General features: G+C 63.6%; 55 protein-coding genes (2 of these 55 running past the window's edge). 44 read left to right on the forward strand and 11 right to left on the reverse strand.

The genetic code is table 11. The features are described from left to right. The 5 genes in view from CIT25_RS25965 to CIT25_RS25985 are tightly spaced (at most 18 nt apart) and all read left to right on the forward strand, a layout consistent with a single transcriptional unit that may run on beyond the window. Window positions 1-694 carry the 3' portion of an ABC transporter substrate-binding protein gene (locus CIT25_RS25965; RefSeq protein ID WP_095487819.1) on the forward strand. Its footprint begins 950 nt before the window's first position, so 694 of the gene's 1,644 nt are visible here — the last part of the coding sequence; its start codon lies off the left edge, out of view; it ends in the stop codon at window positions 692-694. An 18-nt stretch (window positions 695-712) separates the two neighbouring features. Next, the gene (locus tag CIT25_RS25970; protein ID WP_095487821.1) at window positions 713-1,780 is read left to right on the forward strand and encodes an ABC transporter permease; all 1,068 of its coding nucleotides are present in this window, start codon (window positions 713-715) and stop codon (window positions 1,778-1,780) included. Continuing rightward, the gene (gene nikC / locus CIT25_RS25975) at window positions 1,777-2,697 is read left to right on the forward strand and encodes a nickel transporter permease (protein ID WP_095487823.1); all 921 of its coding nucleotides are present in this window, start codon (window positions 1,777-1,779) and stop codon (window positions 2,695-2,697) included. The genes CIT25_RS25970 and nikC overlap by 4 nt, the downstream gene beginning before the upstream one ends. Before the next feature lie 10 nt (window positions 2,698-2,707). Next, window positions 2,708-3,541, forward strand: a complete 834-nt coding sequence (locus tag CIT25_RS25980; protein ID WP_095487825.1) for an ABC transporter ATP-binding protein — start codon at window positions 2,708-2,710, stop codon at window positions 3,539-3,541. After that, window positions 3,538-4,284 carry an ABC transporter ATP-binding protein gene (locus tag CIT25_RS25985; protein ID WP_095488064.1) on the forward strand — a complete coding sequence of 249 codons (747 nt, stop codon included), beginning with the start codon at window positions 3,538-3,540 and terminating at the stop codon, window positions 4,282-4,284. Before CIT25_RS25980 ends, CIT25_RS25985 begins: the two co-directional genes overlap by 4 nt. A 207-nt stretch (window positions 4,285-4,491) precedes the next feature. Here CIT25_RS25985 and CIT25_RS25990 read toward each other — a convergent pair whose 3' ends face one another. Genes CIT25_RS25990 through CIT25_RS26000 form a run of 3 tightly spaced genes read right to left on the reverse strand, consistent with a single transcriptional unit; the run spans window position 4,492 to window position 9,661 of the window. Next, window positions 4,492-7,596: an efflux RND transporter permease subunit gene (locus CIT25_RS25990; protein WP_095487826.1), complete on the reverse strand. Its 3,105-nt coding sequence runs from the start codon at window positions 7,594-7,596 to the stop codon at window positions 4,492-4,494. Beyond that, window positions 7,593-8,681: an efflux RND transporter periplasmic adaptor subunit gene (locus CIT25_RS25995; protein WP_164897646.1), complete on the reverse strand. Its 1,089-nt coding sequence runs from the start codon at window positions 8,679-8,681 to the stop codon at window positions 7,593-7,595. Before CIT25_RS25995 ends, CIT25_RS25990 begins: the two co-directional genes overlap by 4 nt. Beyond that, window positions 8,678-9,661: an efflux RND transporter periplasmic adaptor subunit gene (locus tag CIT25_RS26000; protein ID WP_245329988.1), complete on the reverse strand. Its 984-nt coding sequence runs from the start codon at window positions 9,659-9,661 to the stop codon at window positions 8,678-8,680. The genes CIT25_RS25995 and CIT25_RS26000 overlap by 4 nt, the downstream gene beginning before the upstream one ends. Between CIT25_RS26000 and CIT25_RS37670 the strand changes: the two genes are divergently transcribed. Together CIT25_RS37670 and CIT25_RS26005 are read left to right on the forward strand one after the other, a co-directional pair. After that, on the forward strand, window positions 9,630-9,887 hold the full coding sequence (locus CIT25_RS37670; RefSeq protein ID WP_245329989.1) for a hypothetical protein: 258 nt from the start codon (window positions 9,630-9,632) through the stop codon (window positions 9,885-9,887). The genes CIT25_RS26000 and CIT25_RS37670 overlap by 32 nt on opposite strands. 186 nt (window positions 9,888-10,073) lie before the next feature. After that, window positions 10,074-11,351 (forward strand): 4-aminobutyrate--2-oxoglutarate transaminase, encoded by a 1,278-nt coding sequence (locus CIT25_RS26005; RefSeq protein ID WP_095487830.1) that lies wholly within the window; start codon window positions 10,074-10,076, stop codon window positions 11,349-11,351. Between the two features lie 9 nt (window positions 11,352-11,360). On the opposite strand, the gene CIT25_RS26010 is transcribed toward CIT25_RS26005, so the two are convergent. Further along, complete coding sequence (locus tag CIT25_RS26010) at window positions 11,361-12,614, reverse strand: NAD(P)/FAD-dependent oxidoreductase (RefSeq protein WP_095487832.1); 1,254 nt, start codon at window positions 12,612-12,614, stop codon at window positions 11,361-11,363. Window positions 12,615-13,070: 456 nt separating this feature from the next. Between CIT25_RS26010 and CIT25_RS26015 the strand changes: the two genes are divergently transcribed. From CIT25_RS26015 to trmB, 18 genes are all read left to right on the forward strand, one after another. Next, window positions 13,071-14,363, forward strand: coding sequence for an imelysin family protein (locus tag CIT25_RS26015; protein ID WP_206072996.1), 1,293 nt, complete (start codon window positions 13,071-13,073; stop codon window positions 14,361-14,363). A 128-nt stretch (window positions 14,364-14,491) separates the two neighbouring features. Then, window positions 14,492-14,803, forward strand: a complete 312-nt coding sequence (locus tag CIT25_RS26020) for a (2Fe-2S)-binding protein (RefSeq protein ID WP_095487834.1) — start codon at window positions 14,492-14,494, stop codon at window positions 14,801-14,803. Then, complete coding sequence (gene bfr, locus CIT25_RS26025; RefSeq protein WP_077377191.1) at window positions 14,769-15,254, forward strand: bacterioferritin; 486 nt, start codon at window positions 14,769-14,771, stop codon at window positions 15,252-15,254. The genes CIT25_RS26020 and bfr overlap by 35 nt, the downstream gene beginning before the upstream one ends. Window positions 15,255-15,266: 12 nt before the next feature. Next, window positions 15,267-16,874 (forward strand): di-heme oxidoreductase family protein, encoded by a 1,608-nt coding sequence (locus tag CIT25_RS26030; protein ID WP_095487836.1) that lies wholly within the window; start codon window positions 15,267-15,269, stop codon window positions 16,872-16,874. A 125-nt stretch (window positions 16,875-16,999) separates the two neighbouring features. Further along, window positions 17,000-18,055, forward strand: a complete 1,056-nt coding sequence (locus CIT25_RS26035; protein WP_245329990.1) for an imelysin family protein — start codon at window positions 17,000-17,002, stop codon at window positions 18,053-18,055. 2 nt (window positions 18,056-18,057) lie between these two features. After that, window positions 18,058-19,164, forward strand: a complete 1,107-nt coding sequence (locus tag CIT25_RS26040; RefSeq protein WP_095487840.1) for a DUF1513 domain-containing protein — start codon at window positions 18,058-18,060, stop codon at window positions 19,162-19,164. A 181-nt stretch (window positions 19,165-19,345) separates the two neighbouring features. Further along, the gene (gene tsaB / locus CIT25_RS26045) at window positions 19,346-20,023 is read left to right on the forward strand and encodes a tRNA (adenosine(37)-N6)-threonylcarbamoyltransferase complex dimerization subunit type 1 TsaB (protein ID WP_095487842.1); all 678 of its coding nucleotides are present in this window, start codon (window positions 19,346-19,348) and stop codon (window positions 20,021-20,023) included. Further along, a complete protein-coding gene (rimI, locus tag CIT25_RS26050) occupies window positions 20,023-20,517 on the forward strand; it encodes a ribosomal protein S18-alanine N-acetyltransferase (RefSeq protein ID WP_095487844.1) in 495 nt (164 codons plus the stop codon). The genes tsaB and rimI overlap by 1 nt, the downstream gene beginning before the upstream one ends. A 68-nt stretch (window positions 20,518-20,585) precedes the next feature. Next, entirely contained in the window at window positions 20,586-21,386 is an 801-nt protein-coding gene (olsA, locus tag CIT25_RS26055; RefSeq protein WP_095487846.1) for a lyso-ornithine lipid O-acyltransferase, read from the forward strand. 213 nt (window positions 21,387-21,599) lie between these two features. After that, window positions 21,600-23,009: a tRNA (N6-isopentenyl adenosine(37)-C2)-methylthiotransferase MiaB gene (gene miaB / locus CIT25_RS26060; protein ID WP_095487848.1), complete on the forward strand. Its 1,410-nt coding sequence runs from the start codon at window positions 21,600-21,602 to the stop codon at window positions 23,007-23,009. 83 nt (window positions 23,010-23,092) lie between these two features. Then, a complete protein-coding gene (locus tag CIT25_RS26065) occupies window positions 23,093-24,085 on the forward strand; it encodes a PhoH family protein (protein WP_366664388.1) in 993 nt (330 codons plus the stop codon). 17 nt (window positions 24,086-24,102) lie between these two features. Beyond that, window positions 24,103-24,609, forward strand: coding sequence for an rRNA maturation RNase YbeY (gene ybeY / locus CIT25_RS26070; RefSeq protein WP_095487852.1), 507 nt, complete (start codon window positions 24,103-24,105; stop codon window positions 24,607-24,609). A gap of 27 nt (window positions 24,610-24,636) precedes the next feature. After that, the gene (locus CIT25_RS26075; protein ID WP_095487854.1) at window positions 24,637-25,710 is read left to right on the forward strand and encodes a hemolysin family protein; all 1,074 of its coding nucleotides are present in this window, start codon (window positions 24,637-24,639) and stop codon (window positions 25,708-25,710) included. Window positions 25,711-25,966: 256 nt separating this feature from the next. Then, entirely contained in the window at window positions 25,967-26,404 is a 438-nt protein-coding gene (locus CIT25_RS26080; protein ID WP_095488069.1) for a YybH family protein, read from the forward strand. A gap of 239 nt (window positions 26,405-26,643) precedes the next feature. After that, entirely contained in the window at window positions 26,644-28,236 is a 1,593-nt protein-coding gene (gene lnt, locus CIT25_RS26085; protein WP_095487856.1) for an apolipoprotein N-acyltransferase, read from the forward strand. Between the two features lie 137 nt (window positions 28,237-28,373). Further along, window positions 28,374-28,793: a helix-turn-helix domain-containing protein gene (locus tag CIT25_RS26090; protein WP_095487857.1), complete on the forward strand. Its 420-nt coding sequence runs from the start codon at window positions 28,374-28,376 to the stop codon at window positions 28,791-28,793. A gap of 308 nt (window positions 28,794-29,101) precedes the next feature. Next, a complete protein-coding gene (gene metK, locus CIT25_RS26095) occupies window positions 29,102-30,391 on the forward strand; it encodes a methionine adenosyltransferase (RefSeq protein WP_095488070.1) in 1,290 nt (429 codons plus the stop codon). A gap of 26 nt (window positions 30,392-30,417) precedes the next feature. Further along, on the forward strand, window positions 30,418-31,119 hold the full coding sequence (trmB, locus tag CIT25_RS26100) for a tRNA (guanosine(46)-N7)-methyltransferase TrmB (protein WP_095487859.1): 702 nt from the start codon (window positions 30,418-30,420) through the stop codon (window positions 31,117-31,119). An 80-nt stretch (window positions 31,120-31,199) separates the two neighbouring features. Here trmB and CIT25_RS26105 read toward each other — a convergent pair whose 3' ends face one another. Then, window positions 31,200-31,364, reverse strand: a complete 165-nt coding sequence (locus CIT25_RS26105) for a hypothetical protein (protein WP_095487861.1) — start codon at window positions 31,362-31,364, stop codon at window positions 31,200-31,202. Between the two features lie 337 nt (window positions 31,365-31,701). Between CIT25_RS26105 and rimP the strand changes: the two genes are divergently transcribed. From rimP to CIT25_RS26155, 10 genes are all read left to right on the forward strand, one after another. Further along, entirely contained in the window at window positions 31,702-32,346 is a 645-nt protein-coding gene (rimP, locus tag CIT25_RS26110) for a ribosome maturation factor RimP (protein WP_095487863.1), read from the forward strand. A 48-nt stretch (window positions 32,347-32,394) separates the two neighbouring features. Continuing rightward, window positions 32,395-33,990: a transcription termination factor NusA gene (nusA, locus tag CIT25_RS26115; RefSeq protein ID WP_095488072.1), complete on the forward strand. Its 1,596-nt coding sequence runs from the start codon at window positions 32,395-32,397 to the stop codon at window positions 33,988-33,990. Window positions 33,991-34,028: 38 nt separating this feature from the next. Beyond that, a complete protein-coding gene (locus tag CIT25_RS26120; RefSeq protein ID WP_095487865.1) occupies window positions 34,029-34,679 on the forward strand; it encodes an RNA-binding protein in 651 nt (216 codons plus the stop codon). Next, complete coding sequence (gene infB / locus CIT25_RS26125; RefSeq protein ID WP_095487867.1) at window positions 34,676-37,243, forward strand: translation initiation factor IF-2; 2,568 nt, start codon at window positions 34,676-34,678, stop codon at window positions 37,241-37,243. The genes CIT25_RS26120 and infB overlap by 4 nt, the downstream gene beginning before the upstream one ends. A 124-nt stretch (window positions 37,244-37,367) precedes the next feature. Then, window positions 37,368-37,805, forward strand: coding sequence for a 30S ribosome-binding factor RbfA (gene rbfA / locus CIT25_RS26130; protein ID WP_095487869.1), 438 nt, complete (start codon window positions 37,368-37,370; stop codon window positions 37,803-37,805). Then, window positions 37,805-38,764 (forward strand): tRNA pseudouridine(55) synthase TruB, encoded by a 960-nt coding sequence (gene truB / locus CIT25_RS26135; RefSeq protein WP_095487871.1) that lies wholly within the window; start codon window positions 37,805-37,807, stop codon window positions 38,762-38,764. The genes rbfA and truB overlap by 1 nt, the downstream gene beginning before the upstream one ends. A gap of 45 nt (window positions 38,765-38,809) precedes the next feature. Then, window positions 38,810-39,904: a magnesium/cobalt transporter CorA gene (gene corA / locus CIT25_RS26140; protein WP_095487873.1), complete on the forward strand. Its 1,095-nt coding sequence runs from the start codon at window positions 38,810-38,812 to the stop codon at window positions 39,902-39,904. A gap of 182 nt (window positions 39,905-40,086) precedes the next feature. Next, on the forward strand, window positions 40,087-40,356 hold the full coding sequence (gene rpsO, locus CIT25_RS26145) for a 30S ribosomal protein S15 (RefSeq protein WP_006337962.1): 270 nt from the start codon (window positions 40,087-40,089) through the stop codon (window positions 40,354-40,356). Between the two features lie 414 nt (window positions 40,357-40,770). Then, on the forward strand, window positions 40,771-42,918 hold the full coding sequence (pnp, locus tag CIT25_RS26150) for a polyribonucleotide nucleotidyltransferase (RefSeq protein WP_095487875.1): 2,148 nt from the start codon (window positions 40,771-40,773) through the stop codon (window positions 42,916-42,918). A 72-nt stretch (window positions 42,919-42,990) separates the two neighbouring features. Continuing rightward, window positions 42,991-44,004 (forward strand): class I SAM-dependent methyltransferase, encoded by a 1,014-nt coding sequence (locus CIT25_RS26155; protein ID WP_095487877.1) that lies wholly within the window; start codon window positions 42,991-42,993, stop codon window positions 44,002-44,004. Between the two features lie 39 nt (window positions 44,005-44,043). On the opposite strand, the gene fabI is transcribed toward CIT25_RS26155, so the two are convergent. The 3 genes from fabI to fabA all read right to left on the reverse strand — a co-directional run bounded on the left by fabI (window position 44,044) and on the right by fabA (window position 46,726). Then, window positions 44,044-44,856, reverse strand: coding sequence for an enoyl-ACP reductase FabI (gene fabI, locus CIT25_RS26160; RefSeq protein WP_095487879.1), 813 nt, complete (start codon window positions 44,854-44,856; stop codon window positions 44,044-44,046). 13 nt (window positions 44,857-44,869) lie between these two features. Continuing rightward, window positions 44,870-46,090, reverse strand: a complete 1,221-nt coding sequence (gene fabB / locus CIT25_RS26165; RefSeq protein WP_095487881.1) for a beta-ketoacyl-ACP synthase I — start codon at window positions 46,088-46,090, stop codon at window positions 44,870-44,872. A gap of 117 nt (window positions 46,091-46,207) precedes the next feature. Further along, window positions 46,208-46,726, reverse strand: coding sequence for a 3-hydroxyacyl-[acyl-carrier-protein] dehydratase FabA (fabA, locus tag CIT25_RS26170; RefSeq protein WP_023802127.1), 519 nt, complete (start codon window positions 46,724-46,726; stop codon window positions 46,208-46,210). 243 nt (window positions 46,727-46,969) lie between these two features. Here fabA and irrA point away from each other — a divergent pair, with 243 nt between their 5' ends. Beyond that, window positions 46,970-47,401, forward strand: coding sequence for an iron response transcriptional regulator IrrA (gene irrA / locus CIT25_RS26175; protein WP_006337949.1), 432 nt, complete (start codon window positions 46,970-46,972; stop codon window positions 47,399-47,401). Between the two features lie 70 nt (window positions 47,402-47,471). Here irrA and CIT25_RS26180 read toward each other — a convergent pair whose 3' ends face one another. After that, window positions 47,472-48,029, reverse strand: coding sequence for an SH3 domain-containing protein (locus CIT25_RS26180; protein ID WP_095487883.1), 558 nt, complete (start codon window positions 48,027-48,029; stop codon window positions 47,472-47,474). A gap of 158 nt (window positions 48,030-48,187) precedes the next feature. Here CIT25_RS26180 and CIT25_RS26185 point away from each other — a divergent pair, with 158 nt between their 5' ends. The 8 genes from CIT25_RS26185 to CIT25_RS26220 all read left to right on the forward strand — a co-directional run bounded on the left by CIT25_RS26185 (window position 48,188) and on the right by CIT25_RS26220 (window position 55,362). Further along, window positions 48,188-49,189 (forward strand): 2-hydroxyacid dehydrogenase, encoded by a 1,002-nt coding sequence (locus CIT25_RS26185; RefSeq protein ID WP_095487885.1) that lies wholly within the window; start codon window positions 48,188-48,190, stop codon window positions 49,187-49,189. Window positions 49,190-49,492: 303 nt separating this feature from the next. After that, a complete protein-coding gene (locus CIT25_RS26190; RefSeq protein WP_095487886.1) occupies window positions 49,493-50,683 on the forward strand; it encodes a M20 metallopeptidase family protein in 1,191 nt (396 codons plus the stop codon). Window positions 50,684-50,716: 33 nt separating this feature from the next. Next, the gene (locus CIT25_RS26195; protein WP_095487888.1) at window positions 50,717-51,574 is read left to right on the forward strand and encodes a transporter substrate-binding domain-containing protein; all 858 of its coding nucleotides are present in this window, start codon (window positions 50,717-50,719) and stop codon (window positions 51,572-51,574) included. Window positions 51,575-51,581: 7 nt separating this feature from the next. Continuing rightward, the gene (locus CIT25_RS26200; protein ID WP_245329991.1) at window positions 51,582-52,301 is read left to right on the forward strand and encodes an ABC transporter permease; all 720 of its coding nucleotides are present in this window, start codon (window positions 51,582-51,584) and stop codon (window positions 52,299-52,301) included. A 1-nt stretch (window position 52,302) separates the two neighbouring features. Further along, a complete protein-coding gene (locus CIT25_RS26205; protein ID WP_095487890.1) occupies window positions 52,303-52,989 on the forward strand; it encodes an ABC transporter permease in 687 nt (228 codons plus the stop codon). Beyond that, window positions 52,986-53,762 carry an ABC transporter ATP-binding protein gene (locus tag CIT25_RS26210; RefSeq protein WP_095487891.1) on the forward strand — a complete coding sequence of 259 codons (777 nt, stop codon included), beginning with the start codon at window positions 52,986-52,988 and terminating at the stop codon, window positions 53,760-53,762. Before CIT25_RS26205 ends, CIT25_RS26210 begins: the two co-directional genes overlap by 4 nt. An 11-nt stretch (window positions 53,763-53,773) precedes the next feature. Then, a complete protein-coding gene (locus CIT25_RS26215; protein ID WP_095487892.1) occupies window positions 53,774-54,466 on the forward strand; it encodes a GntR family transcriptional regulator in 693 nt (230 codons plus the stop codon). Next, complete coding sequence (locus CIT25_RS26220) at window positions 54,463-55,362, forward strand: homocysteine S-methyltransferase family protein (protein ID WP_095487894.1); 900 nt, start codon at window positions 54,463-54,465, stop codon at window positions 55,360-55,362. Before CIT25_RS26215 ends, CIT25_RS26220 begins: the two co-directional genes overlap by 4 nt. A gap of 130 nt (window positions 55,363-55,492) precedes the next feature. Here the strand turns inward: CIT25_RS26220 and CIT25_RS26225 are convergent, their stop codons facing one another. Together CIT25_RS26225 and CIT25_RS26230 are read right to left on the reverse strand one after the other, a co-directional pair. Then, window positions 55,493-55,975: a GNAT family N-acetyltransferase gene (locus tag CIT25_RS26225; protein WP_095487896.1), complete on the reverse strand. Its 483-nt coding sequence runs from the start codon at window positions 55,973-55,975 to the stop codon at window positions 55,493-55,495. Window positions 55,976-55,978: 3 nt separating this feature from the next. After that, on the reverse strand, window positions 55,979-56,669 hold the 3' portion of the coding sequence (locus tag CIT25_RS26230; RefSeq protein ID WP_095487898.1) for a molybdopterin-synthase adenylyltransferase MoeB. 65 nt of this gene lie beyond the right edge of the window; the window shows 691 of its 756 coding nt (coding positions 66-756); the start codon falls outside the window, past its right edge; the stop codon is at window positions 55,979-55,981.

Below are 56,669 nucleotides of genomic sequence, written 5' to 3' on the forward strand. Positions count from 1 at the left end.
GCCCGAGGTTCGCCAGGCCTTCAAATATCTCGTCGACTATGATGCCTTGAGCTCGACCATCCTCAAGGGCATCGGTGAGATCCACCAGACCTTCCTGCCCAAAGGCGTGCTCGGCGAACTGGACGAGAACCCGTTCAAATTCGATCTCGCCAAGGCCAAGGAACTGCTCGCCAAGGCCGGTCTCGCCGACGGTTTCAGCGTCACCATGGACGTGCGCAACACCCAGCCGGTGACCGGCATGGCGGAATCGTTCCAGCAGACGCTGGGACAGGCCGGCGTCAAGCTGGAGATCATTCCCGGCGACGGCAAGCAGACGCTGACCAAATACCGCGCCCGCAACCATGACATCTATATCGGCCAGTGGGGCCAGGATTATTTCGATCCAAACTCCAACGCCCAGACTTTCGCCAGCAACCCCGACAATTCGGATGAAGGCAAGACCAAGACGCTGGCCTGGCGCAACGCCTGGGACATTCCGGACTTGAGCAAGGAAACCGAAGCAGCCTTGCTCGAGAAGGATCCGGCCAAGCGCGCCGCAATGTACCAGGATCTGCAGAAGAAGATCCTCGAAACCAGTCCTTTCATCATCGTTCACCAGCAGCTGGAAGTGGCCGGCCTGCGCAAGAACCTCAAGGGCTTCGCGCTCGGCCCGAGCTTCGACACCAACTTCGTCGGCCAGATCTCCAAGGATTGATGCCGGCGGACGCGCCGCATGAGCACTGTTGAAAGCGAAGCGACGGCAGGGCGCGGCAGCGCCCGTGCTGTCGCTGTCGCGTCGTCGATCGCCCGCTTCCTGGTCATCGCGGTAACCACCTATCTCGGTCTTCTCGCGGTGACCTTCTTCATCGGCCGGGTGATCCCGATCGACCCGGTGCTGGCGGTGCTCGGCGACCGGGCGCCGGCCAATGTCGTCGAGCGCACACGCCGCGAGATGGGGCTCGACCTGCCGCTGATCGAGCAGTTCTACATCTATGTGAAGAATGCCCTGAACGGCAATTTCGGCACATCGGTGCTGACCACCAATCCGGTGATGACCGACATCCGCCGCGCCTTTCCGGCGACGATCGAGCTGGCGACGCTGGGGACGCTGATCGGTTCGGTGATCGGCGTGCCGCTCGGCGTGCTGGCCGCCGTCAAGCGCGGCAGCATCATCGACCAGATCGTGCGCATCATCGGCCTGGTCGGCTACTCCGTGCCGATCTTCTGGCTGGGATTGCTGGCGCTTGTGCTGTTCTATGCCAAGCTGCAATGGGTGGCTTTTCCCGGCCGCCTCGACATCGTCTACGAATACACCTTCACGCCGATCACCGGCTTCTATCTTCTGGATGCTCTGTGGCAGCGGCAGTGGGATGTGTTTTTCGATGCCTTTCGCCACATCATCCTGCCGGCCTCGTTGCTCGGCTATTTCTCGCTTGCCTATGTCAGCCGGATGACTCGCTCGTTCATGCTGAACGAGCTTGCCCAGGAATACATCGTCGCAGCGCGCGCCAAAGGCCTGTCGGAGACACGCATCATCTGGGGGCACGCGCTGCGCAACGCGGCGGTGCCGATGGTCACCGTGATTGCGCTTTCCTATGCCGGCCTGCTCGAAGGCTCGGTGCTGACCGAGACCGTGTTTTCATGGCCGGGTATCGGCCTCTACATCACCAATTCCCTGCAGAACGCCGACATGAACGCGGTGCTCGGCGGCACCATCGTCATCGGCTCGGTCTTCATCGGCATCAATCTCCTGTCCGACCTGCTCTACCGAGTGCTCGATCCGAGGACCAAAGTGAGATGAGCGCAGAGGCGATACAAAGCCGTCGCGACTGGCTGCTCAGCGAGCGGCCGGCATCGCGCATGCAGGCAAGGCTCGGCCGCGCCTATGTGGCGTGGCGGCGCTTTTCCGCCAACCGGCTGGCGTTTCTCGGCCTGCTCATCATCATCGCTTTGCTGGTGGTCGCGGCCTTTGCCGATGTGCTGGCGCCCTATTCGCCGACAATCGGCGACCTCAAGGGCTCGCGCCTCCTGGCGCCGAGTGCCGAGCATTGGTTCGGCACCGACGACCTCGGCCGAGACATCCTTTCGCGCGTCATCTTCGGCTCGCGATGGACGCTCTACGTCGTCATTCTCGTCGCCGTCATTGCCGCCCCTATCGGCCTGCTGGTCGGCACGGTCGCCGGCTATGCCGGCGGCTGGATCGATGCGATCCTGATGCGCATCACCGACATCTTTCTGGCCTTTCCGAAGCTGATCCTGGCGCTGGCCTTTGTCGCCGCACTTGGCCCCGGCATCGAGAACGCAGTGCTCGCCATCGCCATCACCTCGTGGCCGCCTTACGCGCGCATTGCCCGCGCCGAAACGCTCACCGTGCGCAATTCGGATTACATCAAGGCGGTGCAATTGATGGGTGCCTCGCCGTTCCGCATCGTGCTTCGCCACATCATGCCGCTCTGCATCTCGTCGCTGATCATCAGGGTGACGCTCGACATGGCCGGCATCATCCTGACCGCCGCCGGTCTCGGCTTCCTCGGCCTCGGCGCGCAACCGCCGCTGCCGGAATGGGGCGCGATGATCGCGTCGGGCCGCCGCTTCGTGCTCGACCAGTGGTGGGTGGCCGGTGCGCCGGGCTTTGCCATCCTCATCGTCAGCCTCGGCTTCAACCTGCTCGGCGACGGCCTGCGCGATGCGCTCGACCCCCGGAGTGGTGATCAATGAGTAGCGACCAATGAGCACGCTGCTGGAGGTCGACGATCTGCGCGTCACCTTTCCGACGCGCACCGGCCTGATCGAGGCAGTGCGCGGCGTCTCCTTCTCGCTTGGTCGCGAGCGGCTCGGCATCGTCGGCGAGAGCGGTTCCGGCAAGTCGCAGACCGGCCGCGCCATCATGGGCCTGACCCCGACGCAGGCCGAGGTCACTGCCAACAAACTTGCCTTCGACGGCATCGACCTGCTTGCAGCGCCGCCCCGCGACCGCCGGGCGCTGCGCGGAAAACGCATCGCCATGATCCTGCAGGATCCGAAATACTCGCTCGACCCGGTGATGAGCATCGGCCGCCAGATCGTCGAGACGCTGCGCACGCATGAGAAGGCCGGCAAGGCCGAAGCCCGCGACCGCGCGCTCGCCATGCTGGAGGCCGTGCAGATCCGTGATCCGGCCCGTGTCTTCGACCTGCATCCGCACGAGGTCTCGGGCGGCATGGGCCAGCGCGCCATGATCGCCATGATGCTGATTGCCGGGCCGGAAATGATGATCGCCGACGAGCCGACCTCGGCGCTGGACGTCACCGTGCAGCTCGACGTGCTCGGCATCCTCGACAAGCTGGTCAGCGAGCGCGGCATGGGGCTGATCTTCATCTCGCACGATCTGCGCCTGGTCTCGTCCTTCTGCGACCGGGTGATCGTCATGTATGCCGGCAAGGTGGTCGAGCAGCTGGCGGCGTCGGAGCTCGGCCGCGCCCAGCATCCCTATACGCGCGGGCTGCTCAACTGCATGCCCAAGATCGGTGCCGACCGCCACCCGCTGCCCGTGCTCGACCGCAAGCCGGAGTGGGCGGCATGACTTCGGCCCTTTCCGTCGACAGGCTGGAGGTGATCTTCGACCGTTTTCGCGCGCTGAAGGGCGTCAGCCTCGACGTGCTGTCAGGCGAATCCTTCGGCCTGGTCGGCGAATCCGGCTCCGGCAAATCGACGCTTCTCAGGGCAATCGCCGGCCTCGCACCGGCCGCTTCGGGCAGCATCACCGTCAACGGAAAAAGACTCGGCGCGCGCCGTGACAAGGCTTTCTATCGTGAGGTGCAGATGGTCTTCCAGGACCCTTACGGCTCGTTGCATCCGCGCCAGACCGTCGACCGCCTGCTGCAGGAGCCGCTCGCCATCCACGGCTTTGCGGATGGTGAGAAACGCATCCAGCGGGCGCTGGACGAAGTCGGCCTAGGGACCGGCTTCCGCTTCCGCTATTCGCATCAATTGTCGGGTGGCCAGCGCCAGCGCGTCGCCATCGCGCGGGCGCTGATCCTCGAGCCGTCGATCCTGCTGCTCGACGAGCCGACCTCTGCACTCGACGCTTCGGTGCAGGCCGAAGTGCTCAACCTGCTGGAAGAGATCCGGCGTCGGCGCAACCTGACCTTCCTGATGGTCAGCCACGACCTCGCCATCATCACCCATATGTGCGAGCGGCTGATGGTGATGCAGAATGGCGAGGCGGTCGAACACCTCACCGCGGACGATCTCGTCCGGCGTCACGTGACGAAGGACTACACGCGCAACCTGCTCAGGGCGAGCGAAGGGTTTGTGAGGGTGTAGTTTTCTGCGTCGAGCTCCGTCGCGCCCCCCTCTGTCCTGCCGGACATCTCCCCCACAGGTGGGGAGATTGGCCGTCATCGATGGCTTCGCCTATCGTCACAGGAGTGAGCGCGGCGCCGAAACCGCAGATCTCCCTCCTTGTGGGGGAGATGTCCGGCAGGACAGAGGGGGGCGCGAAGGAACGCGACGCAATTCGCAAGCGCCCTGTCAGGCCACGCTGCCTGTAGGAACCTCGTCGCCACCGTTTGCGCTCGTGTCGTCTTCCGGCGTCGTCTTAGGCTCCTTGATCCTGAACCACGTCACATAAAGCGCCGGCAAGAACAGCAGCGTGATCGCCGTGCCGGCGATGATGCCGCCCATCATGGCATAGGCCATCGGCCCCCAGAACACTTCGCGCGCGATCGGGATCAGCGCCAGGCTGGCGGCCGCCGCCGTTAGCGCGATCGGCCGCATGCGATGCTCGGTCGCCTCGATGACGGCTGCCCAGCGGTCCTTGCCCTCGGCGACAAGTTGCTCGATCTGCACGATCAGGATGACCGAGTTGCGGATCAGGATGCCGATCAGCGCCAGCACGCCAAGGATGGCGACGAAGCCGAGCGGCGCCCCGCTCGGTACCAGTGCCGCCACCACGCCGATCAGGCCGAGCGGCGCCACCGCCACGACTAGGAACAGACGCTGGAAGCTCTGCAACTGCACCATCAGGATGGTCGCCATGACAAACAGCATCAGCGGCACCACGGCAGCGATCGGCCCCTGGCTGTTGGCGCTTTCTTCGACCGAGCCGGCGGTGGCGATCGAATAGCCCGGCGGCAATTTGGTGATGAAGGCGTCGACAGACGGCTTCAACTCGTTGACCACGGTGGCGGGCAGCACGTCGCCGACCAGACCGGCGCGCACGGTGATGGTCGGGATCCGGTCGCGGCGCCACACCGTCGGCTGTTCGAGCTCGTAGCGGAAGTTCGCCACCGCAGCGAGCGGGATCGCCTCGCCTGTCCCGGTCGGCAACTGCATGTTCTGCAGCGTGCCGATCGAACCCCGTTCGGCCTCGCGCGAGCGGGCCACCACGTTGATCAGATAGGTCGCGTCGCGCACCTGGGTGATGGTGGAGCCACCCACCGTGCTGTTCAGCGCGCTGGCAATGTCCGAAGAGGTGATGCCGAGTTGCCGTGCCTTATCCTGCAGCACGTCGACCCTCAGCACGCGCTCGGGCTCGTTCCAGTCGAAAGTGGGTGCGGCCAGCTTCGGATTGGCGGAAATGATGCCGGCGAATTCCTGCGCCAGCGTCCGTACCGTCTGGACGTCAGGACCGCCGACGCGGTACTGCACCGGCCGCCCGACCGGCGGCCCGAGCTCGAGCGGCTTGACGAAGGCGTCGGTGCCGACGAACTCGTCGCGCAGCAGCTTTTCCAGGGCCGGCTTGACCCGGTTGCGCGCCTCGATGCTCTTGGTGACGATGACGGTCTGGCCGAAATAGGGATTGCCCGGCTGCACATCATAGGTCAGCACGAAGCGAACCGCGCCCTGGCCGATATAGGAGCTGAAGCGGTCGACATCGGAATTGCCGACCAGAGCCCGCTGCTCGAAGCGCTCCATCTGGTCCCGGGTCTCGGCGATCGAGGAGTTCTGCGGCAGGTTCCAGTCGACGATCAGTTCCGGCCGGTCGGATGGTGGAAAGAACTGCTGCTGGACGAGGCCGAAGCCGGCCAGCGAAGCCCCGAACAACAGCACGGTTGCGATGATGGTCAGCCAGTGATGACGCACCGAGCCGACGAGGATGCGTCGGAACAGCGCGGTGAAGCGGCCGGGCTTTTCATGATGCTGCTTCATCGTCGCCGGCAGGATGGTGACGCCGAGCAGCGGTGCAAACAGCACCGCGACGATCCATGACACCAGCAGCGACACGGCGATGACGACGAACAGCGTGAATGTGTATTCGCCGGCGGCGCTGTTGTTGAGGCCGATCGGGATGAAGCCGGCGACCGTCACCAGCGTGCCGGTCAGCATCGGGAAAGCGGTCGAGGTGTAGACATAGGTCGCCGCCTTGCGCAGATTGTCGCCGACTTCCAGCCGCGCCACCATCATCTCCACCGCGATCATGGCGTCGTCGACCAGCAGGCCGAGCGAGATAATCAGCGCGCCGAGCGAAATGCGCTGCAGCGATATGCCGAGATAGGCCATGACCGTGAAGGTGATGGCCAGCACCAGCGGGATCGACAGCGCCACCACAAATCCGGCGCGCATGCCGAGGCTGATGAAGGACACGGCAAGCACGATGGCGACCGCCTCGAACAGGGCGCGGGTGAAGCCTGAAACCGCCTCCTCGACGATGACAGGCTGGTCGGCGACCAGATGCACGCCGACGCCGATTGGCAGGTCGGCCAGCACCTTATTCATCTCCTCGTGCAGGGCCTCGCCGAACTCCAGCAGATTGGCGTTGGGCTTCATGCCGATGGCGAGGCCGATCGCGTCCTGCCCGTTGAAGCGGAACAAGGCCGTCGGCGGGTCGACATAGCCGCGCGAAATCGTCGCCACGTCGCTCAGCCGGAAGAAGCGATCGTTGACGCGCAAATTGATGGCGCGAAGGCTCTCTTCCGAGGTGAACTGGCCGCTCACACGCACGCTGATGCGCTCCGGCCCGGACTGGATGACGCCGGACGGCGTGATCGCGTTCTGCGCCTGCAGGCTGGCCACGATCGCCTGCTGGTTGAGGCCGAGAGCCGCGATCTGGCGGGTCGAGAATTCGAGGTAGATCGCTTCGTCCCGGGCACCGACCAGATCGACCTTGCCGGCATTCGGCACGGCCAGGATCTTTGTCCTGACATCCTCGACATAGTCGCGCAACTGGCGCGGCGTCAGCCCGTCGGCGGTGAAGGCATAGATGTTGCCGTAGACGTCGCCGAAGCGGTCGTTGAAGAACGGTCCCTGCACGCCTTGCGGAAACTGCGCCCAGATGTCGTTGACCATGTTGCGCACCTGCAGCCAGGTCGGCACGACATCGCGCGCCCTGGTCGTCGGCTTCAAGTTGACGAAGATGACGGTCTTGCCGGCGGAGGTGACGGATTTGGTATAGTCGAGGCTGTCGAGCTCTTCGAGCTTCTTCTCGATGCGGTCGGTGACCTGCCGCACCGTCTCGTTGACCGATGCGCCGGGCCAGTTGGCCTGGATGACCATAGTCTTGATGGTGAAGGCGGGGTCTTCCTCTCGGCCGAGATTGAGATAGGCAAAGACGCCGGCCACGACGAAGACCAGCATGAAATACCACACCAGCGAACGATGGCTCAGCGCCCAATCGGAGAGGTTGAAGCCCTTCATGTAGCCCCTCCCTCAGGGATCTTGACCTTCTGTCCCTCGGTCAGGCTGTGGACGCCGGCGGTGACGACGCGCATGCCGGCATCGAGGCCCTCGGCGACGGTGAAGTTGGCGGCACCCTTGGCGGCAATTTTGATGTCGCGGGCACTCACGCTCGACGTCTGCTGGTCGACGATCCAGACTTTTTGTCTGCCGTTCTTCTCCAGCAGCGCCGAAAGCGGCAACTCGATCGTCGGCGCGATCTTGGCCATGCGGGTCGCCGTCACCGTCGAGCCAAGCCTGAATGCCGGCGGCGGATCGATGAGCGTCAGCCGGATGCGGCGCGTTCGGGTCGAACCTTCGGCTTGCGGGGCGATCTCGCGCAGCCTGGCTTCGCTGCGTATCGTCGGCAGCGATTGCAGGATGATCTGGAAGGGCGTGCCGACGGCGAGATCGCCGGTCAACTGGTCGGGAATGTCGACGACTGCTTCACGCGGGTCGGAGCGCGCCACCGTGACGACGGTCTGGCCGGGCGAGACCGTCTGGCCGACCTCGGCGCCGACGGCGGTGACCACGCCATCGAAGTCCGAGAACAACCTGGTATAGCCAAGCTGCTCCTGCGATTTGGCAAGGGCCGCATTGGCCCGCTCGATGCCGGCCGCGGCGGCCTGCCTGGCTTGCTGCGCGGCGTCGAAGACGGCTTGCGAGGTGTTGGCGGCGGCAAGCAACTGGCGCTGGCGCTCCTCGCTGGCGGCGGCGTTGGCAAATTGCGCCTGCGCGTTGGAGAGTTCCGCCTTCGCCGCCTGCTCGGCAAGCTCCAGCGCCGTCGGATCGAGCGCCGCGATCGTCGTGCCCTTGGTGACGATATCGCCGACCTTGACATCGCGGGCGACGACCCGGCCAAGCAGGCGGAAGGCAAGATCGGCGCTGAATTGCGGTTCGACGGATCCGGCGAAGCCGAAGGTCTCTATGGTGCGTGGCTCGACCACCACCGACAGCACCGGTCGGATGATCTCGGGCGGCTTCTCTTCCGATTGCGAGCAGGCGCCGAGCACCAGCCCAAACAGGGCAGGGACAAGCGCGGTAGCGCTGCGCAGGGACCGGTTCATTGCCCCGCTCCCGCTATCTCGACGGTCTGGCCGGGGCTGAGCAACTGGCCGCCGGCGGTGACGACGGTTTGGCCTGCCTCCAGTCCCTTGTCGATGACGACCGAGCCGGATCCAAAGGCAAGCACCTCCACCTGTGCCGTTGTCACTGCCTTGGTCGATTGATCTACGACCCAGACGGCCGGCTTGCCGTCGCTCAAGGTCAATGCCTGCCACGGCAGGATCACTGCTTTCAACGGCTGGGCGCTGACCGAGCCGATGACGGCCGCGCCCAGCGGCATGCCTGCGGGCGTGTCGGGAATGGCGACCTTGACCCGGATCGAGCCTGAAGCCGGATCGACCGCTGGCGAGATTTCGCGCACCTTGCCCATCGCCTTGATCTGCGGATCCGACAACAGTGTGATTGTCACCGCCGGTGCTGCCGGCGTCTTGGCGACCAGCGTTTCCTCTACGTTGAAGACCGCATCGCGGTCGCCGTCCTCGGCAAGGGTGAAGACGGTCTGCGCCGCCTGCACCACCTGCCCTGCTTCGACCTGGCGCACTGTGATCACGCCTGCCGCACCCGCCTTGAGTTCGGTGAAGGAAAGGTTCTCTTTTGCATTGGCGAGCGCGCTTTGAGCGGCATCGACGCTGCCTCGCGCCACCTTCGACGCCTGCTCGGCCGCATCATAGTCGCGCCTGGTGGTGTAGCCCCGGGCAAGCAGTGTCTTTTGCCGTTCGAAGGCAGCGGCGGCCTGGGTCAATTGCGCCTGCGCGGCGTCGAGATCGGCTTGCGCCGAGCGCAGGTCAAATTCCTGTTCCTGTGGATCGATGCGGGCAAGCACGGCGCCTTGATCGACATGCTGGCCGACATCGACAAGCCGTTCGGCGACGCGGCCGCCGACTCGGAACGACAGATTGTTCAGCGTGCGCGCCGCGATCGCGCCGGTGAGCGAAGTCCTTGGCGCATAGTTGGCGATCGCCACCGTCTCGGTGCGCACCATGACCGGCAATTTATTCGCCGCCGCCTCCTGCTTCTGGCAGCCGGCCAGAAGCAAAGGCAGCGTTGCCATCGCGCAGGCAAGAATTGTGGATGCAGGAAAAGACAAATGGCTGGGGGTTTTGACCGATGGCGGCGAGGCGGACGATGTCGCGTTCCTGCTCATGGCTCCCTCAACCGCGCGGGCCGCTCTACGGCAAGACGGCGCGGACAATGGCGAGGATAATTGATCCCCGCGAAAAGGAAACCTCTTCTCGTACGCGTATAGGCGGTTTGTTTAAGCCGCCAGTGAACGCAACGGCAGCAGGCCCAATGGCCCGCCGCCAGTGCCAACTTGAGGAAAACGTGAAATAAGGCCAGAACAATTCCCGGCAGTCATCCAAACAAGAACGGGCGCCGGCCCGGCGAGGGACATCATGAAGAATTCAGCCATCTCCGAACGTAAGAACCAGTCCATCTCTCGCGGCGTCGGCATGACCACGCAGATCTATGCCGACCGCGCCGAAAACTCGGAAATCTGGGATGTCGAGGGCCGTCGCTATATCGACTTCTCGTCCGGTATCGCCGTCGTCAACACCGGCCATCGTCACCCAAAGGTGATCGAGGCGGTCAAGGCGCAGCTCGACCGTTTCACCCATACCTGCCACCAGGTGGTGCCCTATGAGAGCTATGTCAGACTGGCCGAACGGCTGAACGGAATGCTGCCGGGCAAGTTCGACAAGAAGACGATCTTCGTCACCACCGGCGCCGAGGCGGTGGAGAACGCCATCAAGATCGCCCGCAACGCCACCGGCCGCCCGGCGGTCATCGCCTTTGCCGGCGGCTTCCATGGCCGCACCTTCATGGGCATGGCGCTGACCGGCAAGGTCGTGCCCTACAAGGTCGGCTTCGGCGCCATGCCGGCCGATGTCTTCCACGCGCCGTTCCCGGTGGCGCTGCACGGGGTCTCGGTCGCCGATTCGCTGGCCGCGCTCGACCGGCTGTTCAAGGCCGATATCGATCCGGCCCGTGTCGCCGCCATCATCGTCGAGCCGGTGCAGGGCGAGGGCGGCTTCTACGAGGCACCGCGCGACTTCATGACGGCACTGCGCAAGATCTGCGACCAGCACGGCATGCTGTTGATCGCCGACGAGGTGCAGACCGGCTTCGCCCGCACCGGAAAAATGTTCGCCATGGATCACCACGAAGTGGCGCCCGACATCACCACAATGGCCAAGAGCCTGGCCGGAGGCTTCCCGCTGTCGGCGGTCACCGGCCGCGCCGAGATCATGGATGCGCCGAACCCCGGCGGGCTCGGCGGCACCTATGGCGGCAGCCCGATCGGCGTCGCCGCGGCGCATGCCGTGCTCGACGTGATCGAAGAGGAAAAGCTCTGCGACCGCGCCAACACGCTGGGCAACCGGCTGAAGCAGCGGCTGCAATCGATCCGCGACGATGCGCCGGAGATCGTCGATATCAGAGGCCCCGGCTTCATGAACGCCGTCGAGTTCAACGATGTGAAGAAGGGCTTGCCGTCGGCCGAGATCGCCAATGCGGTCAGGCTCAAGGCGCTCGACAAGGGCCTGATCCTGCTCACCTGCGGCGTCTACGGCAATGTCATCCGCTTCCTGGCGCCGATCACCATCCAGGACGGCGTCATGAACGAAGCGCTCGATATCCTGGAAAGCTCGATCCGCGAGGTCCGCGCCGCCTGAGCGGTAATCCTATTCAGCGGCGCGGACAGGCTCTTCCTGCTGGAAGGCGGCGAGCGCCGCCTTCAGTCCGTCGGGCCCGGTCGCGACCATCTGCGGCGTTGGCGAGAAGCCGGCGCCGAGCATCTTGCGGCCAAGCATATGGTCGCCCGGCCGGTTGACCGATTCGATGCCGAGCAGACGATTTCCAGCATAGTGATAGATCGAGAACCTGTTCTCGTTGACCTCGCCCAGCACGACATGGCTGTCGCCGCCCGAAATCAGGCCGACCATCTGCAGCTTCATGTCGCCGATGTCGGACCAGAACCACGGCACCGCCGCGAAGCCGTCCGCATGGCCGAGGATGGTGCGGGCGGCAAGACGCGCCTGGTCGGTCGCATTCTGCACCGATTCCAGCCGCACGTCGCCGCCGGTCAGCCAGTGCCGGTAGGAGGCGGCATCGCCGATGGCGAGGATTTCGGGCATCGAGGTGCGCATTTGCTGGTCGACGCGGATGCCGTTGGCGATGGTGATGCCTGCAGCTTGCGCCAGCTCGACATTGGGCACGACGCCGATGCCGATGATGACCATCTGCGCCGGCAGGCGCTCGCCGTTCGAGCTGACAGCGACCGAGACATGGCCGCTCTCACCTTCGAGCCGCGCAATGGTGGTTCCGGTGAGGATGCGCACACCAGTCGCTTCCAGCCGCTGCCGCACATGGCTCGCGATGATCGGCGCCACCGCCCGGCCAAGCAGCCGGTCGATCGCCTCGACCACGGTGACCTTGCGGCCGGCCGCTTTGAGCGTCGCGGCGATCTCCAGCCCGATGAAGCCGCCGCCTAAGATGACGACATCCTCGCTCTGCGCGCTCAATTCACGGATCAGGCGCGCGTCGGCGAGCGAGCGCAGCGACACAACGCCTGAAAAATCCGAACCCGGCAGCGGCAGGATACGCGGTCGCGAACCGGTCGCCAGGATGAGCCGGTCGAAAGGCAGCACGCCACCACCTGATATTTCCAGCCTGCGTCCGCCGGCATCGATGCGATCGATGCGGACACCCGGCCGGTAGTCGATCGCGCTGCCGGTATAAAAGGCCTCGCCGCGCAGCGGCTGCGGTTTGGCCTCTTGATCCTTGATGAAGGTCTTCGACAGCGGCGGCTTGTGGTAGGGCAGTTCGTTCTCGTCGCTGACGAGGATCACGGGCCCCTCGTAACCGTCCTCGCGCAGGCTGGCGGCCGCTTGCACGCCCGCATGACCCGCACCGACAATGACCACACCGTTTTTCATCGCAGCCCCAATTCCTTGATCCAAGTCTAGGACGTCTCGCCAAGTGGCAATTGTCTGACGCCGCCGCAAGACCGCCTTTGCGGGTCGCACCCGGAATGGCGGTCCGCCAAGAGTGCTGTTCAATGACGGCACAATATATGCGGCTAAAGTTGACACTCGCAGTTTAGAATAATTCTAAACTATTGTTTCGATTGGCTTTTCTTTCTGAAATTGATTGACTTCCGGCGCCTTCATCGCTTTATGGAAGCTTGCGTGTCAAGCGCATCCCTTTGATGTCTGGGCCTTGAACCCTTTCGATTGGAGGCATTTCGATGTCTTTCTTCCGCGAACCGCGCTATGTCGCGGCCTGTTTTTCGCCCAATGGCATGGGCTTGCCATGGCGCCGATTGCCTGCCGACGCGCCTTTGGCGCCGGCATTTCACTGAATTCCCGAGGGAGATGACAATCATGAGAGCGATGATCACGGCGCGATATGGCAGCAGGCTTGCAGCGATCGGCGCCACGGCGGCATTGACGGCGGCGATATTCGTGTTGCCGGCCAAGGCGGAAACCGATGCCAAGGCGGTCATCAAGACCTATTCCGATATTGCGCTCGCCAAATATGAAGATTCGCTGACCACGGCACAGGCGCTCGACAAGGCCGTCGACGCGCTGATCGCCAAGCCTTCGGCGGAAACGCTGACTGCCGCCCGAGAGGCCTGGAAGGCGTCGCGCGTTCCTTATCAGCAGACCGAAGTCTACCGCTTCGGCAACGCCATCGTCGACGACTGGGAAGGCAAGGTGAATGCCTGGCCGCTGGACGAAGGCCTGATCGACTATGTCGCCGCCGGCTACGGCACCGAGTCGGACGCCAATGCGCTCTACACCGCCAATGTGATCGCCAACAAGTCGATCGAGATCGACGGCAAGAAGATCGACGCCACCAATCTTACTCCGGAATTCCTCTCCTCAACGCTGCAGGAGGCCGGCGGCATCGAGGCCAATGTGGCGACCGGCTATCACGCCATCGAATTCCTGCTGTGGGGCCAGGACCTGCACGGCACCGGCCCGGGCGCCGGCGAACGGCCCTACACGGACTATGATCTCACCAACTGCACCGGCGGCAATTGCGATCGTCGCGCGCAGTACCTGAAGTCGGCCAGCGACCTTCTGGTTACCGATCTGCAGGACATGGTCAACGACTGGAAGGAAGGCGGCGCCGCCCGCAAGAATCTTGCCGACGGCGAGCCGAAAGCCGGCATCTCGACCATCCTCACCGGCATGGGCTCGCTGTCCTATGGCGAACTCGCCGGCGAGCGCATGAAGCTCGGCCTGCTGCTGCACGATCCGGAAGAGGAGCATGACTGCTTCTCCGACAACACCTATGATTCTCATCTCTACGATGCCGTCGGCATTCGCGCCGCCTATCGTGGCAGCTACACGCGTCTCGACGGCACCGTCGTCGAAGGCCCCTCGGTATCCGACATGGTCAAGGAGGCCGATCCGGCGATCGACAAGGAGCTGTCGGACAAGCTGGATGTCACCGTCGCCAAGATGGAAGCCATCAAGGCGCGGGCGCTTGGCGGCGAGGCCTATGACCAGCAGATCGGCGAAGGCAACACCGAAGGCAACGCCACCGTGCAGGCGGCGATCGACGCGCTGGTCGACCAGACCAAGTCGATCGAACGCGCCGTCGGCACCCTGAAACTCAATGCCATTGCCTTCGAGGGGTCGGACAGCCTCGATGCGCCAGACAAGGTGTTCCAGTAGTCATCGATGCCCCGAGCCCGAACCGAGGGTCCGCACAGCACATGAAAAACGGTTTTTGGAATCAGGCTCGACCAAGAAAATAAGCCACACGGCGCTGAGCAAGCGCCGTCAGCCATACAGAGCAAATAATGCTGATCTGCCATTGCAACATCATCACCGAGAAGGAGATTGAGCAGACGATCGTCGGGCTGCTGGATCAGGATCCCTGGCAGCTTCTCGTGCCGGCGAAGATCTATCATGCCATGCAGAAGCGTGGTCGCTGTTGCGGCTGCTTCCCAAATGTGGTCGAAACGATCATTCGGGTAACCGAAAATTACCACACCCGCTCGGAGGCGAGCGGCGTGGACATCGTTTCACACCTGGATCGCGTCAGAGGCCTGCGCGTCCAATACGGGAGCAGAACCCATGAAAGGCGAACAGCAGATCATAGAGCGGCTTAACGAGGCTCTATTTCTGGAACTTGGAGCAGTGAATCAGTACTGGGTGCATTTCCGGCTGCTGGAAGACTGGGGCTACGCCAAGCTGGCGAAGAAGGAACGCGCGGAATCGATCGAGGAGATGCACCATGCCGACCGGCTCGTGGCCCGCATCATCTTCCTTGAAGGTCATCCGAACCTGCAGTCGGTAGCGCCGCTGCGCATCGGACAGAATGTCAAGGAAGTGCTCGAATCCGATCTTGCCGGCGAGTACGACGCGCGCACCGCCTACAAGCGTTCGCGCGAGATTTGCGAAGAAGCAGGCGACTACGTGACGATGAAGCTGTTCGAAGATCTGCTGTCCGACGAGGAAGGTCACATCGACTTCCTCGAGACGCAACTCGACCTGCTCGCCTCGATCGGCGAGGAAAAATATGGCCAGCTCAACGCCGCATCGGCCGACGAGGCGGATTAGGGACATGCGGGAATGCGGCGCCGCTTAGATTTCTTGCGCCGCTTGCGGCGGGCCGAGGATTACGGCCTGCCTTCCCAGCAAAATCCGCGATACGGATGGCTTCGCGGGCTTTCGCTTGCCGTAGTGGTCGCGCTGACGGACTCGGCGCTGGCCGGCGCGCCGGAACCGGCGGGCCTTGCCACCAGCCGTACCGATCTGACGCCGAAGGATCTGGCGCGCGTCATCGCCATCACCAAGCCGACATCAGATTTTTCCAAGCCTGAGCAGTTCGAGCCGATGCAGGGCGGCGCCGGCACATCGCGGAAGGATGCCAACAAGGACGCCTTCTCGCAATCCTCCGCCAACATCACCTTCGAGGAAGAGGGCACCTTCAAGCTCGGCAATGCCCTTTTCCGCAAGAACTGGGTGTCGTCGCCCTCGTCGACGCAGGCATCGGACGGGCTTGGGCCGCTGTTCAACGAGCGGGCGTGCCAGAATTGCCATCTGAAGGACGGCCGCGGTCATCCGCCGGAAGGCGACACCGGCACCACCTCCATGTTCCTGCGGCTGGCGCAGCAGGCCAGCACCGAGGAGGAGAAAGCAGCGCTGGCCGCCCGCAAGGTGCTCAACTTTCCCGATCCGGTCTACGGCTCGCAATTGCAGGACCTGGCCGTTCCGGGGCTACGGGGCGAAGGCAAGATGCGTGTCGATTATCAGGAGCAGAAAGTCACGCTGCCGGACGGCACCGCGGTTTCGCTGCGTAAGCCGAGCTATTCGGTCGATGATCTCGCCAACGGGCCGCTCGATCCGCACACCACGCTTTCGCCGCGCTTGACGCCGCCGATGATCGGCCTTGGCCTGGTCGAGCAGATCGCCCCGGCGGACATTCTCGCCCATGCCGATCCGGACGATCGGAACAGTGATGGCATTTCCGGCAAGCCCAACATCGTGCGCGACGGCCAGAGCGGCGAGCCGACGCTCGGCCGCTTCGGCTGGAAGGGGCAGACCCCATCGATCCGCCAGCAAGCAGCGGACGCATTCGCCGGCGACATCGGCATTTCGACCCCGGAAGTGCCCAACCACTGGGGCGATTGCAGCGCGGCCGAAAAGGCATGTCTTGCCATGCCAAACGGTGTGCAGGAGCGCCTCGGCCCGGTTGAGGCGCCGCCGCCGGTCATGGACCTGGTCACCTTCTATTCGCAAAACCTCGCCGTGCCGGCGCGGCGCGATCTCGACAAGCCCGAAGTGCTGGCCGGCAAGAAGCTGTTCTACGACATGGGCTGCATTCCCTGCCATACGCCGAAATTCGTCACCCGTCGCGGCACCCCCAATAAGGCGCAGGCCTTCCAGTTGATCTGGCCCTATTCCGACTTTCTGCTGCATGACATGGGGCCGGGGCTCGCCGACGGGCAGGCGGTGGGCGAGGCTACCGGCAGCGAATGGCGCACGCCGCCGCTGTGGGGCATCGGTCTTACCGAGACCGTCAACGGCAACAGCTTCTTCCTGCATGACGGGCGCGCGCGCACGTTGGCCGAGGCGATCCTGTGGCATGGCGGCGAGGGGCAGAAGGCGCGCGACCGCTTTGCCGCCGCCGATGCGGCCGATCGCGACGCACTGGTCAAATTCCTGGAGTCGTTGTGATGTCGAAGCGTCTAAGCAGGTTCCGCAAAAGTGTCCCACGGTGTTGCGGCAAGAACCTGCGACAAACAAAAGAATCTAAGCAGGCATTCTTGGGCCAGCCCACGAATGCCTGCTTAGCGCTTGCTGTGATTCTCCCGCTAGTCCTCGCCGGCGCATTGCCGGCGTCCGCCGCGGTCAAGGCCTCCGACGTGATCCAGCGGGCGATCGATGGCTTTGTCCGCCCGGCCTATGCACGCCTGCATGACCATGCGGACAGCCTGACAAAGGCAATGCGCGCGCTTTGCGACGCGCCCTCGCAGGACCATCTCGATGCGGTGCGCACGGAATTCTCCGGCACCGTGGATGCCTGGTCGGTCGTGGAGATCATTCGCATCGGACCGATAACCGAGAACAACCGGCTGGAGCGCATGCTGTTCTGGCCGGACCGCAAGAGCATCGGCCTGAGACAGGTGCAGGCGGCGCTGGCTGGTAAAGATAAGACCGCCGCCGATCCGGCCCAGCTGGCGACAAAGAGTGTCGCCATGCAAGGGCTCGGCGCGTTGGAATTCGTGCTTTACGGCGATGGCGCCGAGCGGCTCGCCGACAAGGACGATCCCTATCGCTGCGCTTACGGCGCCGCCGTTGCCGGCAACATCGAAACGATTGCCGCCGACGTCAGCGACGCCTGGAACAAGTCCGACGGTTTTGCAGCGCTTTGGGCCAATCCGGGCCCGCAAAACGCGCTCTACCGCGACGGCACCGAAGCGGTGACCGAACTGGTCGGCGTCTTCATCAACGAGCTGGAAATGGTCCGCGACGTGCGCCTGAAAGGCTTTCTGGGCAGCAATCCGCAAGCCGACAAGCCGAAACAGGCGATCTACTGGCGGTCGCAAAACACGGCGCGTTCGCTGACCGGCAATCTTTCGGGCATGGACGCGCTGTTCCAGGCCTCGCAGCTTGGCGATGCGCTGTCGCCTGACGCGCGCTGGATGGCGGAATCGATCCACATCCAGCTCGTCAACGGGGCCGCCGACGCCACGGCCATCAGAGGTCCAATCGACAAGGCGCTCACCGACCCGGCGCTGCGCCAGAAGCTCGATCATTTCTCGCTGGTGACATCCAGCCTGACGACCCTGATCGGCACCAGGCTGACCGCCGAATTCGGCCTGACCGCCGGCTTCTCGTCGCTCGACGGCGACTGAGCATGCGCACGCCGCTGATCGATCGCCGTGATTTCATCAGGGCCGCAGGCATTGGCTTCGTCGCCACGATGGCGCCGTCCGCATGGGCGAAGACGCTTAGCACGGACGCCGTCTTCGCCACGGCTTTCGTCAAGCGCGACGGCAGCTATGGCGCGGCCATCCTGTCCGAGGCCGGCAAGGTCCTGCACGCCATCGACCTGCCCGCCCGCGGTCACGACGTCACCTTCGATCCGGTCTCGAAGCGCTCCGTGGTCTTTGCCAGGCAACCCGGGACCTTCGCCGTGGTCTTCGACCACGCAGGCCGCGATGAGCCGCTGACCATTGCCAGCGTCAGTGGACGGCATTTCTTCGGCCACGGCGTGTTTTCGACCGACGGTGCGCTGCTCTACGCCACCGAGAACGATTTCGACAATGCCGCCGGCGTGGTCGGCGTCTATGACGCGCGCGCGAAATTCAAGCGCATCGGTGAGTTCCCGACCTACGGCATGGGTTCGCACGAGCTTCTGCTGCTGGGCGACGGCAGGACGATCGCCGTCGCCAATGGCGGCATCGAGACCCATCCGGATTACGGCCGCGCCGAACTCAACATCGCAACGATGAAGCCTTCCTATGTGCTGGTCGACCGCCTCACCGGCGACCTCATCGAAAAGCACGAACTGCCGCCGGAGCTGCACCAACTGTCGATCCGTCACATGGATCTCGACCGATCCGGCACGGTCTGGTTCGGCTGCCAGTACAGGGGGCAGGGCACCGATCGTCCGCTGCTGGTCGGCCGCGCCGCGCGTGGCAAGGATCTGCAACTGCTCGACATGCCGCAGGACGTCCTCTCCGGCTTCCGGAACTACATCGGCTCGGTCGCCGCCAACCCCGCCGCCGGCACCGTCGCGGTGTCCTCGCCGGAAGGCAACTCGCTTGCGGTGATCGATGCGGCCAGCGGCCGGATCGTCACCACCAACGCATTGGCCGAGGTCTGCGGTTTGGCGCCCGATGGGGCGAACTTCATGGCGACGACGGGCACCGGCGAAATCGTCGAAGTGGGCGGCGCGACACGGTCTGAGCCGGACTATGTCTGGGACAATCACATGCTGCGCATCGAGCAGGCCGGATAAGCGCTTCCGGCACCGGTTCCCTAACGGTTGCGCTCGCTGGAAGTTACCGTCCTCAGGCGAGGCCGAAGCGAAGCCGTCAAACGATTTATGCATTATCCCCTTGCGGGGATGAGCCATGGCAGGCACAGGGAAATTGTTTTTCGAACCCTGTGCCCAAGCGGGTGCTCCAACCGGCCGTCTCATGAAGTTGCTTGCCATCGACTGTGCCGCCAATCTCTGCGCCGCCTGCGTCTACGACGCAGCGGCCGGGAAGGAGCTCGGCCGCTCGGTGCTCGATCTTGGCAGAGGCCATGCCGAGCATTTGATGGCCGTGATCGAAGAGGCGTTGAAGGCGGCCGGAACCGACTATGCCGGCCTCGGCGCTATCGCCGTCTCCACCGGTCCGGGCTCCTTCACCGGCCTGCGCGTCGGCGTCTCGGCGGCGCGGGGCCTAGCGCTGGCGCTGAAAATCCCGGCAATCGGGGTGACGACGCTGGAAGCGCTGGCGGCGCAAGCGAGAGCGACATTTCCCGGCCGCGCCGTGCTGGCCGCGCTCGACGCCGGCCGCGAGGAGATCCATGCAGCACTTTACGACGAAGTGTCGGTTCTGCGCTATGGTCCGGCCGTGAGCACGCTTTCGCAAGCCGCGACTATCGCGGCGGACAGTTCTCCGGTTCTGGCCGGCACAGCGGCCACGCAAATCGCCGCGTCGGCCGGGCGCGCCTTCGACATTGGCCCGACAAGTGCCACGGCCGACATTGTCGTCTATGCCCGTCTGGCCGCTGCCAACGGCGAGGGCGAAAAGCCGAAACCGCTCTATCTGCGCGGGGCGGACGCCAAGCCTCAGGCAGGGTTTATTCTATCAAGGCAAAAAAACTGATGCGCATTCCTTTCCTCCAGCCGCGCCGCAGGGACTTTGCGCTCGAACCACTGACGACTGCCGACAGCGCGGCCATGTCGGTGCTGCATCGCGAGGATTTCGTGCGGCCGTGGACCGACGACGAGTTCGCCACGCTGCTCGAGCAGGACACGGTGTTCGGTTATGCTGCGCGACAGACCGGACAGGGTGCCAAGCCGCCGGTCGGCTTCGTGCTGGCGCGCCTGGCTGCCGGTGAAGGCGAGATCCTGACTGTCGCGGTGGCGCGCTCCCATCGACGCCAGGGGCTCGGCTGGCAATTGATGGATGCGGTGCTGCGCGAACTGCACGCGCAACGCGCCGAGGCGCTTTTCCTCGAGGTCGACGAGACCAACATAGCTGCGATCGCGCTCTACCGGCGGCTCGGATTCCGCGAGGTCGGCAAACGTGCCAACTATTACAGATCGCCAGAGCACGGCCCGACCGGCGCGCTTGTCATGCGTCGCGATCTTCGCTAGCGCAGATTCAAAATTGCTAGAGCGTGCTTGTGCGCTCTAGCCAGAACTCGGGGCAGGGCCAAGAGCGGATGATCGGAAAAATCAGGATTTTCCTGGCGCTGGGCCTCGTTGTCGCCGGCTCGTTGATCCTCGTGCCGTTGCAGATCCTATCGATGAAGACCGGGCTCTGGCGCGAGACGTTCATCCTGAAGATCTGGCACCGGCTCATCATCCGAGCGCTGGGCATGCGCATCCATGTCAAGGGAACCCTGTCCAGCCAGCGCCCGCTATTGGTTGCTTCGAACCACGTCTCCTGGACCGACATCATGGTGCTGGGGTCCATGGTCGACGTGACATTCATCGCCAGGGCCGACATGGCCGGCTGGCCATTGATCGGCATGCTGTCGAAGCTGCAGCGCACGGTCTTCATCGAGCGCGAGCGCAAGCGTTCGTCGGGCGTCCAGGCGAGCGAGATCGCCAGCCGCATGGCCAAGGGCGACGCCATGGTGTTGTTTGCCGAAGGCTCGACCGGCGACGGCAACATGGTCCTGCCGTTCAAGAGCACGCTGTTCGGCGCCGCCTCGATGGCGATTTCGGAAGGGGCGGCCGAAAAGGTCTTCATCCAGCCGGTGGCGATCGTCTACACGCGCCTGCATGGCGTGCCGCTCGGCCGCAGGCACCGACCGATTGCCGCCTGGATCGGTGACGAGGATTTGATGCCGCATCTCAAGGTTCTGATGGCAGAGGGCGGGCTCGACGTCGAAGTGCATTTCGGCGAGCCGGTCGCCTTTTCCAAGGGCTCCAACCGCAAGGAAACGGCACGGCTGATGGAAAGTCGGGTGCGTGATATGGTGCACATGGCGCTCGCCGATCCGCGCCCGAGCCGATAGGTCGGAAAGGCTCACGTGCTCCATAGTTCTTTGCGCATCCAAGAGGACACGCGGCGCTAGAGCATTTTGCAGCCAAGTGGAATCACTGGGCGTCGCACAAATGCGGCTAAAACAAACAAATAGAGCGGGATGCCCCGTCCAATCCAAATGCATCCCGCTCTATGGAGCAGAATCGTCTGTTTTTTGTCTGGGAAAGGCGTTAGAAGCCGCCGGATGGAACTGAATACGATAGAACGGGACGACATAGAAAGTGCGGCCGAAAGTGCGGTCGTACCATCTGCCGCGACCAGGAAGGTCTTCGTCAAGACCTATGGCTGCCAGATGAATGTCTATGATTCGCAGCGTATGACCGACGCACTGGCCGCTGATGGCTATGCGGCGACGGATGCTATCGGCGAGGCCGATCTGGTGCTGCTCAACACCTGCCATATCCGCGAGAAAGCCGCCGAAAAGGTCTATTCCGAACTCGGCCGCATTCGTGAGATGAAGGCCGAACGGGCTCTGGCCGGCCGCGAGATGCTGGTCGGAGTCGCCGGCTGCGTGGCGCAGGCGGAAGGAGCCGAGATCATCCGTCGCTCGCCGGCCGTCGATCTGGTCATCGGCCCGCAGACCTATCACCGGCTTCCGCATGTGCTGGCACGGGTGCGCGGCGGCGAAAAGATCGTCGAGACCGACTACGCCATCGAGGACAAGTTCGAGCACCTGCCGCAGCCGAAGCGCGCCGAGATCATCAGGCGCGGCGTCACCGCGTTCCTGACCGTGCAGGAAGGCTGCGACAAGTTCTGCACCTTCTGCGTCGTGCCGTACACCAGAGGCTCGGAAGTGTCGCGGCCGGTGGCGCAGATCGTCGCCGAGGCCGAGCGGCTGGCGCAAGCCGGCGTACGCGAGGTGACGCTGCTTGGCCAGAACGTCAATGCCTGGCATGGCGAGGGCGAAAACGCCGAGGAATGGGGTCTTGGCCGCCTGCTGTTCCGGCTGGCCGAGATTCCCGGGCTGGCGCGGTTGCGCTACACCACCAGCCACCCGCGCGACATGGACGACGAATTGATCGCCGCCCACCGTGACTTGCCGGCGCTGATGCCTTATTTGCACTTACCTGTGCAATCCGGCTCCGACCGCATCCTCAAGGCGATGAACCGCAGGCATACGGCAAAGGACTATCTGACGCTGCTCGACCGGATCCGCGCCGCGCGGAGCGATATAGCGCTTTCGGGTGACTTCATCGTCGGCTTTCCCGGCGAGACGGAAGCGGATTTCGAGGCAACGATGGACCTTGTACGCCAGGTGAACTATGCCTCGGCCTTCTCGTTCAAATATTCGCCTCGCCCCGGCACGCCGGGCGCCGAGATGGCCGATCATGTGCCGGAAGCCGTCAAGGACGAACGTCTGCAGCGGCTGCAGGCGCTGCTGCTGAAGCAGCAGCAGGATTTCGGTGCGAGCCTGGTCGGCAGCATCATCGACACGCTGATCGAGAAGCCCGGTCGTCAAGCCGGCCAGAAGGTCGGCCGCTCGCCGTGGCTGCAGCCGGTTATTGTTGATGAAAAGTCCGGCGAAATCGGTGACATTATCCAGGTACGAATCACGAAGACGGGTTACAACAGCCTGTTCGCCGAATTGGCCTGAAGGTCTCGGCAGATGAGGAGAGACGGTTGAGCGCTGCGGAAGTGAAGAACCTGCCCCAGAACCTACCATCGGGGGCTTCGGATATGGCGCACATCGTTCTGACTTTCGACAACAACAAGCTTGCCAGCGCCCTTTATGGCCAGTTCGACGAGAATCTGGCCAGGCTCGAGCAGAAGCTTGGCGTCGATATCCGATCCCGAGGCAACCAGCTGACCATCAAGGGCTCCGCCTCGGCCGCCGAGCAGGCGCGGCGCGCCCTGGATAATCTCTACGGCATTCTCCAGAAAGGCGCTGACATCGGCCAGTCGGACGTCGACGGCGCCGTGCGCATGGCGATCGCCGCCGACGACCAGCTGACGCTGCCGACGCTGGAGCGCAAGGGCAAGGTGTCCGCCGCCCAGATATCGACGCGCAAGAAGACGATCTATGCCCGTTCGCTCAACCAGGACGCCTATATGCGCGCGCTGGAGCGGTCCGAGCTCGTCTTCGGCATCGGCCCGGCCGGCACCGGCAAGACCTATCTGGCGGTAGCGCATGCGGCGATGCTGCTCGAGCGCGGCATGGTCGAGCGCATCGTGCTGTCGCGGCCGGCCGTCGAGGCCGGCGAGCGGCTTGGCTTCCTGCCCGGCGACATGAAGGAGAAGGTCGATCCGTACCTGCGGCCGCTCTACGACGCGCTTTACGACATGATGCCGGCCGACAAGGTCGAACGGGCGATTGCCGCCGAGGTGATCGAGATCGCGCCGCTAGCCTTCATGCGCGGCCGCACGCTGGCGCACGCCGCCGTCATCCTCGACGAGGCGCAGAACACCACACCGATGCAGATGAAGATGTTCCTGACCCGCCTCGGCGAGAATTCGCGCATGATCGTCACCGGCGATCCGACCCAGATCGACCTGCCGCAAAACACCAAATCGGGTCTGGTCGAGGCGCTCCGGATCCTCGACGGCGTTACCGGCATGGTGACAGTGCGCTTCAACGAAGGCGACGTCGTCAGGCATCCGCTGGTCGCCGAGATCGTCAAGGCCTACGACCGCGACGGCAAGCTGGCCCGGGGCCTGGGCACCGAAGGCTGATGTGAAGATGCGGCCTTATGGCTGAGGACAAAAAGTCTGTAGGCGGGGATCTTCCGGTTCCCATCGACATCGATATAGCGGTTGAAGCGGGCGACTGGCCCGATGCGGCCGCGCTGACGCGGCTGGTCGATCGCGCCGTTGCCGCTGCGTTTGCCGAAACCGGCGTGGCCGGCCGCTCCGAGCTCAGCATAGTCTTTTCTGACGATGCCCATATCCGCAGCCTCAATGCCGGCTGGCGCGGCAAGGACAAACCGACCAACGTCTTGTCTTTCCCGGCGTTTCCGCTCGCCAAGGGCGGTCCGCTGCCGCCCATGCTGGGCGACATCGTGCTGGCCGCCGAGACGGTCGCGCGAGAAGCCGCCCTGGAAGACAAGCCTGTCGAGAACCATATCATCCATCTCGTCATCCACGGCCTGCTGCATTTGCTGGGCTACGATCACGAGACCGACGCCGAGGCCGAGGAAATGGAAGCCAAAGAACGCGCAGCGCTTGCGAGGCTTGCCATTCCCGATCCCTACGCGTAACTAAAAAGATCAAATGACCGGACGACGATGAACGACAAACCAGAGACTGCCGCCCGCCCAGACGCCGGCAGTGCGACCAAGCCATCCGAACAGACGGAAGAGGGCTCTAGTCCGAGTACCACGACCGGCAGCTTCGCCAGCGAGCCATCGCCTGCCGGTCCTTCCCTGTTCGATCGCGTGCTCGGCCTGTTCAGGCAGCGCAACGGCACCAGCCTGCGTGAGGAGATCGCCGACGCGCTTGCCGAAACCGCGAGCGATGCTGGCGCCTTTTCGCCCGGCGAACGGGCCATGCTCAACAACATCCTGCGCTTGCGCGAGGTGCGCGTCGAGGACGTCATGGTGCCGCGCGCCGACATAGAGGCGGTCGAGATCACGACGAACCTTGGCGATCTTCTGGGACTGTTCGAGCAATCCGGCCATTCCCGCATGCCGGTCTATTCGGAGACGCTCGACGATCCGCGCGGCATGGTCCACATCCGCGACGTGCTCGCTCACATCACCAAGATCGCCCGCGTCAGAAAGGGCAGGACGACCAGGAAAGCCGCCGCCACCACGCTTCTCGATCTTGCCAAGGTCGATCTCGCGCGCACCATCGGCGACCTGAACCTGATCCGCCCGGTGCTTTTCGTGCCGCCGTCGATGCTCGCCTCCGATCTCATGGGGCGGATGCAGGCGATGCGCACTCAGATGGCGCTGGTCATCGATGAGTATGGCGGCACCGATGGCCTGGCCTCGCTCGAGGACATCGTCGAGATGGTGGTTGGCGACATCGAGGACGAGCATGACGAGGACGAGCCGATGATCACCCAGACCGGCGAGGGCGTGTTCGTCGTCGACGGCAAGGCCGAGATCGACGAAGTCACCAAGATGATCGGCGAGGATTTCGCCGCCGGCGAGCATGGCGAATATGTCGACACGATCGGCGGCATGATCTTCAACACGCTTGGCCGTGTTCCGGCCCGCGGCGAAGTGGTGCAGGCCATACCTGGTTTCGAATTCCTTGTGCTCGACGCCGATCCGCGCCGCGTCAAGCGCGTGCGCATCGTGGAGACCCAAAAGGGCGAGCGCCGCCGGCGCGCGGTGCGCGCCGAGCAGGCTTGAAGACGCCGCTCGCCCGATGACGGTCGACGATCCGTTTCAAGCACGCAACCCTGGGCTCGATCCCGCGAACTTCTGCACGGGTAATAAGCGGCCATTTGCCCGCCGTCTCAAAACGCTGTAGCGGAAACTTGTCCCGCGCCGTGCTATACTGACCAAGCCGACCTGCACTGCACCGCAGTTAGGGAAATGCCTACGGCGCGGACACCTGCGGGAGTCGCCAGTCCAGATCAGAAAATAAAATGACATGGTGGATGACATGTCCCTCGACGCCAATGATTTCGCTCAAGCAGTTGAAAAATACCACCTCGCTCTGGATGAGTTCATGAAAGGAAACCCCGCGCCTGCGAAGAAGCTCTTTTCTCAACAAGACGATGTAACACTGGGCAATCCCTTTGGCCCTTTCGCGCATGGACGGAAGCAGGTCGTTGAGACGATGGAGCAAGCGGCATCGAATTATAGGGACGGCGACGCTACCGGTTTCGAGAACATAGCGACATGTGTGACGTCTGAGCTGGCATACCTCGTCGAAGTAGAGCGGCTCAGGTCCAAGGTTGGCGGTCGCAGCGATGTCACGCCTCTTGCGTTACGCGTGACGAGCGTCTTTCGTCCAGAAGATGGTCTCTGGAAGATTGTGCATCGTCATGCCGATCCGATAACGACGGCTCAGCCGGCCAATTCGGTACTCCGCCGATAGGCGCGGTTGTGGTTTGGGGAGGCGGTCGATATCGCAAACCCTTGCTGCGGCAACGCGGCTATTCTTCATTCCGTTCTCGGCGAAGGTTGGCCCGCGTCATCGGGCTCGTAGCATCAGGCGTCCGCAAGGAGTCGTGAGCCGAATTCAATCCGGCACGTTGGCTGAAGCGGTGGCCGTTTGGAGCGCGGACCGCGGCCTGATAAATCTTGCTCCGTGATTCGCACGACTCGGAAGCATCGATGAAGCGCCTGGCCGGCCGGATAATTCTGCTGTGGGGCTGGCGCCGCGCGCTTGTGGCGTTTCTTGCCGGGGCGCTGGCGGTGCTTGCCCAGGCGCCTTACGATTTCTTCGCCGTCGGTTTCGTTTCGTTCCCGCTGCTGGTCTGGCTTCTCGACGGCGCGACCGGCGAAGCCTCCGATGGCTGGTTCCGGCGTTTGCGGCCTGCTTTCGCCATCGGCTGGTGGTTTGGCTTCGGCTATTTTCTCGCTGGCCTGTGGTGGATCGGCTCGGCACTTCTGGTCGAGGCCGACAGCTTCGCCTGGGCGCTCCCCTTCGCAGTGGTCGGAATTCCGCTGGCGCTCGCCTTTTTCTACGGCTTCGCGACAGCGGTTGCCCGGTTGCTGTGGAGCAACGACATCGGCCGCATCGCTGCCCTTGGCTTCGGCTTTGCCCTGGCGGAATGGCTGCGCGACTTTCTATTCACCGGCTTTCCCTGGAATGCCGTCGGCTACGCGGCGATGCCGGTGCCCTTGCTTATGCAGAGCGTGTCGGTGACCGGCATGGTTGGCATGAACGCGCTGACGGTCTTCGTCTTTTCATTGCCGGCCCTGCTTGCGGCGCGCCGGCATGTCCGCCTGGGGGCTGCACTGCTTGTCGTTCTCGTCTCGGCCCATGTCGGCTTCGGCTATATCAGGCTTGCTGCTCCGGAGAAGCCTGCGGAACGCAGCCTCGATGTCCGCATTGTGCAGCCGGCCGTTGACCTCAGCGAGAAGTGGGACGCTTCGGTGCCCGACCGGATCTTCGCCACGCTGATGGGACTTTCGGCCAAAGCGCCGGAGACTGGCCATGACAAGCCGCAGTTGATCCTATGGCCGGAGACCTCCGTGCCGTTCTTGTTCGCCCAGCGTCCCGATGCGCTGACCGCGCTGGGCGAGATGCTTGGCGACGGCCAGATGCTGATCGCCGGTGTTGTCCGGGAGGAGGGTGGCTCGACGGCAAATGCCGACAGGCGGTATTACAATTCGGTGGTGGCGATCGACGACAAGGGTGAAATCGCAGATGCCGTCGACAAGGTTCATCTGGTGCCCTTTGGCGAATATCTGCCTTTTGCCGACCTGCTAGGCCGCTTCGGGCTCAAACAGCTTGTCGCCGGGCCGATGACCTACGCGGCGGGCAATGAGCGACATCCGATCGCGCTGCCCGGCGGCATCCGCGCGCTTCCGTTCATTTGCTATGAAGTCATCTTTCCCGATCTGGTGGCGGTTGACGCTACGTCAGCCGAGCTTATTGTGAACGTCACGAACGACGCGTGGTTCGGTGACACGCCGGGTCCATACCAGCATTTCAGGCAGGCGCAGATTCGCGCTGTGGAGAATGGGGTGCCCTTGTTGCGCGCAGCCAATAACGGCATCTCCGCTGTAGTCGATCCGCGCGGACGCATCCTTGACGCACTGGCGATCGACGCACGCGGAGCCATCGATGTCCATGTGCCGATTTCCAATCAGTCCGTCGTTTCTTCCAGCCAAAGGCGCATTAACGGACTGCTGATCATGTTGCTGCTTGGCCTGGCCGCTTTCGCATTGAATGTAAGGCAAAGGCTACGGGTGAATTGACAGTCGACACATTAGAAACTCATACTGTAACCGCCTGAAATTTCTCGAAGTCGGTACGTCGTTCTGTTGGGGCACTGGCCGCCGGCTTCGTTTGGGCAGAAAAACACAAAAAGCCGGAAAAATTCGGCGAGGAAAAAATGGCAGAAGAAAACAAGAAGAAGCCGAATCCTATCGACATCCATGTCGGAAGTCGCATCAGGCTTCGCCGCAATATGTTGGGAATGAGTCAGGAGAAGCTGGGCGAGAACCTCGGCATAACGTTTCAGCAGATACAGAAATACGAGAAGGGAACCAATCGCGTCGGCGCCAGCCGTTTGCAGGCAATAGCCTCGATACTCGGTGTTCCTGTCGCTTTCTTTTTCGAGGACGCGCCGGGCCAGGAGGCCGTGGGCAACCGCGGATTTGCCGAGGATGCATCAATGACTTTTGCGGTCGAATTCTGCGGCAGTCCTGAAGGGCTTCAACTCAACCGGGCCTTCGTCAAGATTGGCGACGTCAAGATACGCCGCAAGATCATCGAGCTCGTGAAGGCCCTTTCAACCGACGAGGTCGATTGATTGGGCCGATTGAGTTGGCAGGCAGTTTAAAGCCGGAAATGGCGAGGATGTCGTAGCCGGGCACGACCTCGCTGATCGCAGAATTTACATCCTGTAGGCAGGCCGGAGAGGAAATCGATTTTGCTCGACGCCCAACGTGTTGGAACTAAGCTCGCCGGCGGCATCCTGCCGCTGGTCGCAGTGGTGCAAGATAATAGCGCGATTTTCATGCCAGAATGGCCGCGCCGCTTGACGAGCGCCGCCCGGCACAGCTAACACGTGGCGCGCCAATCGGCAGCGTGCCGATATTTTTTCAAGAGGGGACACCCGTGACGCGGCAAAACTATTTATTCACCTCGGAATCCGTTGCCGAGGGTCATCCCGATAAGGTTTGCGATCGTATCTCCGACGAGATCGTCGATCTGGTCTATCGCGAGGCCAGAAAAACCGGCATGGACCCCTGGAAGGTCCGCGTCGCCTGCGAAACGCTGGCGACCACCAATCGCGTCGTCATCGCCGGCGAGGTGCGCGTCCCCGAGACCCTGCTCAAGAAGGACAAGGCCGGCAATATCCTGATGGATGCCGCCGGTCATCCGCTCGTCAATCCGGCGAAGTTCAAGTCGGCCGCCCGCAAGGCGATCCGCGAAATCGGCTATGAACAGGCCGGTTTCCACTGGAAGACGGCAAAGATCGAGGTTCTGCTGCACGGCCAGTCGCCGGATATCGGCCAGGGCGTTGACAATGCCTCCGACCGGCAAGGCGAGGAAGGGGCTGGCGACCAGGGCATCATGTTCGGCTATGCCTGCCGCGAGACACCGGATCTGATGCCGGCGCCGATCTACTACAGCCATAAGATCCTCGAACTGCTGGCCGCCGCACGCCATGAGGGCAACGGCGATGCCGGCCGGCTCGGGCCGGACGCCAAGAGCCAGGTCACCGTCCGCTATGTCGACGGCAAGGCGGCCGAAGTGACGCAAATCGTGCTGTCCACCCAGCATCTCGACGCCAGCTGGGATTCGAAGAAGGTCCGCAACGTCGTCGAGCCCTATATCCGCGAGGCGCTGGGCGAGCTGAAGATCGCCGACAGCTGCAACTGGTACATCAACCCGACGGGCAAGTTCGTCATCGGCGGCCCCGACGGCGACGCCGGCCTGACCGGACGCAAGATCATCGTCGATACTTACGGCGGTGCTGCGCCCCATGGCGGCGGTGCTTTTTCCGGCAAGGACACCACCAAGGTCGATCGTTCCGCGGCCTATGCGGCACGCTACCTGGCCAAGAACGTGGTGGCGGCGAAGCTCGCCGATCGCTGCACCATCCAGCTTTCCTATGCCATTGGCGTCGCCCAGCCGCTGTCGGTCTATGTCGACCTGCACGGCACCGGCAAGGTCGATGAGGCGAAGCTCGAGCAGGCGCTGCGCACCGTGATGGACCTGTCGCCGTCCGGCATTCGCCGTCACCTCGATCTCAACAAGCCGATTTATGCCAAGACGTCCTCTTATGGCCATTTCGGCCGCAAGGCCGGCCGCGACGGGTCCTTCTCCTGGGAAAAGACCGACCTCGCCAAGGCGCTCAAGGATGCACTCGCCGAAGCGCCCGCCGAAGCAGTCGCGGCCTAGCCGCGGCGTCCATAGATCCGAAAGACGTGGATCCGAAAGACCGGCCAAGCCGTGCGACCGAAGCATTTTTCGGTCGCCGGCGCGGCAAGACCATCCGTCCGCAGCAGGCGGCGGCACTGGAAAGCGGCTTCCGCACCTACCGGCTCGATCTGATGGCCGGACCGCCGGCCGAACTGCGCAGCCTGTTCGAAGCGGATGTCTGCGCCATTCATCTCGAGATTGGTTTCGGCGGCGGCGAGCACCTGCTGCATCGGGCGACGGCAGCTCCTGAGACCGGCTTTATCGGCGTCGAGCCTTTCGTCAACGGCATGGCCAAGATGATGATGGCGGTCAGGGAACGGCCGCTGGCCAATCTTCGGGTCTATGACGACGATGCCACGCGCCTGCTCGACTGGCTCCCGCAAGCCTCGCTCGACGGCATCGACCTTCTCTATCCCGATCCCTGGCCGAAAAAGAAACACTGGAAGCGCCGCTTCGTCAGTCCGGTCAATCTCGACCGTTTCGCGCGCGTCCTGAAGTCAGGCGGAAAATTCCGCTTTGCGTCCGATATCGATAGCTATGTGAACTGGACGCTGCTGCACTGCCGGGCGCATGATGCGTTTGAATGGCAGGCTGAAGAGGCAGCCGATTGGCATCGGCCCTATGAGGGTTGGCCGGGTACGCGCTACGAGGCGAAGGCCATTCGCGAAGGCCGTCGGCCTGCCTATCTCACCTTCGTCCGAAGATAGGCGACCAAGTTAAGCAGCGCCCCATCGCGCGCTTTGCCGTCGACGAGGACCAAGGACGTCCTCGTCCTGCTTCGCAGGTCTTAGAAGCGGCCGATCTTGTCGAAGGCGGCCGGATCCACGCCGAGATTGCGCAGATCGTGCGCGCGCGGCTTGCGGCCGGCTTCGACGGCGTGCGAAGCGGCGACGGCGCTGCCGAACACAGTGAAGAAATCGCCGATGGCCGAGAAAACCTTGCGGTTGGTCATGATTATGCCCTTTCGCCTGCTGCAATGTGACTGAATTTGTGCAGCGCAACATAGATAGGCGCGTATTGCCTGATATCACAGGGACGTTGCCGCATGGCCGCCATGCGTCCTGTGCAACGCTGCTGCCTCCTCACGGAGACAGAAAACCGGACAACTGGTGTGCTACCTAATCCGGGCAACTCGTCTGCTTACGACAGACCCCGCATGCGGACTTGAAACGACGGCCGCGATCGTCTATATCAAGCTCAAATTCTTGGTCGGTATGGCGAAGAGTGGGTCCACCCGGTCCCGCTCTTTTTTGTTACCTTCCGACCGCCAATGAAGCGACAGGAATAGAATGACCGCAACGGCGACCGACAGCGACGACCGCATCATCCGCGAAAGCGGCATCGATGCGCGCGTCGCGCTGATCGTGCAGCCGGTGCTGCGTGCCATCGGCTTTCGCCTTGTCAGGGTGCATCTGACGGGCCAGAACGGGCTGACGCTGCAGATCATGGCCGAGCGCGAGGACGGCACCATGACCGTCGAGGATTGCGAAGAGGTCAGCCGGGCAGTGTCGCCGGCCCTCGATGTCGATGATCCGATCGAAAAGGCGTATCATCTCGAAGTGTCGTCGCCGGGTATCGACCGGCCGCTGGTCCGCAAGTCGGATTTCGCGACCTGGACGGGCCATCTGGTGAAGATGGAAACGTCGGTCCTTGTCGCCGACCGCAAGCGCTTCAAGGGCAAGATCGCCGAGAGCGATGCGGACGGCGTGCTGATCGAGCGCGACAAGGCGGCCTATGGCGAGGAGCCGACGGTGCGCGTGCCCTACGATGCGATTGCAGAAGCGCGGCTGATCCTGACCGATGACCTTATCCGCGATGCGCTGTCGAAGGACAACAGGGCGCGCAAGGAAGCCAAGAAGCGCCGCGGCGAACCCGAAGACGCGCCAGAGGGCGTAGAAGCGGGCGCGGAAGACGAAACCGAACAGGAAATGTGATTGGGCTGCCGGGCGCAAAGGCTCGGCAACAAGCTCGGGAGAAAAAAGATGGTTGTAAGCGCCAACAGGCTTGAACTGCTGCAGATCGCCGACGCGGTCGCGCGTGAAAAGTCGATCGACAAGTCGATCGTCATCGCCGCCATGGCCGATGCGATCCAGAAGGCGGCGCGCTCGCGCTATGGCCAGGAAACCAACATCCGTGCCGACATCAATCCGAACACCGGCGAGATGAAGCTGCAGCGGCTGATGGAAGTGGTCGAGAAGGTCGACGACTATGCGACGCAGATCGCCATTTCCTCGGCGCGCGAGCGCAATCCCGACGCCCAGCTCGGCGACTTCATTGCCGAGCAGCTGCCGCCGATGGATTTCGGCCGCATCGCCGCCCAGTCGGCCAAGCAGGTCATCGTCCAGAAGGTGCGCGAGGCCGAGCGTGACCGCCAATATGACGAGTACAAGGACCGCATCGGCGAGATCGTCAACGGCACCGTCAAGCGCGTCGAATACGGCAATGTCATCGTCGATCTCGGCCGTGGCGAGGCGATCATCCGCCGCGACGAGCTGATCCCGCGCGAAAACTACAAATATGGCGATCGCGTCCGCGCCTATGTCTACGATGTGCGCCGCGAGCAGCGCGGTCCGCAGATATTCCTGTCGCGCACCCATCCGCAGTTCATGGCGAAGCTGTTCACCATGGAAGTGCCGGAAATCTACGACGGCATCATCGAGATCAAGTCGGTCGCCCGCGATCCGGGCTCGCGCGCCAAGATCGCCGTCATCTCGCGTGACAGTTCCATCGATCCGGTCGGCGCCTGCGTCGGCATGCGCGGCAGCCGCGTTCAGGCGGTGGTCGGCGAATTGCAGGGCGAGAAGATCGACATCATTCCGTGGTCGCCTTCGGCCGCTTCCTTCATCGTCAACGCGTTGCAGCCGGCGGAAGTCGCCAAGGTCGTGCTCGACGAGGACGCCGAACGCATCGAGGTCGTGGTGCCGGACGACCAGCTGTCGCTGGCTATCGGCCGCCGCGGCCAGAACGTCCGGCTTGCCTCGCAGCTCACCGGCTGGGATATCGACATCCTGACCGAGCAGGAAGAGAGCGAGCGCCGCCAGAAAGAGTTCGTCGAACGCTCGGCGCTGTTCATGGATGCGCTCAACGTCGACGAGATGGTCGGCCAGGTGCTCGCCTCCGAAGGCTTCACCAGCGTCGAGGAAGTCGCCTATGTCGATGCCGACGAGATCGCGTCGATCGACGGCTTCGACGAGGACACCGCCTCGGAAATCCAGGCCCGCGCCCGCGAGTATCTGGAGAAGATCGAAGCCGAGCATGACGAGAAGCGCAAGGCGCTGGGGGTCGAGGACGAGCTGCGTGAGATCCCTGGCGTGACCACCGCCATGATGGTGACGCTCGGCGAGGACGGCGTGAAGACGATCGAGGATTTCGCCGGCTATGCGGCCGACGACCTGACCGGCTGGAAGGAACGCAAGGACGGCGAGACGAAGGTGTTCCCCGGTGTGCTCGCCAGTCACGGCGTGTCGCGCGCCGATGCCGAGCAGATGGTTCTGGCTGCCCGCCTCAAGGCCGGCTGGATCACCGAAGACGAGCTTGTAGCCGAAGACGTGCCGGCTGACGAAGCCGTTGGTGCGTGAGGTGAAACCGCATCGCACACAACCCGCCCTTGGACGAGATGAACGATCGCACTTGCATCGTCACGCGCAGACAGGCCGAACCGGATGAACTGATCCGTTTCGTCGTCGGCCCGGATTCGGCCGTCGTTCCGGATATCAAGAAAAACCTGCCCGGCCGCGGTTGCTGGGTGACGGCCGACCGCCTACATATCGACAAGGCGGCAGCGAAAAACCTGTTCGCTCGCGCCTTTAAGGCGCAGGTGATCGTGCCGACCGATCTCGGCGGCATGGTCGACGGGCTGCTTTCCAGATACGCTCTGGGCATGCTCGGTCTTGCCCGCAAGGCAGGCGCGATCGCGCTCGGCGCCACCAAGGTTGAGAGCGCGGTGCGTGGTGGGCTGGCGCTTTTCGTGTTGCATGCGACCGAGGCGTCAGATGACGGCGTCCGCAAGATCAGCCAGGCGCGACGGGCAACCGTCCACCTTGGTGGCCCCGCCATCCTTGCCTACAAACTTTTCTCCGAGGCCGAGTTGAGCTTGGCATTGGGGGGTACAAATGTGATACATGCTGCCGTTCTCGCGGGAGACGCGGGCAGGGCGGTCCAGAAGCGCATGGTTGCGCTCGACCGGTATCGGGGCGGTTCCCCGGACGATCTGGCAATGCTTGCGGCCGTTGCTGACGAAGATGATGCCGCAGAGGATATGGAATGAGCGATACGAAATCGGGCGACGACAAGACGTTGAGTGTGACGCCGAAGAAGACCTTGACGCTGAAGCGCCCCGGTACTGAACAGGGCACCGTGCGCCAAAGCTTCTCGCATGGCCGCACCAAGGCGGTCGTGGTCGAGACCAAGAAGCGCAAGTTCTCGCTGCCCGGCGACAAGCCGGAGCCGGCTGCTGCCCCTGTGTCAGTCTTCACGCCGAAGCCGCCGGTCGCGGCAGCGCCCGTTGTGCAGGAAGCGCCCAAGGCGCCGCCGCCTCCGCCGCCTGTCGAGCGCGGCGGCATGGTGCTGAACGAATTGTCGCGCAATGAGATGGAGGCGCGCCGCCGGGCCCTTGAGGGCTCGAAGGTCCGCGACGTCGAGGATCGCCAGCGCGCCATCGACGAGGCCAAGCGCCGCGCCGAGGATGAAGAGCGCCGCCGCCGCGAGCGCGAGGAATCCGCGCGCCGCCAGGCCGAGGAAGAGGCTCGGCTGCAGGCTGAGGCCGAGTCCCGCCGGCGTGCCGAGGAAGAGGCGCGTCGCCGCGCGCCGCTGGCCGCCGAACTGGCGACAGTCGACGACGAGGACATCAAGCCGAAGCGGACCGGCGCCGGTGCCCCGGTGCGCCGTCCGGTCACGCCCGAAGTGGCGCGTCCGGCCAAGCCGACCAAGGGCGAGGAAGATCGCCGCCGCGGCAAGCTGACGCTGAACGCCGCACTTTCCGATGAGGATGCGCGTGCGCGTTCGCTGTCGTCGATGCGTCGGCGCCAGGAGAAATTCAAGCGCGCGCTGCATAACGAACCGCGCGAGAAAGTCATGCGCGAAGTGATACTGCCCGAAACCATCACCATCCAAGAACTGGCGCAGCGCATGTCCGAGCGCGCCGTCGATGTGGTCAAGTTCTTCATGAAACAGGGCCAGATCCTGAAGCCGGGCGACGTCATCGACGCCGACACGGCCGAGCTGGTCGCCACCGAATTCGGCCACACGGTTCGCCGCGTCGCCGAGTCCGACATTGAGGAAGGCCTGTTCAACATCGCCGATCGCCCAGAAGATCTGGAATCGCGGCCGCCGGTGGTGACGATCATGGGCCATGTCGATCACGGCAAGACGTCGCTGCTCGATGCTATCCGCAACGCAAATGTCGTGTCCGGCGAGGCTGGCGGCATCACCCAGCATATCGGCGCCTATCAGGTCGAGAAGAACGGTCACAAGATCACCTTCATCGACACGCCCGGCCACGCCGCCTTCACGGCGATGCGCGCCCGCGGCGCCCAGGCGACTGACATCGCCATCCTCGTGGTGGCGGCCGATGACAGCGTGATGCCGCAGACGATCGAATCGATCAGCCATGCCAAGGCGGCCGGCGTCCCGATCATCGTGGCGATCAACAAGATCGACAAGCATGACGCCGACCCGCAGAAGGTGCGCTCTGAGCTGCTGCGCCACGAAGTCTTCGTGGAATCGATGGGCGGCGAGGTGCTGGATGTCGAAGTGTCGGCGACCAAGGGCACCAATCTCGACAAGCTGCTCGAAGCGATCCTGCTGCAGGCCGAAATCCTCGACCTGAAGGCCAATCCGGACCGCACCGCCGAGGGCGTCGTCATCGAAGCCCAGCTCGACAAGGGCCGCGGTCCCGTCGCCACGGTGCTGGTCCAGACAGGCACGCTGATGCCCGGCGACATCCTCGTTGCCGGCAACGAATGGGGCCGGGTGCGTGCGCTGGTCAACGACCGCGGCGGGCAGATCAAGGAAGCGCCGCCGGCAATGCCGGTGGAGGTGCTTGGTCTGCAGGGAACACCGCAGGCCGGCGACCGTTTCGCCGTCGTCAACAACGAGGCCCGTGCCCGCGAGATCACCGAATACCGCCAGCGTCTGGCGCGCGAGAAGGCGGTGGCCAAGCATGCCGGCCAGCGTGGGTCGCTCGAACAGATGATGTCGCAGCTGCAGACGAGCGGGCTGAAGGAATTCCCGCTGGTCATCAAGGGCGACGTGCAGGGCTCGATCGAGGCGATCAACGCGGCGCTGGACAAGCTCGGCACCGACGAGGTGCGTGCGCGCATCGTCCATGCGGGCGCCGGCGGCATCACCGAAAGCGATGTGTCGCTGGCGGAAACCTCGGGTGCTGCGATCATCGGCTTCAACGTCCGCGCCAATGTGCAGGCGCGCGCGGCTGCCGCGGCGGCAGGCATAGAGATCCGCTACTATTCGATCATCTACAATCTCGTGGATGACGTGAAGGCTGCGCTCTCCGGCCTGCTTTCGCCGGAGCGTCGCGAGACCTTCATCGGCAATGCGGAGATCCTCGAGATCTTCGACATCACCAAGGTCGGCAAGATCGCCGGCTGCCGTGTCACCGAAGGCAAGGTCGAGCGCGGTGCGGGCGTTCGCCTGATCCGCGATAACGTCGTCATCCACGAAGGCACGCTGAAGACCCTGAAGCGCTTCAAGGACGAAGTTGCGGAAGTCCCAGGTGGCCAGGAATGCGGCATGGCCTTCCAGAACTACGAAGACATGCGCGTCGGCGACGTCATCGAGTGCTTCCGCGTCGAGATGGTGACCAGGACGCTCTGAGTTCGAGCAGCTTGAGCTCAAGCATCTACTGAGACCGGGCGGTGGTCGAAAGACCGCCGCCCAAACCATATGAGACATGCGGCGCGGTCCCATCCCGCGCTTCACGATTTCAGGATAGAGAAAAATGCCCCGTTCAACCACATCAGGCCCATCCCAGCGCATGCTTCGCGTCGGCGAGCAGGTGCGCCATGCGCTTTCGGAAACCTTGCAGCGTGGCGAGATCCTCGATCCCTTGATCGAGAATGCCGTGGTTTCGGTCTCGGAAGTGCGCATGTCGCCCGATCTGAAGATCGCCACCGCCTTCGTCTCGCCGCTCGGCGCAAGTGATACCGATGCGGTGGTCGAGGCGCTCAACAAGCATGCGAAATTCGTGCGCGGCCGCGTTTCCGGCGCGCTCCGGCAGATGAAGTACATGCCCGAGTTCCGCTTCCGGCTCGACACCAGCTACGACAATTTCCAGAAGATCAACGAATTGCTGCACTCGCCCGAAGTGGCGCGCGACCTCGGCACAGATGCCCAGATTGACGACCAGAATAAAGACAATGACAAGGACGAAAAATAGTGGCGCGTCGCGGCAAGAAGAAGGGCCGGCCGATCTCCGGCTGGCTGGTGCTGGACAAGCCCGTCGGCATGGGTTCGACCGAAGCCGTCTCCAAGATCAAATGGCTGTTCCAGGCCGAAAAGGCCGGCCATGCCGGCACGCTCGACCCGCTCGCTTCCGGCATGCTGCCGATCGCGCTCGGCGAAGCGACCAAGACCGTGCCTTATGTCCAGGATGGCGCCAAGGTCTACCGCTTCACGGTTGCCTGGGGTGAGGAGCGTTCGACCGATGACCTCGAAGGGCCGGTGACGAAAAGCTCCGACCAGCGTCCGGCTGAAGCCGATGTGCTTTTGCTGATGCCGAAATACACCGGCGTCATCATGCAGACGCCGCCACAATTTTCAGCCATCAAGATCGCAGGCGAGCGCGCCTATGACCTTGCCCGCGACGGCGCGACGGTCGACATTCCGGCGCGGGAAGTCGAGATCGGCCGTCTCGACCTGATTGAGCACAGTGCTGATCGCACCATTTTCGAGGTCGAATGCGGCAAGGGCACTTATGTGCGCTCGCTGGCCCGCGACATGGGCCGCGACCTCGGCTGTTTCGGTCACATCGCCGAACTGCGCCGGATCGAGGTCGAGCCGTTCACGCAGGAAGACTTCGTCACCATCGCCGAGCTGGAAGCCGCCCGCTTTGGCGAACGGGGCGAAAGTTCGGATTCAGCGGACACGGTGCCAGTCGACTTCGACGCGATCGACGCGCTTCTGGTCGATACATCAGCCGCGCTCGACTGCCTGCCGCAGATCGCGATCAGTGACGACGCGGCAACAAAAATCCGCCTCGGCAATCCGGTCATCATCCGCGGCCGCGATGCGCCGGTGGAAGCTGAGGAGGCCTGCGCAACGGCGCGCGGCAAGCTGGTCGCCATCGGCGCCATCGAACAAGGCATGTTCAAGCCGAAGCGGGTCTTTGCCAGGTGAGTCCCGTCGTCTAATCTCGATGAGACTTAAACATCCGAGGGGCACATGGCAAAGGCCGAGACGATCAAGAAGCGGGCGCCGGTGACGGCACGGCGGCCGCCGGTTGGCGCATCGCCGGGCACGCTGATCGCCGACCCGGCGGCGCGGCGCAGCGAACTGCGACTGACACTGATGTCGCCCAATAAATTCGAGACGATCGAAGATGCCAGCATCGACGACGTCAAAGCCAATTGCGACACATGGCCGGTCATCTGGCTCGACTGTACCGGTCTCGCCAACATCCCGCTGATCGAGGAGATCGGCCGGATTTTCAGCCTGCATCCGCTGGCGCTGGAAGATGTCGTCAACACCGGCCAGCGGCCGAAGGTGGACTTCTTCGAGGACCATGCCTTTGTCGTCGTCAGGATGATCGACGACGTCACCGCGCATCGCTACGAGCAGATCGCCGTCTTCTTCGGCAAGAACTTCGTCGTCACCTTCCAGGAGCGCGAAGGCGATCCGTTCGATCCCGTGCGCAAGCGCATCGAAAGCTCGATGCCCAACCGGTTGCGCGCACGCGGAGCAGACTATCTCGCCTATGCCCTGATCGACGCCATCGTCGACAGCTATTTCCCGCCGATCGAGGCTGCCGGCGAATTGGTCGACAGCATCGAGGACCAGATGCTGCGCGCGTCGGATAAGCACCAGATGCGGCAGCTTCACGAGTTGCGGCGCGACGCCAATGTGCTGAAGGGGGTGCTTTGGCCGATGCGCGATGCGCTGGCCACGCTGATCCGCAACGACGTGCCCTATGTGAAGGCCGAGACCAAGGTTTTCCTGAACGACACGCTCGACCACTCGCTTCGGCTCATCGAACTGGTCGAAACCCAGCGCGACATGCTGACCGGTCTGATCGAGATGCATCTGTCGCTGAGCCAGGCGCGCACCAGCGATGTCATCAGCTATCTGACGATCGTCTCGGTGATCTTCATCCCGCTAACCTTTCTCGTTGGCGTGTGGGGCATGAACTTCGATCCAGAAAGCTCGCCATGGAACATGCCGGAGTTGAAGGCCCAATACGGCTATCCGGCGGCGCTCGTGTTCATGGCCCTTGTCGCGTTCGGGCTGATTGCCTTCTTCAGATGGAAGAAGTGGCTTTAGCCGAAGGGAAATCTTCGTTTGTGCCGCAAAAAGCCGGCTTGTGAATTGGGCTGGTGTTTTTGCCTGAATTGCACTATATGCGCCGCAGCATCGTGCAATGACACGTTGCTTGTACCGGCCCCTGCTGGACGACATCCCGGCTGAGGGCGTCCCGTTTCCTCAAACAGATAAGGAAAAACACGATGTCGATTACTGCCGAGCGCAAGAAGGAATTGATGGGTGAATTCGCAACCGCCAAGGGCGATACCGGGTCTCCGGAAGTCCAGGTGGCCATCCTTTCCGAGCGCATCAAGAACCTGACCGACCATTTCAAGGACCACAAGAAGGATAACCATTCCCGCCGTGGTCTGCTTGCTCTCGTCTCCCAGCGCCGTAGTCTGCTTGATTATCTCAAGCGCAAGGATGACGCGCGCTATCAGACGCTGATCGAGAAGCTCGGTCTGCGCCGTTGACGAATTGACCGGCGGGTTCTTTCGAGAGCCCGCCGGTCGCGCATTGGAGCATCGGATCAGTCCATTGCTCTATGAAGGAAGTAGAGCGCCGCGCATCGATCTAGACGCGCAAATAGGACGCTCTGAAAGTTTGAATTTGCGCATGATGCTTTCCGCAGGCCGCGGTTTCGGGATCATGCGCAAGGCCAGTCGGATCGATTGGCCAAACCCGGTTTCGAAATAGCACAGGGCCATTCGAAACCGCCCATGGACGGTCATGGGGCAGGATTGCAGGACGCTCGCGCGGCAATCGCGCCGGATTTACCCGAGCTTCCCGTTGTCTTGCCCGTGGCTGCCCGAGAAATGAAGCCAAGGGAAAGGGGCACTCGCGCACGGTGAAACGGCGCGGCCCTTTCCGCATATGAAGGACAAGATATGTTCAATCACCATAAAGTGGAAATCGAATGGGGCGGCCGCCCGCTCATCCTCGAAACCGGCAAGATCGCGCGCCAGGCTGACGGCGCGGTGCTCGCCACCTACGGCGAAACCAAGGTTCTCGCCACCGTCGTTTCGATGAAGGAGCCGAAGCCCGGCCTCGATTTCTTCCCGCTAACCGTCAACTACCAGGAAAAGACCTATGCCGCCGGCAAGATCCCGGGCGGCTATTTCAAGCGCGAAGGCCGTCCGAGCGAGAAGGAAACGCTGGTTTCCCGCCTCATCGATCGTCCGATCCGCCCGCTCTTCGCCGACGGCTACAAGAACGACACGCAGATTGTCGTCACCGTCGTCCAGCATGATCTCGAAAACGACCCCGACATCCTGTCGATCGTCGCCACCTCGGCGGCCTTGACGCTGTCCGGCGTCCCCTTCATGGGCCCGATCGGCGGCGCCCGCGTCGGTTACATCAACGGCGAATATGTGCTCAATCCGCATGTCGACGAGATGCAGGAATCCAAGCTTGACCTGATCGTCGCCGGCACCTCAGACGCCGTGCTGATGGTTGAGTCCGAAGCCAAGGAGCTCGGCGAGGACCTGATGCTCGGCGCCGTCATGTTCGGCCATCGCGGCTTCCAGCCGGTGATCGATGCGATCATCAAGCTGGCCGAGGTTGCCGCCAAGGACCCGCGCGATTTCACCGCGCCGGACTATTCGGCGCTTGAAGCAGAGATGCTGAAGATCGTCGAAGGCGAGCTTCGCGATGCCTACAAGATCACCGACAAGCAGAAGCGCTATGCCGCCGTCGACGCCGTCAAGGCGAAGGTCAAGGCTGCGTTCGTACCCGCCGAAGGCGAGGAAGCAAAATACACGTCCGAGCAGATCGGCACCGTGTTCAAGGAGCTCCAGGCCAAGGTCGTGCGCTGGAACATCCTCGACACCGGCTCGCGCATCGACGGCCGCGACCTGAAGACGGTCCGCAAGATCGTCTCCGAAGTCGGCGTCCTGCCACGCACCCACGGCTCGGCGCTGTTCACCCGCGGCGAGACCCAGGCGCTGGTCGTCGCCACGCTCGGCACCGGCGAGGACGAGCAGTATGTCGATTCGCTGACCGGCATGTACAAGGAGAAATTCCTCCTTCATTACAACTTCCCTCCCTATTCGGTTGGTGAAACCGGCCGCATGGGTTCGCCCGGCCGCCGCGAAATCGGCCACGGGAAGCTCGCCTGGCGCGCGATCCGCCCGATGCTGCCGACCGCCGATCAGTTCCCCTACACGCTGCGCGTCGTCTCGGAGATCACCGAGTCCAACGGTTCGTCGTCGATGGCCACCGTCTGCGGCACCTCGCTGGCGCTGATGGATGCCGGTGTGCCGCTGGCAAAGCCGGTCGCCGGCATCGCCATGGGTCTCATCAAGGAAGGCGAGCGCTTCGCGGTGCTCTCCGACATCCTCGGCGACGAGGATCACCTCGGCGACATGGACTTCAAGGTTGCCGGCACCGCCAATGGCATCACCTCGCTGCAGATGGACATCAAGATCGAAGGCATCACCGAGGAGATCATGAAGATCGCGCTCGGCCAGGCCAAGGACGGCCGCCAGCACATTCTCGGCGAAATGGCCAATGCGCTGTCCGGTGCCCGTTCCGAGCTCGGCGAGTTCGCGCCGCGCATCGAGGTCATGCACATCCCGACCGACAAGATCCGCGACGTGATCGGCTCGGGCGGCAAGGTCATCCGCGAGATCGTCGAAAAGACCGGCGCCAAGATCAACATCGAAGACGACGGCACGGTCAAGATCGCTTCGTCCAATGCCAAGGAGATCGAGGCGGCGAAGAAGTGGATACACACCATCGTTGCCGAGCCGGAAGTCGGCGAGATCTACGAGGGCACGGTCGTCAAGACCGCCGACTTCGGCGCATTCGTCAACTTCTTCGGTCCGCGTGACGGCCTCGTCCACATCTCGCAGCTCGCCAACGATCGCGTCGCCAAGACCTCCGACGTCGTCAAGGAAGGCGACAAGGTCTGGGTCAAGCTGATGGGCTTCGATGAGCGCGGCAAGGTCCGCCTGTCGATGAAGGTCGTCGACCAGGCCACGGGCAAGGAAATCGCCCGCGACAAGAAGGCCGAAGGCGAAGAAGACGCCGCCTGAGCGATCTGACGGTATAATCGAAGCGGGCGCGCCGACAGGTCGCGCCCGTTTTCATTTTCAAGAGATCGAAGAATGTCCGCCGAGCCGCTGAAGACACTGTTCCACCCGTTCGAGGCCGAGGCTGTCGCCATGCCGCGTAAAGGCGAGCGCGTCCTCTTTCTGGGCGCTGAACCGGGTTTCCGCCTGCCCGAAGGCTTCGATGCAACACTGCATCTGGTGCAAGGCTTCCGCCCGCATTTTCGCGCGCTGCAGGGCGCCGGCTTCACGGTCACGCCGCATCTGGAGGGCGAAGGTTTCGATGCGGCACTGGTGCTTGCCGGCCGTCATCGCGGGCAAAACGAATTGCGCATCGCTGAGGCGATTGAGCGTGTGAGGCCGGGCGGACTGATCGCCGTCGCCGGCGGTAAGGACGATGGCATTGCGAGCCTGCGCAAGCGCATCGGCGAGCTTGTGACGCTCGACGGCCATATGCCGAAACATCACGGCATCGCCTTCTGGTTCCATCGACCGGCCGATGCCGCGGCCGCGGCCGCGCTTCGCGTCGCCAATCCAACGCTTCTGGTCGAGAGCCGTTTCCGCACCGCACCAGGCATGTTCTCTTTTGATAAGATCGATGCAGGTTCGAGATTGCTGGTGGACAATTTGCCCGGCGACCTGCGTGGCAACATTGCCGATTTCTGCGCCGGCTGGGGCTATGTGGCGGCCGAGGTCGCCGCCCGCTCACCCGGCATCTCGGCGCTCGATCTCTACGAGGCCGAGTTCGAGGCGCTGGAGGCGGCGAAACGCAATATCGGCACTACAGCGGCGGAACCCAATTTCTTCTGGATCGATCTTTTGAGCGAGCCGATCGAGCGCCGTTATGACGCCATCGTCATGAACCCGCCCTTCCATCGCAGCCGCGCGACCGAGCCGGAGATCGGTGCCGGCATGATCCGCGCCGCGGCGAAGGCGCTGAAGCCAGGTGGGCGGCTGTTCATGGTGGCGAACCGTCAGCTTCCCTACGAGCCGGTGCTGGCGGCCGCCTTCTCCAGCCACGCCGAGATCGCCCGCGACGGGATGTTCAAGGTTTTGGCGGCGCGCCGCTGAGCGGAGTTCACCGGACCAAGGCATTTTCTATGGGCCGAATTATTCCCGGCCGGTGTCGGCCTGCTTCAACTCGTCGAGCGCCGGCATCGAGACGATGTGGTAGCCGGAATCGACATAGTGGATTTCGCCGGTGACGCCGGACGACAGGTCGGACAGGAGGTAGAGCGCGGAGCCACCGACTTCGTCGATGGTCACTGTACGGCGCAGCGGCGAGTTGCGCTGCTGGTAGGAAAACATATGGCGTGCGTCGGAAATCCCGGCGCCGGCCAGTGTCCGCACCGGTCCCGCCGATATGCCGTTCACCCTGATGCCGCGCGGTCCGTAGTCGTTGGCGAGATAGCGGACGCTGGCTTCCAGCCCGGCCTTGGCCACGCCCATGACGTTATAGTTCGGCATGACACGGACAGAACCCGCATAGGTCAGCGTGATCATCGAGCCGCTGTCCTTCATCAGCGCGGCGGCGTGACGGGCGACCTCTGTGAAGGAGTAGCAGGAGATGACCATGGTGCGGACGAAATTGTCGCGGCTGGTGTCGGCGTAAAGGCCCTTCAGCTCGTTCTTGTCGGAAAAGCCAATGGCATGGACGACGAAGTCCAGCCCGCCCCAGGCCTTGCCCAAGGTCTCGAAGGTGGCGGCAACCGATGCGCTGTCCTCGACATCGCAAGGCACGACCAGCGAGGCGCCGAGCTTGTCGGCGAGCGGCTTGACCCGGCGCCCGAAGGCCTCGCCTTGATAGGTGAAGGCGAGTTCCGCCCCATGTTCGGAGAGTTTCCGGGCGATGCCCCAGGCGATCGAGTGATCGTTGGCGACACCCATGACAAGCCCGCGCTTGCCCTTCATCAATCCGTCCATGGTCGGCAAATCCTTATGCGGAATAGCGCTGGAAAATCAGCGTTGCGTTGGTGCCGCCGAAACCAAACGAATTGGACAAAACAGTGTCGATCCTGGCGTCGTCGATGCGTGTGCGCACGATCGGCATGCCTTCGAATTCCGGATCGAGTTGCTCGATATGAGCGCTCTCGCCGATGAAGCCGCCTTGCATCATCAGGATAGAGTAGATCGATTCCTGCACGCCGGCCGCACCCAGCGAATGGCCAGTCAGCGATTTGGTCGAGGTGATGAAAGGCATCTTCTCGCCGAACACTTCGCGGATCGCGCCCATTTCCCTGGAATCGCCGACCGGCGTCGAAGTGCCGTGCGTGTTGATGTAGTCGACTGGCGAAGAGGTGGTCGCCAGCGCCTGCCGCATGCAGCGCACCGCACCTTCGCCCGATGGCGCCACCATGTCGTAGCCGTCTGAGGTCGCGCCATAGCCGACGATCTCGGCGTAGATCTTGGCGCCGCGTGCCTTGGCGTGCTCGAGCTCTTCCAGGACCAGCACGCCGGCACCGCCGGCAATGACGAAGCCGTCGCGATCGACGTCATAGGCGCGCGAGGCGGCCGACGCCCTGTCGTTGAACTTGGACGACATGGCGCCCATCGCGTCGAACAGGTCCGACATCGTCCAATCGAGATCCTCATGGCCGCCGGCGAAGACCATGTCCTGCTTGCCCCACTGGATCAGTTCGTAGCCATTGCCGATGCAATGCGCCGAGGTCGAGCAGGCCGACGAGATCGAATAGTTGACGCCATGGATCTTGAACCAGGTGGCGAGCGTCGCTGAAGCGGTCGACGACATCGCCTTCGGCACGGCGAACGGGCCGATGCGCTTGGGGCTGCCATTCTTGAGCGTGGTTTCGGCCGCTTCGACGATGGCTCGGGTCGACGGTCCGCCCGATCCCATGACGATGCCGGTGCGCTCATTGGTGATGTCGTTCTCGCCAAGTCCAGCGTCCACAATAGCCTGGTCCATGGCGACATGGTTCCAGGCCGCACCTTGCGACAGGAAGCGCATAGCGCGACGATCGATCAGGGCGGAGGGGTCGAGCGTCGGCGCTCCCCAGACCTGACAGCGGAAGCCGTGTTCGGCGAAGGAATCAGAGAAGCTGATGCCGGACTTGGCATCGTGGAGCGAGGCCTGCACCTCGTTGGCATTGTTGCCGATCGACGACACGATGCCGAGGCCTGTCACTACGACCCGTCTCATTCGCAACTCCTTCCAGCGCTTGAACCCGAAACCTGTTGGACACGGATCATGCGCAAATTAAAGTTCTACAGCTTCGTTTGCGCGTCCCAAGGACGCGCGGCGCTGTGGGGGCGCCGGTCAGGCGGCGGCCGATTGCTTGGACAGACCCACCTTGAGGTCCGTTGCTGCGTATATGGGTTCGCCATCCGCCTTCAGCCAGCCATCGGCGATACCAAGCACCAGCCGGCCGCGCATCACGCGCTTGAAGTCCACGCCATACTCCACCTTCTTGACCGACGGTGTCACCATGCCCTTGAACTTCACCTCGCCGGTCGAGAGCGCCATTCCTTTGCCCGGCTCGCCGAGCCAGCCGAGGTAGAATCCCGTCAATTGCCACATGGCGTCGAGGCCCAGGCACCCCGGCATGATTGGATTGCCGATGAAGTGGCAGGCGAAAAACCACAGGTCCGGCTTAATGTCGAACTCTGCGCGGATGAAGCCCTTGTCGAAGGCACCGCCCGTCTCGCTGATTTCGGTGATGCGGTCGAACATCAGCATCGGCGGATAGGGGAGTTGGGCGTTTCCAGGTCCGAACAGCTCGCCGCGGGCGCAGGCAAGCAGTTCTTCGTAATCGTAGCTGGATTTCGAAACCGCCATCAATCTCTTCCCCGTAATCGTCCCGGGCGGTAGAGCGCCCTTGTCGTTGGTTTCCTAACACAATCTATTTCAGGCCGGAAACCGGCGTTTGCGCTTAACCTGCCCGTCTGCCTGGGTCAATGCGCGCTATTGATCGTATTCGGCCGACAGAATATATGTCGGGAGGTGTTCAGTTTCGGGCGATGTTCGTTTTTTGCCATTCTGGGCATATCTTGGGGCGAAACTATGAGCTTGGACGGATAGATGGATCTGGGCTGCCGGAAGGAAAATGTCGCTGTGGACAAGCGGGTTCGCGAAGCTGGGCTGAGGCCGACGCGTCAGCGCATTGCGCTGGCCGATCTGCTTTTCGCCAAGGGCGACCGCCATCTGTCGGCCGAGGAACTGCACGAGGAGGCGATCGCCGCCGGCGTGCCGGTGTCGCTCGCCACCGTCTACAACGCCCTTCATCAATTCACCCAGGCGGGCCTTCTGCGCATCCTGGCCGTCGAGGGGTCAAAGACCTACTTCGACACCAACACCTCCGATCACCATCATTTCTACATTGAAGGCGAAAACAGGATCTTCGATATCGCCAGCGGTCCTGTCACGGTTTCCAACCTGCCGGAGCCGCCGGAAGGCATGGAGATCGCCAATGTCGACATCGTGGTAAGGCTGCGTCCCAAACGCTGCGATTGATCGGCGCGTCATTGGGTCGCGAGATACCGTCTCGCCCGCCAGACCATGATCCCGAACCGACAAGAAGAGGTCAGTTTTTGACCCGTTCGCCCGGATAGGCGCCCCAGACAAGCGACTGGGCGAGCCAGCCGGTGTGGCCGTCGAAGGTCATTTCGCACCACTGGCCGTCACAGGACCTGATCGTGCCCATGGCGCCCGGCTCGATGATCGCGATGATGCTGGCATCCTTTTCCGGGTCGTTGAGAAGGTTGATTCGGGCATCCTTGCCGCGCTGCCAGGGTGCCACGATCGCCGTGCGGCGGCCTGAAAGCAGCGACTGGTTGATCCAGCCTTCCGAGCCGTCGGCATCGCGCACCCGACGCCAGGTGTCGAATTCCTGGATGATTTCCATCGGCAGGCCAGGCTTCATGTACATCCAGTCGACGGAATAGTTGACGCCTGGTCCGACGCGGGAGTTGACGCGGCCCGCTTTCAGGCTGACGAAACGCGGCAGCGGCAGGCCGCTCGGCCCGAGCGTTGCGCTCTGGGCCGGTGCTGCCGCACTCTGTGCCGCCGCAAGCGGGGAATAAAGGATAGCGCCGATAAATGCTGCGCTGAGGGTCAGGCGGAGCGACGCAAAACCAGACACTTTCGTTCCTTTCAGCGCCGGCTCATCGGCCTTGGCGCCCCTTTTTCTTTGTCTTCGGCGGAACCTCTTGTTACATGGAGAGCTGGCACCGCGACCGGCCTCCAGTTTCGCCTGTCTTGGTTAAAGAGGTCTCAACGAGGGTTGGGTTTGAGGAAACAATGGCAGGCAGAAAAAGGCCCCTCGTCGTCATCACGCGCAAGCTGCCCGATCCGGTCGAGACCCGCATGCGTGAGCTGTTCGACGCCCGGCTGAATGTCGAAGACAGGCCAATGACGCAGCCGGAACTGGTCGCGGCGGTCAAGGAAGCCGACGTGCTGGTGCCGACTATAACCGATCATATCGACGCAGCGCTGATCGCTCAGGCTGGCGACAACCTCAAGCTGATCGCCAATTTCGGCAACGGCGTCGACAAGATCGACGTGGCGGCAGCAGCGAAGAAGGGCATTACCGTCACCAACACGCCGAACGTGCTGACCGAAGATACGGCCGACATGACCATGGCGCTGATGCTGGCGGTGCCTCGGCGACTGGCGGAAGGCGCCAATGTGCTGACCGGCGACAAGAAGTGGGCGGGCTGGTCGCCAACCTGGATGCTCGGCCGGCGGATCTGGGGCAAACGCCTCGGCATTGTCGGCATGGGCCGCATCGGCACCGCTGTCGCCCGGCGGGCCAAGGCTTTTGGGCTGTCGATCCACTACCACAACCGCCATCGCGTGCTGCCGGCGGTCGAGGATGAGCTGGAGGCAACCTACTGGGAAAGCCTCGACCAGATGCTTGCCCGCATGGACATCATCTCGGTCAATTGCCCGTCGACGCCGGCAACCTTCCATCTGCTCTCGGCGCGGCGGCTGGCGCTTCTGCAACCGTCCGCCTACATCGTCAACACGGCGCGGGGCGACATCATCGACGAAGACTCTCTGGTCAAGCTGATCCAGGACGGCAAGATCGCCGGCGCCGGCCTCGACGTCTACGAGCATGAGCCGGCGCTGAACAGCAAATTGCTGAAGCTCGCCGCCAAGGGCAAGGTCGTGCTGTTGCCGCATATGGGATCGGCGACGCTCGAAGGCCGTATCGATATGGGCGAGAAGGTGATCATCAACATCCGCGCCTTCTTCGATGGCCATCGCCCGCCTGACCGCGTACTGCCGCTGCGGACGTGACCGGGCGCCGTCCAATTCTTCAGCAAAGACTTTAGGTTCCCCGATAGGGGATCAGGGACCCCGCCTTGAGGCGGCTGGGATGGCCCCGCATGAGCAACCATCTCACGCAAAAGTTTGCGGCACCGGTTGCACGCGGTGCAGTCGCGCGGGAAACAAGGTTCCCAGATGCTGCCCCCGGAGCAGCTCCCATGTGGCTTTAGAAAATCATTCTACTCCCGATCGGTCTCGTCGATTGTCGATCCTTGACAATAGATGACAGTAGCATCAAGCAAAGGGCTTCCATAGCAAGAGTGTAAAAAGCTGATGCCTGAACGCCGCAACGACCCCGGCCCCGAGATCGAGGGACTTATCCGCGCCATCGAGGCTCGCCTCATTGAACTACGTCGCGACATCCATGCCCATCCAGAAACCGGCTTCGACACGGTCCGCACGGCCGGCCTGGTCGCCGCCGAGCTTGGCGCGCTCGGGATCGAGGCGCGCACCGGCGTCGGCCGCACCGGCGTCGTGGCCGAGATATCCGGAGCCTTTCCCGGTCCCTGCCTGATCCTGCGGGCCGATATGGATGCCTTGCCGATCGGGGAGCAAACCGGTCTGCCTTATGCTTCGACCATTCCAGGCAGGATGCATGCCTGCGGGCACGATCTTCACACCGCCTCGCTTCTCGGCGCCGCGCATGCGCTCGTCTCGCTGGCGCCGCGTCTGCGCGGCTCGGTCCGGCTGATTTTTCAGCCCGCCGAGGAGACGCAGGAGAGCGGCGCGGCGGCCATGGTGGTGGCGGACGGTGCCGCCAAAGGTGCTGACATGGCCATCGCCTTCCACAACCGTCCGGAACTGCCGGCGGGGCAGGTTCTGTTGAACCGCGGTGCAAGCACCGCATCGAGCGACGAGTTCAAGGTGGTGGTGCGCGGCAAGTCGGGCCATGCCGCGCGGCCCCATGCCGCCATCGACCCGATCGTCGCCAGCGCCCACATCATCACCCAACTCCAGACCGTGATATCGCGCGAGATGGACCCCGCGCAGTCCGCCGTCCTGACCATCGGCCATATCGAGGGCGGCGCGACCCAGAACATCATTCCCGACAGCTGCATGTTCGAGGGCACCGTGCGTTGCCGCTCGCCGCGATCGCGCGATCTCGCCGAGGCCGCGTTCCGGCGCATCTGCGAAGGCACGGCGCAGGCGCTCAATGCCGCCGTCGAGATCGACTATGCGCGCGGCGCGCCGCCCCTGATGAACGACGATGCGCTGGTCGATCGTGCGGTTTCCGTGCTCGGCCATCAGTTCGGCGCGACGCCTCAGGTCGAGCCGGGAACGAGCTTCGGAGCCGAGGACTTTTCCTATTTCTCCGAACTCATGCCTTCGGTCCAGATATTCATCGGTTCGGGCCAGCCCGGCCGTGACGACCGCGTCCACAACTCCGACTATCAGCCCGATGAAGCCTGCATCGGGCAAAGCGCCATCGCGCTCACGCGCATGGCGGTCGATCTTCTTTCCTGACCCCTCAACCCTCCTCCCAAGGATGATCCAAGCATGAAAATCACCCGCAGCACCTTCCTGCGCATGGGCCTTGCCGCCATTGCCGGGCTCGCCGTTGCCCCCGCCACAGCTCTTGCCCAGGGACGTAAAAAATATGTTTTCGCCACCGAAGGAGCCTTCCCGCCCTTCAATATGACCCGACCGAATGGCGAGCTCTACGGCTTCGAGCTGGACATGCTGGCCGAGATCGCCAAGCGCGCCGACTTCGACTATGAGGTGATCTCGCAGGCCTGGGACGGCATGATCCAGGGCCTCATCGACGGCAAGTACAATGCGGTGGTCGACTCGGTCTCCGTCACCGAGAAACGCCTCGAAGTGGTCGATTTCTCGCTCCCCTACACCACCGGCGGCTCGACCTTCGTCGTGCTGAAGGAAAGCGGCGTCGAACTGTCGGGCACGGGCGCTTTCGTCGACCTCGACGATACGAAGGCCACCGATGCCGCCATCACGGCGATCGCCGGGGTGCTGGACGGCAAGACCGTGGGCGTCCACGTCTCGACCATCCAGGCAGACTTCCTGAACAAGTATCTGGCCGACAAGGGCGTGACGATCCGCACCTATCAGACCGGCCCGGAAGTCTATCAGGATCTGCTGAACGGGCGGCTCGACGCCGGGATCGCCTCGGTCACCAACATCTCGGCTTTCCTCGAGAAGAACACAGAAACCGCCAAGGCCACCGGCCCGTCCTTCACGGGCGGCGTCATGGGGCGCGGCTCGGCCTTCGTCGTCCAGAAGGGCGACGCCGAACTGGCCGGGCTTCTCAGCAAAGCGCTGAAGTCGATGTCGGACGACGGCACGCTCGTCGAGCTGTCGAAAAAATGGTTCGGCATGGTCGTGACGCCCGCGCTCTGAGGCCAGGGTGCAGGCCGATCTGACACTTCTCGGCTTAGGGCCCGACGGATGGGGGCTGGCGCTCGCGCGCGCCGGCCTCATGACGCTCTATGTCTCCGTCGCGGCATTCCTGAGCGGGTTGGCCTTCGGCACGCTCATCGCCTGGGCCCGGGTGGCGGGCAACTGGCCGCTGCGCAAGCTGGCCGAGGCCTACGCCACGGTCTTCCGGGGCGTGCCCGATATCCTGGTGATCTACCTGTTCTATTTCGGCGGCCGGCAGGTCGTCACGGCCATTGGCACGGCGCTCGGACTGTCGGGGCCGTTCGACATCAGCGGCTTTTTGGCCGGAGTGCTGGCGATCGGGCTGATCTCGGCCGCCAACCAGTCCGAGGTGCTGCGCGGCGCCTATCAGGCCGTGCCCCGGGGCACGATCGAGGCGGGGCGCGTGGTCGGCATGACGCGGCTGATCCTGTTTCGGCGGGTCATCGCGCCGCAGGCGCTGGTCACCGCAATTCCCGGCATGGGCAACCAGTGGCAGTCGGTCATCAAGGAATCCGCCCTCGTCTCGGTGACGGGGTTGGTCGAGACCATGCGCCAGGTCGCGGTCGCAGCGGGCACTACGCAAGAGCATTTCCTGTTCTACGCCGCCGGTGCGATCATCTATCTCATCATCACCACGCTGTCGGATCATGTCTTCCGCCTCGCCGAAAGACGCAGCCTGCGCGGCCACGAGCAAGGCGGGCTCTGAGATGGATTTCGCCTTTCTCTCGAGCATATTCACGCAGCTCCTCAAGGGGTTGCCGCTGACGCTCAACCTCGGCGTCCTGGCGCTTGTGGGCGGGTTCTGCCTTTCGCTGATCCTCAACCTCATGCGCACGACGAGGGTCGGCAACGCACTGGCCTCGGCCTATGTCTTCGTCTTCCGCGGCACGCCGCTGCTCATCCAGATATTCATGATCTACTACGGGCTGGCGGGCTTCGGCTTCATCCGCCACGGCTTCCTCTGGCCCTTCCTGCGCGAGCCCTATTGGTGCGGGCTGCTGGCGCTGATCCTGAACGATGCCGCCTATACGTCCGAGATTCTGCGCGGGGGGTTGCGCGCCGTGCCAAGGGGCGCGGTCGAAGCAGGGCGCGTCTCGGGCATGACGCGGCTGACGGTCATGCGCCGCATCACGCTGCCCATAGCCGTCCGTCAGGCGCTGCCCGCCTATTCCAACGAGGTGATCTCGATCCTCAAATCCACGGCGCTGGTCTCGACCATCACGCTGATGGAAGTCACCGGCATAGCCCGCGCCGCCGCCTCGGAAACCTGGCGGGCGGTCGAGATATTCCTCTGCGCGGCGGCGATCTATCTCGCCCTGTCGCTTGTGGTTACGCGGCTCTCGGCCTGGGCCGAGCGGCGCCTTTCGCCCTGGCAATTCGGAGAGACGCCATGAGCCTCCCATCGACCGCGCTTTCCATCGCCGGCCTGCGCAAGAGCTTCGGCAGCAACGAGGTGCTGCGCGGCATCGACCTTGTCGCCAAGGACGGCGACGTGATCTCGTTGATAGGCGCGAGCGGCTCTGGCAAGAGCACGCTGCTGCGCTGCATCCCCATGCTGGAGATCCCCGACGTCGGAACGGTGTCGGTGGGCGAGGACAGCCTCTCCCCGACGGGCGGCCGTCTGTCGCGCGCCCAACTGGCCGTGGCGCGGCAGATGCGCGGACATCTCGGCTTCGTCTTCCAGAACTTCAATCTGTGGCCGCACCGCACCGTGCTGCAGAACGTCATCGAGGCGCCACTGTTCGTCCAGAGCCGTCCCCGCGCCGAGGCAGTGGAGGAGGCCACGGCGCTCCTGGAAAAGGTAGGCCTCGCCGAAAAGCGCGATGCGTGGCCCGCGCATCTTTCGGGCGGGCAGCAGCAGCGGGTCGCGATCGCGCGCGCTCTTGCCCAGCGGCCTCGCGCCATCCTGTTCGACGAGCCCACCTCGGCGCTCGACCCGGAACTGGTGGGCGAGGTCCTGAAGGTGATCCGCGCCCTTGCCGCGGAAGGGCGCACCATGCTGATCGTTACCCACGAGATGGGCTTTGCGCGCGAGGTCTCCTCGCGGGTAGTCTTCCTGCATCAGGGCCTGATAGAAGAGGCCGGCACACCGGGGCAGGTCTTTGGCAATCCTGCATCGGAGCGCTGCCGCGCCTTTCTCAGCGGCCATTTCGACCGCAATCGCTAAGGACCCCGGACATGCGTCAGCCAATCCAGCGCAAGAGCCTTCAGGACCAGGCCACCGAGTGGCTGCGCGAGGCGATCGTGCGTGGCGATTTTGCGCCGGGCGCGGTGCTGACCGAGCTGACCTTGACCGAACGCATTGGTCTCGGCCGTGGCACGGTGCGTTCCGCGCTCTTCGCGATGGAAGCGCAGGAACTGGTGACGCGCACGCCCTATTCGAGCTGGCGCGTGGCCGTGCTCGATGCCCAGGCGATCTGGGAGATCTACACATTGCGGGCGGCGTTCGAAGGCTTGGCCGCCCGCATTCTCGCCCAACGCCGCGCCGCTCTCGGTACCGATCTGGTCGAGGCGGCTTTTGCCGCCCTACCGGCGGCGAATGACGGCGGCACGGATGTGCGGGTGGCAGCCGATCTCGGCTTCCATGCCAGTTTCGTCGAGCAGACCGGGCACCAGCATCTGATCCGTCGCCACGGGCTTCTGGCCGACAAGATGGAGTGGCTCTATCGCTGGTCCGAAGCACACTGGCCCTGCCGCCAGCCGCTGGTCAGCGATCACCAGCGCCTGTTCGACGCGCTGATGAGGGGAAGCCCCGAAGCGGCCGAACAGGCCGTCCGCGACCATATCGCCGAGTCGATCGAGCTGGACGTCGCAGGCTTCTACGAACTTCAAGGACGCGGCGCGACGACGCCGCAACAGGAGCAGGCATGAACGACATCACCATTCTCGACGGCGGCATGGGCCGCGAACTCGAGCGCATCGGCGCGCCCTTCCGCCAGCCGGAATGGTCCGCGCTGGCGCTGATGGAAGCGCCCGAGATGGTCCGCCGGGTGCACGAGGATTATATTCGCGCGGGCGCGAAGGTCATCACCACCAATTCCTATGCGCTGGTGCCCTTCCACATCGGCGAGGGGCGGTTCCGTGCGCGCGGCGCCGAGTTGGCGTCGCTGGCCGGAAGGCTGGCGCGCGAGGCGGCCGACGGCACGCCCGGCGTGAAGGTAGCTGGATCGTTGCCGCCAGTCTTCGGCTCCTATCAGCCGGAACTTTTCAAGGCCGACCTGGCGCAGGACTATCTCTCGGTTCTGGTTGAGGGCCTCGCGCCCCACGTCGATTGCTGGCTCGCCGAGACCCAGAGCAGCCTCGAGGAGGCCCACACCGCCGCCGCGGCGGTGCGCGGCAGCGGCAAGCCGCTCTGGCTGTCCTTCACCCTGCGGGACGATGTCGCGCCGCAGGACGTGCCCGAGCCGCAGCTGCGGTCCGGGCAGAGCGTAGCCGACGCTGCCCGTCTCGCACAGCGCACGGGGGCGGAGGCGCTGCTCTTCAATTGCTCTATGCCCGAGGTCATGGGAGCAGCGCTCCAAGCTGCGCGCATTGCCGCCCCCGGTCTGCCGCTCGGGGTCTATGCCAACGCCTTCGGCTCCCAGGACGAGGACGGCGCGGCCAACGAGGTGATCTCGGATATCCGGGCCGATCTCGATCCGAAATCCTATTGCCGCTGGGCCGACGGCTGGGTCGCGAAGGGTGCCTCCATCATCGGCGGCTGCTGCGGGATTGGCGCCGACCACATCCACCATCTGGCCGGGCATCTGCGCTGCGGGCATCATTGACGCCTGTGGGCCGCGCAGAGCGGCTCTTGTCACGGGCGTCAGCCGCGGCATCGGCAGGGCGCTTGCCAAGAGGGGCTGCCGAGGCAGGCTTCGTTGTCGCCATCAACGCCATCTGACCCCGGGTGGGGTATCACGAAAGACGTTTGCGCATCGTGATCGAGGTCGGACGGTCGTAGCCGTTGTGCGCCGTCCGTTCGGTTTCGCGAAAGCCGAGGCGGGCAAAGGCTGCATGATTTCCGGTCAGTTCGACCCGCGTCTGAAGCTCGATCGCCGGCTTGCCGCGGTTGCGGGCAAGATCCTCGACAGCTTGCATCAGTTGGCTGCCAATCCCCTGTCCTTGAAAGCCCGGTTCGACGGCGAGCTTTCCGACGTAGAAATCGTTGGCCCGCTCCAGAACAAAAATACAGCCGATGATCCTGCCGTCCTTCAGCGCCGAAAAGCCCATCTCCCGCCGAGCCTTGTCCCGGAGATTTTCGACCGTGAGCCGATGTGCTGAGGATGGCGGATCGATGACGCCGTCCATCGAGGCGAAGGCGCGCATGATCAGCGCCAGCACCTCGTCCCATCGGTCGAAATCGGCGGGAAGCTGCGCGATGGAAACCAGGCTGCCCAAGATCTAGTTTCTCTTGTAGCGGATCGTATCGAAGCGCGCGGTCAACGCATCGTAAAGCAGCAGCCGACCGACCAGCGGCTCGCCTATGCCGGCGATCAGCTTGATCGCCTCCATGGCCTGCAGCGTGCCGACGACGCCGGTCAGCACGCCGAGCACGCCGGCCACAGCGCAGGACGGCACCAGGCCGGGCGGCGGCGGTTCCGGAAAAAGATCGCGATAGCTTGGATATGGCTTGCCGTCCGCGCCGGTCTCGAACGGTTTCAGCACGGTCACCGAGCCGTCGAAGCGGCCGACGGCGGCATGTACCAGCGGCCGCTTTTCCGCGGCGCAGGCGTCGGCCACCGCATAGCGTGTTTCGAAATTGTCGGAGCCGTCGACGACGATGTCATAGCGGGCGACGAGAGCAGGGGCGTTGTCCGCCGTCAGCCTGAGATTGTGCAGTTCCACGGCGACGTTGGGATTGATGCGGGCGATAGCCGCTTTGGCACTGTCGGTTTTCGCCATGCCGACAGTCTCGGTGCCGTGAATCACCTGTCTTTGCAGGTTTGACAGCGAGACGCTGTCGTCGTCGACGATCCCGAGCGTGCCGACGCCGGCGGCGGCAAGATATTCGAGCACCGGCGCCCCCAACCCGCCGGCGCCGATGACCAGGACCCGCGCACGCTTCAGACGCTGCTGGCCGGCGCCACCGATC

The organism is Mesorhizobium mediterraneum (genome assembly GCF_002284565.1).
Lineage (GTDB): Bacteria > Pseudomonadota > Alphaproteobacteria > Rhizobiales > Rhizobiaceae > Mesorhizobium > Mesorhizobium mediterraneum.

Bases quoted from the DNA above. Each gene is read 5' to 3' on its own strand.
- CIT25_RS26215 (WP_095487892.1), top strand. From the start codon at position 53,774: ATGCGTCAGCCAATCCAGCGCAAGAGCCTTCAGGACCAGGCCACCGAG.
- CIT25_RS25985 (WP_095488064.1), top strand. From the start codon at position 3,538: ATGACTTCGGCCCTTTCCGTCGACAGGCTGGAGGTGATCTTCGACCGT.
- CIT25_RS26000 (WP_245329988.1), bottom strand. From the start codon at position 9,661: ATGGTGCGCACCGAGACGGTGGCGATCGCCAACTATGCGCCAAGGACT.
- CIT25_RS25995 (WP_164897646.1), bottom strand. From the start codon at position 8,681: ATGAACCGGTCCCTGCGCAGCGCTACCGCGCTTGTCCCTGCCCTGTTT.
- CIT25_RS26010 (WP_095487832.1), bottom strand. From the start codon at position 12,614: ATGAAAAACGGTGTGGTCATTGTCGGTGCGGGTCATGCGGGCGTGCAA.
- CIT25_RS26185 (WP_095487885.1), top strand. From the start codon at position 48,188: ATGGCAGGCAGAAAAAGGCCCCTCGTCGTCATCACGCGCAAGCTGCCC.
- fabB (WP_095487881.1), bottom strand. From the start codon at position 46,090: ATGAGACGGGTCGTAGTGACAGGCCTCGGCATCGTGTCGTCGATCGGC.
- CIT25_RS26080 (WP_095488069.1), top strand. From the start codon at position 25,967: ATGTCCCTCGACGCCAATGATTTCGCTCAAGCAGTTGAAAAATACCAC.
- nusA (WP_095488072.1), top strand. From the start codon at position 32,395: ATGGTTGTAAGCGCCAACAGGCTTGAACTGCTGCAGATCGCCGACGCG.
- CIT25_RS25980 (WP_095487825.1), top strand. From the start codon at position 2,708: ATGAGCACGCTGCTGGAGGTCGACGATCTGCGCGTCACCTTTCCGACG.
- CIT25_RS26020 (WP_095487834.1), top strand. From the start codon at position 14,492: ATGCTGATCTGCCATTGCAACATCATCACCGAGAAGGAGATTGAGCAG.
- fabI (WP_095487879.1), bottom strand. From the start codon at position 44,856: ATGGACGGATTGATGAAGGGCAAGCGCGGGCTTGTCATGGGTGTCGCC.
- CIT25_RS26075 (WP_095487854.1), top strand. From the start codon at position 24,637: ATGAACGACAAACCAGAGACTGCCGCCCGCCCAGACGCCGGCAGTGCG.
- CIT25_RS26105 (WP_095487861.1), bottom strand. From the start codon at position 31,364: ATGACCAACCGCAAGGTTTTCTCGGCCATCGGCGATTTCTTCACTGTG.
- CIT25_RS26030 (WP_095487836.1), top strand. From the start codon at position 15,267: ATGCGGCGCCGCTTAGATTTCTTGCGCCGCTTGCGGCGGGCCGAGGAT.
- infB (WP_095487867.1), top strand. From the start codon at position 34,676: ATGAGCGATACGAAATCGGGCGACGACAAGACGTTGAGTGTGACGCCG.
- CIT25_RS25970 (WP_095487821.1), top strand. From the start codon at position 713: ATGAGCACTGTTGAAAGCGAAGCGACGGCAGGGCGCGGCAGCGCCCGT.
- CIT25_RS26195 (WP_095487888.1), top strand. From the start codon at position 50,717: ATGAAAATCACCCGCAGCACCTTCCTGCGCATGGGCCTTGCCGCCATT.
- rimI (WP_095487844.1), top strand. From the start codon at position 20,023: ATGCGCATTCCTTTCCTCCAGCCGCGCCGCAGGGACTTTGCGCTCGAA.
- CIT25_RS26090 (WP_095487857.1), top strand. From the start codon at position 28,374: ATGGCAGAAGAAAACAAGAAGAAGCCGAATCCTATCGACATCCATGTC.
- CIT25_RS26065 (WP_366664388.1), top strand. From the start codon at position 23,093: ATGGCGCACATCGTTCTGACTTTCGACAACAACAAGCTTGCCAGCGCC.
- CIT25_RS26190 (WP_095487886.1), top strand. From the start codon at position 49,493: ATGCCTGAACGCCGCAACGACCCCGGCCCCGAGATCGAGGGACTTATC.
- irrA (WP_006337949.1), top strand. From the start codon at position 46,970: ATGGATCTGGGCTGCCGGAAGGAAAATGTCGCTGTGGACAAGCGGGTT.
- CIT25_RS26205 (WP_095487890.1), top strand. From the start codon at position 52,303: ATGGATTTCGCCTTTCTCTCGAGCATATTCACGCAGCTCCTCAAGGGG.
- miaB (WP_095487848.1), top strand. From the start codon at position 21,600: ATGGAACTGAATACGATAGAACGGGACGACATAGAAAGTGCGGCCGAA.
- CIT25_RS26040 (WP_095487840.1), top strand. From the start codon at position 18,058: ATGCGCACGCCGCTGATCGATCGCCGTGATTTCATCAGGGCCGCAGGC.
- CIT25_RS25990 (WP_095487826.1), bottom strand. From the start codon at position 7,596: ATGAAGGGCTTCAACCTCTCCGATTGGGCGCTGAGCCATCGTTCGCTG.
- ybeY (WP_095487852.1), top strand. From the start codon at position 24,103: ATGGCTGAGGACAAAAAGTCTGTAGGCGGGGATCTTCCGGTTCCCATC.
- nikC (WP_095487823.1), top strand. From the start codon at position 1,777: ATGAGCGCAGAGGCGATACAAAGCCGTCGCGACTGGCTGCTCAGCGAG.
- bfr (WP_077377191.1), top strand. From the start codon at position 14,769: ATGAAAGGCGAACAGCAGATCATAGAGCGGCTTAACGAGGCTCTATTT.
- CIT25_RS26220 (WP_095487894.1), top strand. From the start codon at position 54,463: ATGAACGACATCACCATTCTCGACGGCGGCATGGGCCGCGAACTCGAG.
- CIT25_RS26210 (WP_095487891.1), top strand. From the start codon at position 52,986: ATGAGCCTCCCATCGACCGCGCTTTCCATCGCCGGCCTGCGCAAGAGC.
- fabA (WP_023802127.1), bottom strand. From the start codon at position 46,726: ATGGCGGTTTCGAAATCCAGCTACGATTACGAAGAACTGCTTGCCTGC.
- rimP (WP_095487863.1), top strand. From the start codon at position 31,702: ATGACCGCAACGGCGACCGACAGCGACGACCGCATCATCCGCGAAAGC.
- lnt (WP_095487856.1), top strand. From the start codon at position 26,644: ATGAAGCGCCTGGCCGGCCGGATAATTCTGCTGTGGGGCTGGCGCCGC.
- CIT25_RS26005 (WP_095487830.1), top strand. From the start codon at position 10,074: ATGAAGAATTCAGCCATCTCCGAACGTAAGAACCAGTCCATCTCTCGC.
- olsA (WP_095487846.1), top strand. From the start codon at position 20,586: ATGATCGGAAAAATCAGGATTTTCCTGGCGCTGGGCCTCGTTGTCGCC.
- tsaB (WP_095487842.1), top strand. From the start codon at position 19,346: ATGAAGTTGCTTGCCATCGACTGTGCCGCCAATCTCTGCGCCGCCTGC.
- rbfA (WP_095487869.1), top strand. From the start codon at position 37,368: ATGCCCCGTTCAACCACATCAGGCCCATCCCAGCGCATGCTTCGCGTC.
- pnp (WP_095487875.1), top strand. From the start codon at position 40,771: ATGTTCAATCACCATAAAGTGGAAATCGAATGGGGCGGCCGCCCGCTC.
- rpsO (WP_006337962.1), top strand. From the start codon at position 40,087: ATGTCGATTACTGCCGAGCGCAAGAAGGAATTGATGGGTGAATTCGCA.
- CIT25_RS26155 (WP_095487877.1), top strand. From the start codon at position 42,991: ATGTCCGCCGAGCCGCTGAAGACACTGTTCCACCCGTTCGAGGCCGAG.
- CIT25_RS26120 (WP_095487865.1), top strand. From the start codon at position 34,029: ATGAACGATCGCACTTGCATCGTCACGCGCAGACAGGCCGAACCGGAT.
- CIT25_RS26015 (WP_206072996.1), top strand. From the start codon at position 13,071: ATGATCACGGCGCGATATGGCAGCAGGCTTGCAGCGATCGGCGCCACG.
- corA (WP_095487873.1), top strand. From the start codon at position 38,810: ATGGCAAAGGCCGAGACGATCAAGAAGCGGGCGCCGGTGACGGCACGG.